Genomic DNA, 42523 nt, shown 5'->3' with positions numbered 1-42523 from the left:
ACGCCGGTGGAAGTCCGAAAAACGCTGGATGGCAGACTGTTTGTCTGGTACAAAGGTAAGCCCTACCCCTTGATGGAAGCAACCCGGAACAAAGCGGCAAAAACTCCTGAAAAGAAAAAGGAGAGCTCAGAAAAGAAATCGTACAAGCCAGGACCTGATCATCCTTGGCGCAAATATAGGCCCACGAATTCAAAGGAACTGAAACCGGCTTGAATGAACTGAGGTCAAAGTAAATATATCAGTGACATATTCACTGACGCGTTAGTATGACATTTTCACTGACGCTTGACATGCAAGCATGCTGCCGGCGGCGCTCAAAAAAATTTGCCAATTTGTCCAAAATCGGGGACCGCCCGCCATGTTCGGAAAGGTACGGCCCGGATCGGAGAAAAAGGAAGATTTGGGTGGCCGCGGGAATCCATAAGGAAAGTCCCGCATCCGGGACCTTTCGGAAAAAAGCGCTTGCCGCCGGGAAAGCCACCGGCATCTCCGCAGCCCCCGCCGGAAAAAGCAGTTGTCACCGGACGAGCGATCGGCATGTCCGTTCGAACTCCGCCATGATTGAAAAGGGAACTGGGTCGTGTTAGACAAACCGCCCCGGTTAATCGGACAACGGATGCGATGATGGACATTTGTCCCCGCGATCATGGACGTTCTTTCCGGGATGACGGTTATTTTTTCGTTTATGCCGGACAAATTTTTTCCCTTGTTGAATGTAAGTGTTAAAATGAAGAACAAAAGGTTGAAGATGGCGGACCGTCCCATGGGGTGTCGTACGACTATTTCCAGATGCCGGAATCCGTCCTTGTGGGATTGTGCGTTTTTCTCGATGCCGCATTTTCCGACCCTGAAGAACGGACATACCGGTCCTATGCAGAACAATATCCGGCCGATCATGCCGAAAACCTGCCCCGGCCATCCCATAGGGCCGAGTCATGAAGAAGGATTCGGGGGAAGCGGCCCGGACAAGCGGACCCGGCGGCCTTCTCGCGAAATTCCCGACGGTCTAAATGGGACGGGAAGGGATTGGAACAGGGAAATCATTCCAACCCCGGCATCGCAAGCCCGGAAAAATGGAAAATCCGGAATCTTCTCAACGATATTGACGCTGAGAGGAAAAAAGAATAAGATTATACATGCATTTGTTGTCAAATTTTGCCTCAAACGGTTAACGATAATCCAAGGAAACGGGGAAAGGAACATGCGCTCGGAAAAGTGGAAACGAAAACGGAAAAAACGGCGCCTGAAAATATTCCTGATCGTTTTGGCCGTCCTCTTTTTAGCCGTCTCCGCCTATTTAATATCCATGCTGATTTCTGCCAACAAAGCCCTCGAGACGATGCACCAGCCGATTGCCAAATCGGATAAACGGCAGACGGAGTTGTCCCTGAAAGACAAAGAACCCTTTTCCGTCCTGCTCCTCGGCGTGGACGAACGGCCGAACGACCGGGGACGCTCGGACACGATGATCGTTTTGACCGTCAATCCGAAAACGGAATCGGTCAAAATGTTAAGCATTCCGAGGGATACCTACGTCGAAATCGTCGGGCGCGGGACGAAGGACAAGATCAACCACGCCTATGCCTTCGGCGGTGTAGAAATGTCGGTAAAAACCGTGGAAAACTTCTTGGATATCCCGATCGACTACTATATCAAAATCAACATGGAGGGCTTCGAGGAAATTGTGGATGCGGTCGGGGGAATCACCGTGTATAATGACATGGATTTGCGGCACGGCAGCTACCATTTCCCCAAAGGGGAAGTGACGCTGGACGGAAAAGAGGCCCTGGTGTTCTCCCGCATCCGCAAAGAGGATCCCCGGGGAGATTTCGGCAGGCAGCTGCGGCAAAAATTGATCATCCAAGCGATCATGAATAAGGCGGCAAGCGTCTCCACCCTATGGAATTACCAGGACATGTTTGCTGCGCTGGGAGACAACATAAAAACCAATTTAACCTTCAACGACCTTTTGAATATCCAGAAAAACTACAGCAACGCCCGGAAAAACGTAGAGCAATTGCAGTTTAAAAAAGGCTCGGGGGGATATATCGGAAATATTTGGTACTATTTCGCGGATGAAGAGGAACTGGCCGATTTCCAAAAAATTTTAAAGGATCATTTGGAAATCAGCTGAACGGAAGCCTTAACATCCATCCGAGCGATCGAAAAGCGGAAGGGGCCCGGAACGGACGGTGAAAGTCCGCCGGGCCTTTTATTTTGCCGAAGATTGCCGAGAAAAGAAGGAGAAATTCCGTCGTTTGCGTCGTATTTCTGTCGCGCTTTCCCGGGCAGCCGTCCTCCATGTCCGGATTTATTTTTGAAGCCGCTTATTGTATAATAATGGTGAGGGAATTTTGAATAATTCGAAATCTTTGGTTGCGGGTGATCGGTTTGAACAAATTTTTAAAAATTTTCGCCGCCCTTCTGTTTCTGACCGGGGCGGCGCTCGTCGGCTATTCCCTGTTTCAAATCTGGGACGGCAAGCAAAAGGTGGAAGCGAAAAAAGAAGAGGCGAAAGAATTGATCGACAAGAAGCAAATCACCGTCAACGGCAAAAAAGTGCCGGCCGAATCCATCGACGTGAACAAGCTTGCCTTTAACAAAGGAGACACGATCGGCCTGTTGCTCGTGCCCAAATTGAACAAGGAGCTCCCGATCGTCGAAGGCACGGATGAGGACGATTTGGAAAGGGGCGTCGGCCATTACGAAGGGACGGCTCTTCCGCTGCAAAACGACCAGATCGTTTTATCGGGCCACCGGGATACGGTCTTCCGGCAATTCGACCAATTGGAAATCGGCGACTCCTTCATTTTGGAGCTTCCTTACGGCAGTTTTGAGTATCAAATTTACGATACCGAAATTGTGGACGCCGATGATACTTCCGTCATCCGTTCCACCGCCCCCGAGGAAATATTGACGGTCACCACCTGCTATCCTTTCCGCTACATCGGAAACGCGCCGGAACGCTTCATTTTTTACGCCAAGCCGGTTTATAAGAAAAACGGATAGGATAAAGGGCCGGGCCGGCATTTCAATTCCGTCCCGCCCTTTTTCCTTTATGGGCGTGCTTCCCCGTTTTGATCCGCCGCACCGCGCAAGGGTTTCTTTTCTTGCAGGGCCTCCATGTATACCCGTTCGAATTTTTCCGCGCCCGCCAGATGGGAAAAGGATTGTTCCACCTTCCTTCGGGCCCGGCCGGCCAGCCGTTTTCGCAACTCCGCGTCACGAAAAAGGGCGGTCATCGCCCGGGACAGCTCCCGGACGTTTTTTTCCTCCACAAGCAAACCGTCTTCCCCGTCGGTGATGATTTCCTTTAATCCCCCTACCGCCGAGGCGATGACCGGAGAACCGGAGCCCATCGCCTCCAGGGCGGAGATACTCGTCGCCTCTTCCACCCCGGCGGAATGGACGCTCGGGATCAGGACGGCATCGCTGATCGTATAATATTTCATCATTTGTTCATGGGGCACTTCGCCGAGAAGAAGGACGCGGCCGTTCAATTTTTTTCCGCCGATCTCCCTTTTCAGCCGTACAGCTTCCTCCCCCGCCCCGGCGTAGACGAGTTTCGCTCCCGGCAAGTCCTCTTTTGCAGCGGCAAAGGCCAAAACCGGATAAATGACCCCGTTTTTCTCCGTTAACCTTCTCGGGACAAAAAAGATAAAATCCTCTTGGGAAAAGCCCAATTCTTCCCGGTATTTTTCATTATCCTCCTTATCCGGATTGAATTCCTCCACGTTGATAAAATTCGGGATCGCCGCCGCTTCTTTTCCGCTTAAATTTTTCACATAAGCTTGGATGCGCCTGTCCACCGCCACCAATCGGTCCGCCAGCCGGTACGCCTTTTTTTCCATCTCCAGCAGCCGTTTTTCGTAGATGCCACCCGGTTCGACGCTTCCTTTGCTGACGGCTTCGTACGCCAGATAGCCGTGGACGGTCAGCACCACGGGAAGGCCAGTGGCCGCGGATGCGGCCGCCGCCATCACATCCTGGGCATTGATCAGATCGTAACGGGAAGAAGCTTCCGCCAAAGTTTTTCGCAAAATTTCGCTGCGTTTTTGTTGGCTCCAATAAAACCCCGCACCGTGTTCCCGGCGGTTGCGGAGATAGCTGCCGCCCCTCACCCAATACCGCTTGACAAGGGGAACATCCGAAAACGAGAGAACATCCACCCCATGGCCGCGATGTTCCAACCCGGCCTTCAATGTTTTTACATGGGAGGACAGCCCGCCGCCGTGGGGATAGGCGAAGGCGGTGACCATCAAGATTTTCATCGGTTTTCCTCCAATTAAAGAAAATGCCTTTTCTTTTCAATTTTTCCTTTGCTGGTTTTATTATACGTGATTTTCCTCCCCGCCGGGAAAGCCTTTCCGGATCCGTGCCCCCGTTGTCTTCGGGATTACCTCCGGTTTCCTCGGCTTCCGCGCCGGAAAAGCCCCTTTCCTTTCAGCCGGCGGAAAAGACCGCTGGGCCTTAGTACCGCTAATTTCCTTCCGAAGGTTTGCGCCATTCCGGGTGCACGAAAAAAACGGGCGAAGAAAGAACTATGTGAACTTAAGACACCCCCAAATGATTGAGCAAAGCCCACGAAAAAACCGGGCGGCGAAGGAACCGGACCTTCGGATGGAAGGCCTGGCGGCTTCCGCCCATCGCGGGGAACGAGCATGCCGGATCCACTATTCCTCCGCCGGAACCGCGATCCGGGAAAGATGATGTACGGGGATGAGAATTCAAGATTCATTGGCATATGAGTTGCTGCGGGTTAAGAAACCCTCCTTTCAGGCAGGGTTAGGGACCTAAAAGGGAACGGTCTTCTTTTTTCGGCACAAAAAAGCGTCCCAAAAGCGAACGCGCCGCGAACACTTTTGGGACAATCTCTTCATCCATTTATTCCATTATTTTTTTTCGGTTTCGGAAGCGGGTGTAAACGGCCAGCGCCGAGGCCGTGAGGATGGTCAGCAGTCCCGCGGCCAGGAGGTTTCCATGGTTTGTCGCAGTATCGGGGAGGCTGCCCGACGAATCGTTTGTTCCCGTATCCGTTCCGCCGGTGCTGTCGTTTCCGCCGGCTTGGTTGTTGCCGCCGCTGTCATTCCCATTTCCGGTGTTGTTCCCGCCGGAGTTATTTCCTCCGTTGTTCCCGCCGTTGTTGCCGCCATTGCCTCCATTGCCGCCGTTGTTGCCGTCATTGTCACCACCGTTGTTGCCGCCGTCATCACCGCCATTGTCGCCGCCGTCGTCACCGCCGTCATCACCGCCGCCGTTGTCATCCCCGTCTTCCTTCTTGGCGATGGTGAAGGATTGGACGGTTTCGTTCCCGGCCACGTCAACCGCCTTCAATGTGAAGGTGTTTTCGTCATCCGGCAGGTCGAGGGTCAGTTCCAATGTTTGCGAAAATTCTTTCTTGCCGTACGGAGCGCTCAAATCTTTATGGAAGATTTCGCTGTCGTTCAAATACACCCTTAACGAGTCAAAGTTGTCTTTGACACCGACGGTTACTTTCGCCGTTACCGTCTCGGGGCTGACGGTCTTCGGCACCTGGGTCAAATCGAATTCGGGCCCTGTCGTATCGACGATAAAGTTGCGCACGATTTGCGATTCATTGCCCAGCTTGTCGACGGCCTTGATCTTAATTTCGTGGTAATCGTCGTCAAGTTCCAATTCCTTATAGAAGACGTAGCTGCCTAAGAAATTATTATACTCCAGTTCCGCCGGTTCCCCATTGATGTAAACGGCTTCCACGCCGGACGGATCGGAAACCAATCCGGATACTTCCACCGGGGAAGTATTGAGAACAGCCAATTTTTCCGGCGTAACCCAAAAGATTTCCGGCCCGATCTTATCTTCGCCTTCCTGCAGAACGGTCTTCGCCTGGTTGCCGGCATCGTCAAAGACGGCGACTTCCAGCCTTTGTTTTTCATTCACGATCTTTTCCAGTTGGACTTCCTTTACCGCCGGCGAGATTGGGCCAAACACCGATTGTCCGTCGACAAGCACTTCCCAATATTGTACGCCCTTGTCATCGGAAAATTCGGCGGCAATCTTTCCCGTTTCCGTATCGAAAGTTGCCTGGATCTGGGGCGCCTTCGAGTCCACCTTGACCGGCAATTTTAAAGACTGGGGTCTCGCGCCGGGATAATCGATGACCGTCACGATTTCCAGATAGTATTGCCCGTCGGGCACCGGTTTCCCGTTCACAAGGCCGTCCCATCCCCAGAGATCGGACAAATAATAGGGCGCAGTCGCGTCGTAACTCTTCGGAAGATTATATTCCGTCGCCAGCACGCGAAGCAGTTTCCCGTCCTCATCGAGGACATTCACCTGCAAGGATTTGGCGTTCCGGAGCAGGGAAAGGACCGGCACTGCCTTGTTGTAGGCGCCATCGTTCGGCGAAATGGCGATTTTTTCCGGATTGTAAGTTTTCAAAGCGAGATCGTATCCCAAGTAGGAATAGTCTCCATCTTCGGTGGGGGTGAGCACGCCCGTGAATCCGTAATAGGTTTCGAGATCCCAGACCGGCGCGTCAACGATGGGCGCCTGATCCCATTTCCCTTTAAAGCCGGCATAGGGCACGGAGAGGGCCGGGTTTGTGTCCGAAGGATCGGTCAAGAGAATGAACCCTTCCAGCCAATAACCGTTGGGGAAAAATGCTTTCAAAGCTTCATCCACTTTGGAAACGTCCACGGTGACGGTAAAATCAACGGAACCGTGGGCCGGAACATTGATGCTGGCTTCTTCCTGACCGTTCACCTTGACCGTGGCCCTATTTTTTGCCAGATCCAAAGACTCCAACTGATCGGGAGCCACGAATCCGCCCTTAACAGGCGCATCGGTCTGCACCGTGCCCTTCACCTGATAGCTCACATTTTCGTCCGAAAAGTTGGTGGCCGTTAGCCGGAAGGTAACCGTATTTTCGGTGACTTCCTTCAAGGCGACCTTCGCTTCCCCCGTGTTTTTCTCCGTCACCACGACGGGAGTGGACAGGGCCGCGTTGATTTGCATCAGGCCCGCCCCCTGCCTGCGGGGGGATTCATAGGTGTTTACCCCGTCTTTCACCGGTTGGGCGGTGTTCATTAACAGATTCTTCGCCAAATGCACCCGGTCGGCCAAGGTCCGTTTGAATTCCCGATCCACCCGCTCGAGGACCAGCGCCGCGCCGCCGGCAACATGGGGCGCCGCCATGGAGGTGCCGCTCATGACTCCGTACTGATTGTCGTTGAGGGTGGAGAGGATGTTCCCGCCGGGAGCGGTGATTTCCGGTTTGAAATCCAAGTTGGGCGTCAAGCCCCAGGAGGAAAAGGCGCTCATTTTCCCCGCTTCCGGATTGGCAATGGTGACTTTTTCGTCGCCAAAGGTGATTTGAACGGTTTTTCCCGCATCGAGGGCTTTCGCCAAATTTTCTCCATCCACTCTCGAAATAAACAGCTGCGGGATGACGATGGCCGGATCCGTAGCCATGTCCAAGTATCCGTCCTCGTTATTATAGATGATCGCCCCTTTGGCCCCCGCCTTCTGGGCGTTCAGCGTTTTCTCGACGAAAGAGATTTTTCCCCGTTGAATTAACGCAAATTTTCCCTTCACATCTTTCCCATTAAAGTCTTCCGGGTATCCCAATCCGACATGGACCAGCTCAAAGGTTTTCTCGTAATAATCCTTCGGATGGGCGCTTGAAGCGGACTTATAGCCGACGGTTCCCTTCGTTCCATCGATGTCATATGCAAAGGCATCCAAATCGATGAAGCTGTTTTCAAAGGAGGCGACTTGGAGGGATTCATAGGCTACCCCCGGCGAGCCGACCAGCCCGTAGTCAGGATTGGAGGCATAAGGAACGGAATATCCATCTCCAAAATAATTGGAATTCCCGGCCGAAATGGAAACGAGGATCCCGCTGTCCATCGCCCGTTTCACGGCCTGCTGTTCCGGATCATCCGGCGAGACGAATCCGGCGGGAGAACCCAAGCTCAGATTCAGGACATCGGCCCCCAATTTGATGGCGTCGTCCATCGCTTTGACATAAACATCGCCGTAGGTGTATCCGGCATCCGGATCGTTGCCGAAGACTTTCAGCGCCAAAAGCTGGGCTTCCGGAGCGACCCCCAGGATGCCACCATTCGCTTCATCCCCGTTGGCGCCGACGATCCCGGCAACATGCATGCCGTGCATGGAAGCAGCCGAACCAAGATCGCGGATTTCATCCGATTGGTCCATATAATTGTACCCGTAAGGGACTTTGTCCGTATAGAACTTGCCGGGGAGCCCGTTGTCTTTGACCAGCTTTTCCACTTTTTCCTTGGATAATTTGGCCTTCGATAGATCCGTCAATTTCATGTCTTTATGGGTGTAGTCGATGCCCGAGTCGACGATCCCGACGACCATCCCTTCGCCTTTAAAACCCGCCGCCTGCCATGCCTTTTGGGCTTCGACCAATTCTTTGCTGTATTTCATTTCCGGTTTTTCTTTCGGGCGTTCGTATTTGTTGGAAATGAAGACGTTTTTCACCTGTTTGATCTTTTCGATTTTCTCGATATCCTTGTACTTTACTTCCGCGCTGAAACCGTTATAGATGGTCGTAAATTCATGCAAAAACTTAACGGCGATTTTTTTGTCTTTGATTTGTTCTTTCACCCGGTTTTGCTCTTCCAGGATTTTTTTCTCCGCATTTTTCCGCGTGGCCGCCGTCAATTCGGAAAATTTTACGTTTTTCTTCGCCAAATCGACGATCGCCGGATCCTCTTTCAATTCCACGACGACGCGAACCTTTTCATCCGGATCGTACCGCTCTCCGTCCCTCTCGGAAAGCGTCCGCCCCGGCTTGATTTCCGGACGGTTCACATCCAGCTTTTTGACCGGCAAGCCGCCGGTTTTGGCATATGCGGGCAACTGGATGGAAAAGGCTGAAAAAATCAACAAAAAAGCGAAAAAAATGTTAAAAAATTTCTTTGCCATTCATCTGCTCCTTTCCTTATGAAATTGAAATTTTACAAAATAGAATTCAATGAAATCCTCCCGCCCGATTGCACCCCCATTTACCATAATTAAACTAATTTAGTAATAATTTAAAACTATCATAACCAAATTGTTATGTAAATACAAAAAATTATAGATTTTACGATATTTTTCTACAAACCTTTTTTCCTCCGAAAATTCCTTCCGCCATTCGGATCCGGTCCGGACCGGGCATCTTTTCTTTCCTCGTCCGGATCGTGGATTCCCGAATTTTTGACAAAATCAGCGGACAAAAACATGGTTTGACAAAATATGTAAATCCCTGTATAAAGAGGGAAAGACCTTAAGGCGAAGGAAGCGGAAACCGGCCGGTAATGGAAAGGGGGAAAGACATGCGCGGGAGCCGGAAATAACCTGCCGGGGCGAAAAACCGGTTGTAACATTTTTTTCATTCTTACGTCTATACCATTGATGATTTGACTCATTTGGAAAAAAATGAAAAAGAGAAGCCTTTAAGTCAACTTTTGTCGAAAGGGGGAATTTTTTTGGAAAAAACGAAAAAAAGAAAATGGAGACGGATCGTATTGACCGTGCTGACGCTCTTTCTTGCCGCCTTCGCCGGCTACCTATATCATATCTATCACTCCTTTTCAAAAACGATGGAATCGATGCACCAGCCGATCCGCAAGGTTTCGGAAAAACGGGAGGAAGAAGTCCGTTTGGAAAAAGTCGATCCCTTCTCCGTTCTGCTTTTGGGCGTGGACCAGCGGAAAAACGACCGGGGCCGCTCCGATACGATCATCGTCATGACCGTCAATCCGGAGAAAAAATCCGTCGAAATGGTCAGCATTCCGCGGGATACGCGGACGGAAATCGTCGGAAAAGGGATCGAGGATAAAATCAACCACGCCTACGCCTACGGCGGTGTGGAGATGGCCATCGACACGGTGGAAAATTTTTTGGACATTCCCATCGATTACTTCATCCAAATCAATATGGAAGGATTTAAAGAGATTGTCGATGCCGTCGGCGGGATCACCATCGACAACGATTTTGCCTTTACTTATGAAGGGGAACATTTCCCCGCGGGAAAAATCACTTTGAACGGGGAGCAGGCCTTAAAGTATTCCCGGATGCGGTACGAGGATCCGCGAGGGGACTTCGGAAGGCAAGAGCGGCAGCGGAAAATCATCGAACAGGTGATCAAGGAAGGGGCCAGTTTCAGCACCCTCACCCGTTACGGGGACATTTTCCAAGCCCTCGGGAAAAACGTCCGGACGAACTTGACCTTTTCCGAAATGGTCTCCATTCAAAAAAATTATAAACAGGCAGCCGAAAACATCCACCAGCATCAAATCCAAGGACAAGGCAAAATGATCGACCGGATTTATTATTACATCGTCCCGGAGGCCGAAAGGCAAAAATTGCAGTCGCTGTTGAAGGAGCATTTGGAGATCAGTTGAATTACGGGCGGTTTTTTACCGTTTTTTAATACGCGAACCGATGGGCGGATGGCCTCGACGAAACCGCTAGAGAAAAAATCAGCCCGCAGAATGTGCCAAAATTCTGCGGGTTTTTAAACCGGGTTATACCCAAATAATTTGGAATTTGGTCCCGCCTCTGATATAGGAGAGAAGCGGCAGGTCTTCATCAATCACCCTTCCGATCACATTCACCCTTTCGTCGGCGGGCAAGTTTCTTTTTGCGATCTGCAATTCCCCTTCATATCGTCCGTATCTTTCATTATCCAGCGTGATGGCGCCAACCGGCCGTTCCGTCGTATTTTCCGGACGGACGGGTTTTCCGGCGAGTTTTTCCACGCGGGACTGTTCGGACCGGACCACGTCCCTCGCCTCATCCGGACGGTTCGATTGGGGAACCGAGAACCGTTCCTTCAAATCTATATCGTTTAAAAAATATTTGGCCCGCAAGATGATCAACCGGTTTTGGTACGCCTCGAATTGCCTGTAAGTATGTTCCCCGATCGACCGATCGCCGATAAAGACTTTATCGACACCAAAGTGATGGCGAAGATCCAGAAAGCAAACGAAAGGGGATTGATGCCGATGATCTTCCAAAGTCGGCAATCCTTCATAGGCCGGCCCCCTCCTTTCCCCGTCTCCGGGAACGAAGGCCATAACCTTCAAGCCCTGTTTTTTCAGCCATTCATTTTTTACCGAAAACCCTTCCCTGCCCAATCCGGTTTCCGGACGGGGATAGTAGTTGTGCCACGCTTCCACGGAACGGACATCCATTCCGTACCGGTCCAAAAGCTCCAGCTGCTCTTGGGAAAGGGTGCTGGCATTTAAGGCGATCTTCACCTTTTTGGAGAGTTCGGCAACGGTTTTTTCAGGGATCCCGTAATCGATCCGTAAACCGGTCAGCCCCCAATCCAAGAGGACATCCGCGTCATCCCATGATAAACCCAATCTTTGCAAAGATTTTGTGGAAACGTCCGCATATAATTCCATGCCCAATTTTTTGGCAATCTTCCCCAGCGATTGGATCCTTTCTTTGTAAACGGCCTGATCGTCTTCAGGGATATGCAAAGAAGTGAAAATCTGTGAAAACCCGATTCGTCGCATTTTTTCCACATATTCTTCCTGCTTCTCGAAGCTTGGTTCCCCCAAATAAACGGATATGCCCAGCATCGCCACATCTCCTTTCGGTAAAGGAAGAAAAAAGGGAGAGCTGAAGGCATTTCTCCCTTTTTCCATATATGAGGATTAGATATCGTTTGCCATTTCTTCTTTAAATCCGAACAGATAGGTAAAGATAAATCCGCTGATGTAAGTAATGACAAGGCCTAAGAAATAGATGAGAAATTTGTTGTCCACAATCAACGGAATTAACGTCAATCCGGAAACACCGATCGATTTGGCGGCAGTGCCCATGACCGCTTGAAACGCCCCTCCGACGGCGGCTCCCAAACAGGCGGTAACGAAGGGACGGCCCAAGGGAAGGGTTACACCGTACAGCAACGGTTCACCGATACCCAAGAATCCGACGGGCAAAGCGCCCTTGATGATGTTCCGCAAACGTTTGTTCCTCGTTTTGACGTAGACCGCGATCGCGGCACCCACTTGACCGGCTCCTGCCATCGCCAGTATCGGCAAAAGCGGGGTGGATCCCAGCGTGTTTATCAGTTCCAGGTGGATCGGCGTCAATCCGTGATGCAATCCGACCATGACAAGCGGCAGGAAGAATCCCGCTAGAATGGCGCCCGCTACCACACCGCCGACATCCAATATGGTCTTGATCCCGTTGGTAATGCCGTCAGACAAAACCCCGGCAATGGGTTGCACGGCGACAATCGTTATCAATCCTACCGTCAATAAGGCCAATAAGGGAGTAAAGATAATGTCCACTGCACTCGGGACCACTTTTCGGAACAACTTTTCAAAATAGACCATCAACCAGGCGGCGAACATAACACCGATCAATCCGCCCCGTCCCGGGGTCAATGCCGAACCGAACAACGTGATTTCCGCCAATGCCGGATTCATGATGATGATGCCCGCCAAAGCCCCAAGAACCGGCGTTCCGCCAAATTCTTTGGCCGTATTCCAGCCGACGAGGATGGCCAAATAGGAGAATATTCCGCCGCCCAAGAGAAGCAAAATTTTCATCCAAGTTTCTTCTCTGCTTACTCCGGCGTTGATGGCGAAGTTAGCGATTCCGTTAATAATACCGGAAGCAACCAACCCTGGAATCAACGGGATAAAAATCGAAGCGATTTTCCTTAAAAGCGCTTTAAATGGAGTGTTGTTTTTCTTTTTGATTTGTTCTTTCGTAAGTTTTGCAATGTCGTCTTCGTTAACGTTCAGCGTTTCTCCCTTCCGAATCCCGGTCAATTTTTCAATTTCGTCGGCGACTTTGTTCACCGTCCCCGGACCTACGACGATTTGCAGCGTATCATCTTCGACGACGCCCAAGACGCCGTCAATTTCTTTGATTTTGTTGATATTTGCCTTTTGATAATCTTTTAATTGCAAACGCAGCCTCGTCATACAGTGGTTGAAAGATTGGATATTTTCCCCGCTCCCGATCGCTTCCAATATCTCTTTGGCCAATCTTTCCTCTTTTTTCAATTTTTACCCCCCAAACGTTTATAAAGTTTTTCGGATGAATCCTTTTGCCTTTTTCAATTTTTCCACTGCCTCGTCGTAGCTGCAATTTAATAAAATCATGGTAATGGCCGCCTTCACATTGCGCTTTGCTTCTTCGAAAAATTTTTCCGCCGTCTCATAGTCGACCCCGGTGGCTTCCATGATGATCCGCTTCGACCGTTCAATGAGTTTATGATTGGTCGGGCGGACATCCACCATTAAATTTTTGTACACTTTCCCAATTCCGATCATGGAGACTGTGGATATCATGTTCAAAATCAATTTTTGCGCGGTACCGGCCTTTAAACGGGTGGAACCCGTCAGCACTTCCGGTCCGGTTTCGACTTCGATGGCCACATCTGCCAATGTTCCGATAATCGAATTTTTATTATTGCTGATACTTACCGTTTTCGCCCCGATGGATTTGGCGTATTTCAAGGCGCCGATCACATACGGGGTTCTTCCACTTGCGGCAATGCCAACCACCGTATCAAGATTTGTCAGCCGAATCGCCTTTAGGTCATCACCTCCCATTTGTTCATTGTCTTCCGCTCCCTCCACGGCGCGGGTAAAGGCTTCTTTTCCTCCGGCAATAATCCCTTGAACCATGGCGGGATCGGTTCCGAAGGTGGGCGGACATTCGGCCGCGTCTAAAACCCCCAGCCGCCCGCTCGTTCCCGCTCCGATGTAGATCAGCCTTCCCCCGCGCCGAAAGGAATCAATCACCATTTGTATAGCGCTTTCAATTTTGTCAATCTCTTTGCTGATGGCTATCGGTACGGATTGATCTTCCTTATTCATAATCTGCAATATTTCTTTAATGGACATCTGATCTATATCCATCGTATTCGGGTTTCTCTTTTCTGTTGTCAGTTGCTCGAGCATCCGGCCACCCTCTTTTAAAGAATTTTATTTCCTTTGTATAGAATTTTATTTTCAATTAAATTGTAATTCTAATGAAATTTTTTGTCAATTTATTTCTTTATTTTTATGAAATTTAATTTCTAAACGGTCAGAAATCCCCCTTTCCGCCATATTCCTTAATTTTTATCTTCTCAAGCGAACGACTTCATTTCTCGCCTCATGGAACTGGCTGAGGATCGATTCTCCCTTTGCCTGGAAAATGCTTAAATAAAGGGCGTCGATAATCGTAAGCTGAGTCATCCTTGACGGGATGCTCCCGATTCGGTAATCGGACTCGACGACGGGCGTGCACAAACGGATGTCCGCCTCTTTATACAGCGGCGATTTCCCGATATTCGTGATGGCGATCACCTTCGCTCCCTTGCGCTGGGCAAAACGGGACAATTCCAACACATCCTTCGTTTTCCCGGACATGCTGATGGCAAAAAACACATCGTTTTTGCCCATGTACGGAATGAACGACAACAGGGAATGGAAATCATGGGTAAAGGTGCAATGGTAGCCCAGCCGCATAAACTTGTAATAACCGTCAAATGCGGCGGTTGCCGATCCGCCGACACCGTAAAAAACCAGCTTTTCCGCGTTCAATATCAGATCAATGGCCTTTTCATACTCCTTGCGGTCGAGGGAGGCGGGGATCGTCTCGATGGCCGATTTATTCACGTACGTCACTTTTTGAAACAGGTCATAGGGGCCGTCCTTTTTATGAAGAATGGAAAAGTCGGTCAAATTCATCTCGGTCAATGTCAATTCTTTAACGAGTTCCAGTTTAAAGGATTTGAAGCTTCCGATTCCGATGGACTTGCAAAAGCGGATGACGCTGGACTCGCTGACGCCGCTGTTTTTTGACAAGTCCTTGGTCGTCATATGCGGCACCAGGTTCGGATGCTCCAAAATATATTGCCCGATTTTCCTTTCCGCATCAGACAGCCTCGATAAATTTTGTTCAATTCTGGATAACAATGAGCTCATTTCGTTTTCCTCCAAGCGTCAGCAGTTATTGGCTTTTTTTCATTTTCCGACCCCATTCATCGGCTCCGTAAGGACCGGCCGTTCCATGTTCCCGAGCATTTTTGGGCCGGAGAACCGGGGAGAAATCTGCTCAATATTTAACATAATAATCGGCAAGGCGAAAGTCCTTTTTAAATAATTATCAAAGAAAAAACGCTTAAAATCAATTCAGCTTCATGCAAAATTTTGTTTGGAAGAAAATTTCAAAGTTATATTATAATGAAGTATAGCCAAATAGCTACCGTGGAAAACGGGTTTTCTTTCTGCAAAATAATGAAAGGGCTGTCAAAACGCTTGCCCAGATGGATTTGTTTGCCAAACATGCCTGCAATATGAAGCCTGTTCACATGCATGTCGTTTTCTCATTTTAAAGAGGCACCACCTAAAGACAGGATCAGCCAACGACCAGAAAAAATCCCATTAAAGAACGGAAGTGAGCGTATGCCTCTCTTGACCGAAGATTTCAAACAAAAACTCATCTCCATCGTCGGGCCGGAAAATGTGGAAGATTCCCAGAGTGCCAGATTGGTCTTTTCCTATGATGCGACTCCCCTGTACCAGTCGATGCCGGATTGCGTCGTGGCTCCGAGAAATACGGAGGAAGTGGCGGAAATCGTCAAGCTCTGCAACGAGCACAAAATCCCGATCGTCCCCCGGGGATCGGGCACGAATTTGTCGGGGGGCACGTCGCCGGTAAACGGCGGCATCGTTCTGCATTTCCGGCACATGAATCAAATTTTGGAGCTGGATGAGGAAAATTTGACGGTAACGGTCCAACCGGGCGTCATCACCCAGCAATTGATCGAATTCGTCGAGCGACAAGGGCTGTTTTATCCTCCCGACCCAAGCTCGATGAAAATCTCCACGATCGGCGGCAATATCAGCGAAAATTCCGGCGGCTTAAGGGGGCTGAAATACGGGGTTACGAAGGATTACGTCCTCGGATTGGAAGTGGTTCTGGCCAACGGCGGCATCATCCGCACCGGCGGAAAGCTGGCGAAGGACGTGGCCGGCTATGACTTGACGAAGTTGATCGTCGGTTCGGAAGGCACCTTGGGCATTGTAACGGAAGCGACGCTGAAACTGCTGCCGAAACCGAAAACGAAGAAGACCCTCCTCGCCTTATACGACGACATCGACCGGGCGGCGGAAACGGTCTCCAAAATCATCGCCTCCCGGATCATTCCCGCCACCCTGGAATTTTTGGATCAGCCGACATTAAAAGCCGTGGAAGATTTTGCGAAGATCGGTCTGCCCACCGACGCCAAGGCGGTCCTGCTCATCGAACAGGACGGGGAGGCCGAAACCGTTCAAAAGGACATGGAAAAAATCGAAAACATTTGTTACGAACAGCACGCCATCTCCGTGCAAACGGCGAAATCGGAACAGGAGGCCCATGCCTTGAGCGCCGCCCGCCGTTCCGCCCTCTCCGCCCTGGCGCGGCTGAAGCCGACGACTATTCTGGAAGATGCCACCGTTCCCCGTTCCCAAGTAGCGGCAATGGTAAAAGCCATTAACGAAATCGCGAAAAAATACGACGTCACCATCGCCACCTTCGGCCATGCGGGAGACGGGAACCTCCATCCGACCTGCACCACGGATATCCGCGATAAAGAGGAAATGGAACGGGTGGAAAAGGCCTTTGCGGAAATCTTCAAAAAAGCGATCGAACTCGGCGGCACGATAACGGGCGAGCACGGCGTCGGGCAAATGAAAGCCCCCTATTTGGAATGGCAGCTCGGGGAAGAAGGAATCCGGGTGATGAAGCAAATCAAACAGGCCCTCGATCCGAACAACATTTTAAACCCCGGAAAAATCTTCGCCAAAGAAACGAGGAAAAGGGTGATCCTGCACCGGTCCTGAACGCGCGGCAGCTGTGATCACGTCCGAAAGACCCTTGCCCCGGCGGAAAACCGGGCAACCTCCTGATTCCTGCCTGCAGGATCAGGGGCTCGGCTCCTTATGAACTCCTTATGAAAATCCGTCACGAAATTCCTTCAAAATCGCCCTTGCGGTCGATCGCCGTTTAGCTGTCTTGAAAAAATATCAAAGCGTGGTGAATCAAATGTCCTCCTTGACAAAACAGAGATCCGTCCAGCAGGACTTTCGGGAAAAAATGGACGAGGACGAACTGTTAAACTGCATGCGTTGCGGATTCTGCCTCCCCGCATGCCCCACCTATATCGAAACGGGAAAAGAATATTATTCTCCCCGGGGAAGGATCGCCTTAATGAAGGCCGTCCGCGACGGCATGATCGACGCCTACGAGGAAGTGGAGCATACCCTGAACGTATGCCTCGGATGCCGGGCCTGCGAACCCGTTTGCCCCGCGGGGGTAAAATACGGACATCTTTTGGAGGAAGCCCGCCACATCTTCGAGCAGTACAAAACCCGCTCCCTGCCCGTCAAAGCGGTCCGCAAAACCGTGTTTGAAGGGCTGTTCCCCCATCAGAACCGGATGCAGGCGGCAACGAGCCTGGTCGGCTTTTACCAGCGTTCGGGATTGCAGAAAGTGGCGAGGAAAATCGGTTTTCTCAAGCTGTTCCCGAAAACGATGGCGGAAATGGAGAAAATTTTGCCGGATGTCCCGAAGAAAAAAGAGATGAAAGGCCGCAGGCGGCATTTCCCGCCCATCGGGGAAAAGAAGGCGACCGTCGCATTTTTTGCCGGCTGCTTAATGGATACTTTGTTTCTCAAAACCAATGAAAATACGATCCGCCTGCTGCAGCTGGCGGGCTGCGAAGTCGTCGTTCCGGAAAACCAGGGATGCTGCGGGGCGCTCCACGGCCACAGCGGCGAAAAGGAAAAGGCGAAAGAATTGGCAAAACGAAATATTGAGGCCTTCGAACAAACGGATGCGGATCATATCGTCCTCAACGCCGGCGGCTGCGGCGGCTACTTGGTCGATTACGACCATTTATTGAAAGATGAAAAAGACTGGCGCGAACGGGCAAAACGTTTCAAAAACAAGGTAAAAGACATTACGGAAATCTTGGTGGAATTGGAATTTCACAAAAACGTCCCCCTGCATTTGCCCGGACAAATCCTTACCTACCAGGATTCCTGCCATTTGCGGAACGTAATGGGGGTGCATGACGCGCCCCGGAAACTGCTTCAGGCGATCGAAGGGGCCGCCTTCGTGGAACTGGAAGGCGCGGACAAATGCTGCGGTTCGGCCGGGATTTATAATATTCTGCAGCCCGAGATGGCCAATCAAATCCTCGATCATAAAATGGAAAAGGTCAAAATGACCAATGCCTGCACCATCGTCACCACCAACCCGGGATGCCTGATGCAAATGAAAATGGGAATCGAACGGCACGGCCTTTCCGGAACGATGCGCGCGGTGCATATTGCGGATTTATTGATGGAAGCATCCGTGGAAAAAGGGAATATGGGATTACAATAATCACATCAATGGGAGGACGATTCCGAAAAAATCCGTCCTCCCTTTTTTCGGGTTCCTGTTATCCAGGTATAAATGAAATTCCTGCCAAGATAAATTGATCAGAAAACTTTTCCATTCTAACGAATCTCTGCGCTTTACTCAACAGAATTCCATGGGTTTTATAATAGCCTTCATGCTTTTCTGTCCATGAATCTCCTTATATCCCTTCCCATATTTCCAAAAAAACGGCACTGTTTATCTCCATTGTTGATCGTTGATACATCCAGCTTTCTTTCCGTGGATCACACCGGAGCCCCCGCTCGCACCTCATCGGGCGGGTCCCATCCGGCTGTGTTTCCGAAGGAATATCGCCGATTCTATAGCATTTCATTTGCAGAATAAATCACCAATAACATTTATCAGAGCCTTTTAAAAAATATTCTCATAAAATTCAAAACCTGTCTTGTATTCGTTTGCAGACATAGTATAAAATATTGGTGAAAATATTTTTCACAACAGGGGGTATTTTGATGAATAGTTTCTTCGAGAAAGCCCAGCAATTCGGGAAGTCGTTTATGCTTCCTATTGCCGTATTGCCTGCGGCAGGGTTATTATTGGGAATTGGAGGAGCCCTGTCCAATCCGAATACGGTTAAGGCCTATCCGTTTTTGGATATCGCATGGCTCCAAGGGATCTTTACCATCATGTCCAGTGCCGGAAATATCATCTTTGCCAACCTCGCCATTCTTTTTGCCATCGGTGTGGCGGTGGGATTAGCCAAAACTGACAAAGGAACGGCCGGACTTGCGGGAATGCTCGGTTTCCTTGTCATGAATGCGACGATCTCCGCCCTGTTAACCATCACCGGACAAGTGAATACAGAAAATCCCGCATCTGTCGGTCAAGGGTCCGTCCTCGGCATTCATTCCCTCGAAACAGGGGTATTCGGAGGTGTAATTTGCGGTATTTTGGTGGCATGGCTTCATAATCGTTATAATAAAAAACAGCTCCCCCAATTTTTGGGATTTTTCAGCGGTTCACGATTCGTCCCGATCATTTCTTCCTTTGCCGCCATCCTGTTGGGTGCGGTCATGTTTATCGTATGGCCATTTGTCCAGTCCGGCATCTATAAAATGGGAGGAATTGTGGAAGCGACCGGTTATGTCGGGACATTGATCTACGGTTTCGTCCTCCGTCTGCTTGGCCCCTTCGGCCTTCATCACATCTTTTATATGCCTTTCTGGACGACGAGTTTGGGCGGTTCCATGATCATCGACGGCAATCTTGTCGAAGGGACGCAACGTATCTTTTTCGCCCAGCTGGCTGATCCGGATACCGAAAAATTTTACATCGGAACTTCCCGCTTCATGTCCGGAAGATTCATTACGATGATGTTCGGTTTAATCGGGGCGGCTTATGCCATTTATAAAACGGCAAAACCGGAAAAGAAGAAAGTGGTCGCAGGATTGATGGGATCGGCCGCTTTGACGTCTTTCCTGACCGGGATTACGGAACCGATCGAATTCTCATTCCTGTTTATCGCACCGTTCCTTTATGTTTTGCACGCCTTTTTAGACGGTTTGGCTTTCATGATGGCCCATATTTTCCAGATCACCATCGGGCAAACCTTTTCCGGCGGCTTCATCGATTTTATCCTGTTCGGCATTCTCCAAGGGAATGATAAAACCAACTGGATGATCGTTCCGTTAATCGGAATTCCTTGGTTTTTCGTCTACTATTTCCTGTTCTCTTTCTTTATCAAAAAATTCGATTTAAAAACCCCGGGGCGGGAAGACGATGAAGAAACAACTATCGTCACCGGTTCGGCCGAAAGGGCCCAAAGGATCATCGACGCGTTGGGCGGCAAGGAAAATTTGGTGAACGTCGACTGCTGCGCCACACGTCTGCGGGTGACGGTCAACGACCCCGGTGCCGTCAATGAAGAACTGTTGAAGAAGACCGGGGCAAAAGGGGTATTGATGAAAGGAAAAGGAATCCAAATTATATACGGACCTCAGGTGACGATCATCAAAAATGAAATTTCCGAAATTGTAGGTGAGTAGATTGCTAAATCAAATCAAAAATTCCCTTATTGTCTCGTGCCAAGCCCTCGAGGATGAACCGCTGCACAGTTCCTACATCATGTCGAAAATGGCACTGGCCGCATTCCAAGGGGGTGCGGCCGCAATAAGGGCCAACAGCAAAGAAGACATCATGGCTATAAAAAAAGAGGTGCCGCTCCCCATTATCGGCATCGTAAAAAGGAATTACCCCGACAGCGAAGTTTTTATAACACCGACAAAAAAAGAAATGGATGAGTTATTTGCGGCAAAATGTGATATGATTGCATTAGACGCGACGTTGCGGAAAAGACCGGGGGGAGTTTCACTTGCAGATTTAGTGGCCTATGCGCGGGAAAAAGCGCCCGAAGTCAAATTGATGGCGGACGTCTCCGGTTTGGAAGACGCTTTGCAAGCAGAACAGCTGGGTTTCGACTGCATCTCCACAACCCTTTACGGTTACACGAAAGAAACTTCCGGGAAACATATTTATGACGATGATTTTTCATTCCTGAAATTATTGTTGAAGGAAATCCGCATCCCCGTTATCGCCGAGGGAAACATCATTACCCCGGAAATGGCCGCGAAAGCCATTTCCTTGGGCGCCCACGCCGTCGTCGTCGGCGGTGCCATCACCAGGCCCCAGTTGATCACGCAACGTTTTGTGAATTCGATTAAAAATCTCCGGATGGACAACTAATTGATCGGGGCGGATTTTTTTGCAGGAAGTTTAAGGATTGTGGAAAGGAGCCTGTAATGAGCACCCTTTTAAAAGAAATTCAATTGAAATATTCTTCCCTATCCGAAAAAGACAAGCGTATCGCCAATTTTTTAATTTCCCATCCCGCGGAAGCGACCCGGTGCAACATTAAAGAATTGGCAAAAAAGACGAAAACTTCGACTTCTACCATAACAAGATTTGCGAAAAAGGTTTCCTGCAAGAATTTTGTCGAACTGAAAGTGAAGCTGGCCCAGGAACTGCAATATGAAAGCCATGATGATATCCATGTTTTTTTAAAAAACCATTATAAAAACATGATCGATAACATCCAAAACTTAAATGGAAATGAGCAGATCCAGGAAGTGATCCGGCTGATTGTCGAAGCGAAAAATATTTACATTTACGGGCTGGGCAGTTCCGGGCTGGCCGCCCAAGAATTCAATTACCGCCTGAGCAGGATGGGTCTTTCTTCCCAATCGATAACGGACAGCCATTTGATGCTGATCCGGAGCGCCTTGTGTACGGAAAACGATCTGATTTTGGCTTTTTCCCGTTCCGGACAAACGAAAGATCTGATTACATCGATCGAGAAAGCCAAGAAAAAAGGCGTTAAAGTTGTCTCTTTTACCGCATACGGGGAAACTCCCTTGACCAAAGCCTCCGATGTCACGTTATGGACGATGCATCCGGTAAAAAACGGATATTTTTCTACGGGGATTGATTTAAGCACCTTTTATCTCATCGATCTGATCAGTTTAAAACTGCTTGCCGATCCGGCAAGAAAAACCACTTACGAAGAAACCATATCTGTTATTTCTTCCGAATCCCACATAAAAAAAGGCTGACCTTTCCACATGAAAATAGTACGGGCTGACCCGCATCATAGGCTTATGGGCGCCCGTTTTTTTCATTTTTTAAAGCGGCGTTGTTTTTCCCCCCCGACACCCGGGAACTCCCTTTTAGGATGTCTTCCTTTTCTCTATTTGCTCGGCACCTCGTTTCATCCGTCCATTGGCCGGCGGTCCCTTCAGTTTTTCGGATCGCCGCCGACATTCCCCTTTGCCGTATTCACGGCAGAAAAGGGCGGTTGCACATCCGCCCCTTCCGATCATAGGAATTTCCGCTTTTCCGCCGCTATCCTCTCCCGGCTGCGGCCAAAAAGAATTTTCCGGCGGGCCGCTTCCTGGCAGCCGCGCCATGGGCCCATTTTATCAAGTCGCGCGGGACTTTATTGATTTGCCAAAAACTTCTTCACAAATTCATCATCGTTCAAATGGGGATACATCTGATAAATCCGGTCGATTTCTTCCGCTTGGCCGGGAGACAATTTTTCCTTTTCGCTCAGGCAGACGGCGGTTTTCAGCAATCCTTGCCGGCGCAATACTTCATGGATCCCGGAAATGCATCCGGCAAAACGGTGTTTCGCGTCAAAAATGGCCCCGTTCGCATCGGTCAATTCGTTGGCCAGCGCCAAATATTCGGCCGGGATGGCGTCTTTCGTGCGCATCTTTTTGATTTCTTCCAACAGCTCCACGGCTTTGGCAGTCCAGACCGCCCACTGGCCCAAAAGCCCGCCGACGATCCGCTTTTCCACCGTTTTTCCGTCGATGGTAAAGCGGAAGGTCGTCAATAAATCCAATAGGATATGATCGTCGTTCCCGGTATATAAGGCGATGTCCCCGCGCCTTTCCGACGCGCAGACGGCCCGGACCACATCGAGGGTTTGGTAACGGTTGAACGGTGCGATTTTGATGGCGTACAGATTCTCGATTTCCGCGGCTTCCCGCCAAAATTCATAGCTCAACGACCGGCCGCCCACCGCGGGCTGCAGATAAAAACCGAAGACGGGAAGGATCCGGGAGATTTCCTTCACGTGCCGGACAAGATCCCGTTCGCTGTAATGGTTCAAACCGCCCAAACTGACCAGGCCGAGGTGATAGCCGAAACTTTTCGCGATTTCCGCTTCCCGGACCGCCTGTTTCGTCTCCCCGCAAATGCCCGCAATTTTCAAAAAAGGCCGTTTGACCCCCTCTTCTTCGACCGCTTCCGCCGCAAGGGCCAAAACCTTTTCGAACAAATTGTATTTCGGGTCGCGGATCTCGAATTGGGTCGTGTGCACCCCGACGGCAATCCCGCCCGCTCCCGCGCGGATATAATACCTTGTCAGCCGTTTTTGGCTTTCCGCATCCAATTCCTTCCTTTCCGTTAAGGCGAGCGGGTGGGCGGGAATCACCGTGCCTTCCTGCAAATGCCGGAGCAATTCTTTCTGCAAAACGGCCGCCATTAAAAGGCACCTCCCCTTTCCTGGAAACGGGTCGGCTTGGCGAGGGTCGGGCCGCCTTCCTGCACCCACTCGCTCACCCAATCGATCATTTGATATAAGGAAACGGACGGGTAGCCGAACAGCTGAAAACATTTGCCCGCGTTGCTCAATAAGGCGGTGTCCGCTTCCTCATTGACGAATACCGGTTTCTTCCCGAACCGTTTGCCGAATTCCAGCGCCACCCGGCGGACGGAGATGAGCTCCGGACCCGTCACATTTAAAATATTGGCCGGGCTTTTGCAGTGCAAAAGGGAACGGAGGGCATATTCATTCGCATCCCCCTGCCAAATCACGTTGACATGCCCCATCGTTAAATCGATCGGCTTTTCCCGGAAAACCGAAGAGGCGATTTCCAAAAGCACCCCGTACCGCAGATCGATCGCATAATTTAACCGGAAGATTAATACCGGGATTCCCCTTTTTTTGGAAAAATGCTCAAAGATCCTTTCCCTTCCCAGGCAGGATTGGGCGTATTCACCGATCGGCGAAGGCGGATCGGCCTCCGTCGATCCGCCGAGTTTCACCGGGGTCAGCGGATAAACGTTGCCGGTCGAAAAAACGACAAAACGGGAATCGGGCAATTGTTCCGCCACCCTCCCGGGCAAATAACTGTTCATGGCCCACGTATAATGTTCGTTCCCGACGGTGCCGAATTTGGTTCCCGCCATGTAGATCACATTTTTCGCCTTTGGAAGCTTCTTCAAATCCTCCTCATTCAACAGATCGCAGGCCACGGTCTCAATGCCGCACGCTTCAAGCTCTTCCCGTAAAGCCTGGTCGGAAAAGCGGGAAACGCCGATCACCCTTTTCTTCAATCCCGCGGCATCGATCGCGTTTTTCGCCAGCTTCGCAAGACTTGGCCCCATCTTCCCGCCGACGCCTAAGATCATCATGTCCCCGTCTATTTTTTTCATATCTTCAATCAGCCGCCCGGATGGAGCCGTCATCCGTTGTTCCAGTTCTTCCAAAGTCCGCATCCTTGATCCCCACCTCTTTTCTTTTTCTCCTTGTTTCCGGCAGTTTGCCGGATCTCCTTTTCGTTCGCATCCTCCCTGAGGGAGGTTCAGCCCCGCAGGACGTGGAACCTTTTTGGATAGGCCGGCGCCTTCCCGATAAAACCCTCATTCTTGGCGATTCCGCTTCCTTAGGAAGCGCCGGCGGGGTTTCCGAGGCGCGCTTCGGAGAATCAGCCTTGAAAATCTGCCGGCGCCCATTTGAGAAAATCATTTGATAAACACTTGATCCGCCTTCGGAATATCCGCAAAGCACCGAACCCGTTCCCTTTCGAAAAAACCGCCGCCGGCGGGACCACCATTGCGGCGCGGCGATCTAATCGGAACCGTTCTCCTTTCGGGAAGCCCGCGCCTCAAAGAAGCACCGGCGCCGGCTGGCCGCATTCGGGATCCCGACCATATCCAAAAACCGTACCTCAAAGAAGCACCGGCGCCTTTTTCGCTGCCGATTCATAAGCCGCCAGGGCCACTTCCACGGCCTTCAGCCCGTCATAACCGGTGATGGACGGCTCCCTTCCTTCACGGACGCATTGGACGAAATCCCGGATCAGCCCATAATCCATATCAAAACCGTAGAAATCGCGGATGAGGGGCTTCCCCCGGTCCGAGAAAACCTCCACATGTTCCTTGAAGGCATCTACAACCGCGCGGCCTTCGGTGCCCAACACTTCAATCGTCACGTCTCCCCATGTGGGAAAATTTTTGTTTCTCGACCAGCTGGCGTCATGGGAAGCGACGACACCGTTTTCAAAGGTCAGCGTCAATAATCCCGCATCATCGATGCCCCGGGCGCCAAAGACCGTGCCCGCTTGGGCATACACCTCTTTCACCTCTTTGCCCAAATACCAGCGCATGATATCCACCATATGGACCGTATGATCGATGACCGCTCCTCCGCCGGAATAGCGTTTATCGGTAAACCACCCGCCGGGATTTTGCCCGCGGTTGGTCGTGCGGATCGCGATGATCTCGCCGAATCGATGTTCTTGAATCATTTTTTTCAGCCGGGCGATCGGTTCCAAAAAGCGCACGGGGAAGGCAATTTGCAGAATAACCCCGTTCTTTTCGCAAACATCGATCATCGCCCGGGCGTCTTCCAAGTTGGTCGCGATCGGTTTCTCGCACAAAATATGTTTCTTTGCCTTGGCCGCTTCCTCCACAAAATAACGGTGCCTGCTGTTTTCCGAGCACACGATGACGGCCTGCAAATCCCGGTCCAAAAATCGTTCCAGATCCCGATCATAAGCCGCGCCAAACATTTCCGCGGCTTTCTTTCCCCGTTCTTCCTCATCATCGTAAACGGCCGAAAGCCGTACGCCGGGAAGTTTTTTCAGTGCGGAAGCATAACTGTAGGCATGCATGTGGGCAAAACTGATGACGCCGATGTTCATCCCTTCTCCCCCTTCATCCATAGGTGATGGAACCGTTCGATGGAAGCGGCGGTCTTCTCCGAAAGGGGCCTGGCGTTCTCCAAAATCCGGCCGGCCCAATTCCCTTCCGGAAAAGCCGTCTGGGTCAATCGAATGACCGGCGTTCCTGCTTGTCCAGGCCCTTGCCCCCTGTCCCGGCCGCCCCCGGGAATCGTGAGATCCAGAAACGGGTCGGCATTTTCGCTGTTCCAGCAGATGACGCCCCCTTCGAAACTGAACTCGAATTCAAAATTCTCCTTCAAATAGGGGGCGGCCGTCCATTCGTAATGGCCCATCGTCCCTTCGCCGGCGGCGAAGGACAGGATGTGGTGGGAGACCGGGGCGTCTTCCCGTCCGCTTTTCATATGAAGATCGCGGACCGGGCCGAATAACTCCTCCAGGAAGACGAGGTCCGCAATAGGGTATTTTCTTTCTCTCCCTCTGGAAATCCGCCTTGCCCGAAGTACGCCTTTTTTGCCGGGCAGATGCTCGCGCAATTTCGGATAAACGGGCGCAAGCAGCGGATCATAATAGAAATGGCGGCGGGCCTCCCGCTTGTTTTTTTGCACGGCATCCCAATGGTCCAGCAGGAAGGGCAAGGAGAAATACAGGGGATTTCCGCTTTCCAGCAAATAGGCCAGCCCCTCTTCGCTCACTTCCTCTTCGATAGCCAAAAGATCACCCCCGGTCCGGCTGTTCATTTCCAGCCGCTCCCTGATTTCGTCCAAGGACAACATCCGCCTTCCATCGTTCCGGCTTCCTTCCAGGATAATTTTCACGTGATTCCCCCCTATGAAACCTATTTCCGCGGCCGGGGCGGCCCGCTCCGGATCTTCAAGGGCTTCGTGTTCCGGCGGCAGCCACCGGCCGTATTCCGCATCTTTCAGTTGCTGAAGGATCTCTGCCAGCTGAACGTCCCTGTCGGATGGAAGGACGCCCGCCCCCTCCTCCCCGGTCAGCGGCCGAAAGCCGCCAGCAGGATCCGTTGCCCCTTTTCCTTTTCTTTCGTGAATCTTTCGAATGCACATGGACGATCACCTCTTTTCACTCTGGCGAAGGCTTCCCGGCCGGTTCTTCCCCGGGCGGGCAAAAAATTTTCCGCAGCAAAGGAGGAAATATCCGGCCCCTCCACGCCGGCCGGGAAAGTCCAAAGCCGCTGAACGGTCCGGAGAAGGCCGGATCTGCCGGCGCCGGCCTTCTTTAACCGCCCCATCCCGGATGCATGCCCGGGCGCCTTCCGCTTTCCGCCGCTTAGGACAAGACAACTTCTCTTCCCGACCGCGCCGATTCGTAGAGGGCGGTTAAAATCCTCATGATTTCCACGCCGTCCTCCACCGGGCTTAACGGTTTTTCCCTGCCCAAACAGCTTTGCACGAAATGATCGATCTCATGATAAAAGGCTTCCTGGAAATCGAATTCGGGATGGTCGATCTGCGGTGCCATATTTAGAATGGTGTTATGCCTTTCGGTGACGATCAGCAGTTTCGGCTCGATTTCCGCGCCGCCCTTTTCCCCGTAAATGCTCGCCGTCACCGCTTCCTCTTTCGCGTGCAGCGTGTAGCTGACATCCACATAAAGGGTCGCGCCGTTTTCAAACCGGATATAACCGTTGGCCAGATCCTCCACCGTGTTCCTTTTTTCATCGTAATCCGCGGCCTTGTAGAAGGACAGATTTTCGATATGGGCCCGGTTCCCCAATCTGCGGTAGGTGCTTCCGCTTACGGATGCCGGCTTCGGCTTGCCCATTAAATACCAGCACAAATCGATCATGTGGACGCCCAAGTCGATCAGCGGCCCTCCCCCGGACCGTTCGCTGTCGCTGAACCATCCTCCGGGATTTCCGAGCCTGCGGATGCACGAGGCTTTCGCGTAGTAAATTTCCCCCAGATCGCCATGATCAATGAACTTTTTCAACACCTTGACATTGCTTGCATGCCGCCGGACAAAACCCACCTGTAAAATCTTCCCGGATTTTTTCACGGCTTCCGCCACTTTGACGGCTTCTTCCATCGTCCGGCTTAACGGTTTTTCCACCAAGACGTGCTTTCCGGCCTCCAATGCGGCGATGGCGATTTCCGCATGGGAATTGTTCCAAGTGCATATGCTAACCGCATCGATCTCCGGATCCTTTAACAAATCCCGGTAATCGGTGTACAGCTTTTGAACGTTGAACCTTTTCCCTTTTTCTTGCAGCCTTTCTTCATGGATGTCGCACAAGGCGGCGAGCTCCGCCTCTTCATGCGCCAAATAGGGCCGGATGTGATATTCGGAAATGGAACCGACGCCGATCACGCCCACTTTCAACATTTCGGACCATCCTTTCTGTTCCGTTTTTGACACGCGATCCCTTGAGAAAGGATCGCAAGAAAGCGCTTTAAACCGAAACGACGGGAACCGGCTTTCCCGGGAGATAAACATTCCCGCATCCTGCCGGTCCATAAAGGCCCGGGGCAATCCCGCGCCCCCGGCCCTGGACGCCGCCGGCGGCCGGGGTCTCCTTTCGGACGCGCCCGCAGAAAAAATGATGCGGGGACGGCGACAACGCGCGGGCCGTTTTTCGGCCTTTCGGACCCGGTCGGGGCCATGATGAAAGAGAGGGCCAACAAAAGGCAAGCCAGCTTTTCTGACTTTCGCCCTCCGGACCCCTTCGCGGGAAACCGGCTTACAGGGAGAGCTCTCGCCCCTGTCTTGCCGATTCGTAAAGGGCCCGGATCATTTCCAGCACCCGCAATCCCTGCACGCCGTCGGCAACCGGTGTCTTACCCTTTCGGATGCATTCGAAGAAATGCTGAAATTCTTCTTCATACGGGTGATTTTCCTCGAATTGGGGATGGATTTCCGACAGGATCCTTCGTTCTTCCCGGTAGAGGGTTAACGGAGGGAGGGAAATCCCCCCTTTCGTCCCGTATATTTGCATCGAGAGTCCTTCATCCTGTTTCCCGTTCAGCGCCCAGGATGTTTCCAGCGCCAATACCGTTCCGTTTTCGAAGCGGATCCACCCGGCGGCGAAATCCTCCACATCTTGGACGGATTCCGCCGTCTCCGCGCTGGATTTCCAGGAGGACAGAAAACGGGTTTCATAGTTTCCCAAGGCTTGGACCGCATGGCCGGAAATCCTTTGGGGCCGGGGGCAGCCGAGCAGCCACCAGGCCGCATCCAAAACATGGACCCCGATGTCCATCAGGACGCCGCCGCCGGAAAAGGAGCGGTCGGTAAACCAGCCTTTCGGCGTCCCTCTCCTCCGCAGCAACTGCGCCTTCGCGTAATAAATATCCCCCGGCATTCCGCTCTCGATATATTCTTTGGCGATTTGCACATCCCTGCGGAAGCGGGAAACCATCCCGACCATGACGATCGCCCGGTTTTGCCCGGCCGTCCGGATCATGTCTTCCGCTTCCTGCGGGTTTACGCCGATCGGTTTTTCAAGGAAAATATGTATTCCTTTCGCCGCGGCCGCCGCCGCATAGGGAATATGGGCGGAGTTCGGGGTGCATATGACAACCGCATCCAACTTCTCCCGGCCGATCATTTCCAGGCCGTCCCGATAGCTTTTCGGGACCGCATATTTCCGGGAGATTTCTTTCAAACGTTCTTCATTGACGTCACAGGCGGCCGCCAGGATGACGTCCTTCCGTTTCGCCAAAACCGGCAGATGAACTTCTTTCACGATGGAACCGATCCCGATGATTCCGACTCTGAATCGCATCGCCTTTCCCCTTCTCCCGTATACGCAGATTCTCTTTACGAATTTCTCCCTTTCGTACCGGAATTCCCGCTTCCTTTTTGCGCGAAGTTTGCCACCTGAAATCCTTTCCTCCCGGCGATCCTTCCCACGGAACAAGCCTTTTCCCGTTTGCGGAAAAATACGGAGATACCCGCCGCCAGCCCTGCTCCCTCTTTCGGCTGTACCTCTCTCCCGGGAGGATCCGTCCTTCTTCCTTTTGCCGATTTTATCCTGACGCCAGCCGCGGCCATCGCATACGGCCGCCGGTCACTCGTACTTGATGATCTTGGTAAGCACGGGGCTTTGTTTATCAACGAGCTCGGCATAGGCGTCTTCGATTTGATCCAGTCCGACGACCTCGGTTAAGTACGGGGAAACGTTGATCCGCCCCTCGGCGACTATGCGGATGAACTCTTCCACATTTCTTCCCTCCGTCCAGCGGACGAAACCGTACGGATAATCGACGGCCTGTTTTTCAAAAACCGGATCGTATCTTCCCGGGCCGCCCGCCCGGGAAATGAGGATCTCCGCTTCCTTGGCGAACATCCTTTCCCTGGGAAACACCGGCTCGATGTCGCCGACGATCACCACCTTCCCTTTATCCCGCACCCAATTCAAACTGTCGCCGGTCAACGGCGAATGTTTGCCTCCCGCACACAGCAGCACGGCGTCCACCCCGTACCCCTTCGTTTCCTTTTCGATCGTCCTTTCCAGATCCCGAAGGGTCGTAAAGGCGGGAATCCCGGCGGTTTGGCGGAAGCTCTCCGCCCTCGCCTCCGAAACATCATAGGGGATCACCCGGTAAAGGGAGGCATGGGCAATTTGGGCGATCAGCTGGCCGAGGATCCCCAAGCCGGCCACAAGCGCCCATTCACCGAATTGGAGGTTCGCCGTTCTTAACGCATGGATGGCAATGGCGCCCAGACCGCCCAGGGCGGCGGCCTTCGGATCGACATGATCCGGGACTTTGCAGCACAAGGTTTTCGGCACGAGCAAATATTCCGCATGCTGGACATAGGGGGCGCCGTAACAGGCGACATAATCCCCCTTGGCGATCCGGTCCACCCCCTCGCCGACTTCCACCGCTTCCCCCATCGCGCTGTAACCCAGGCAAACCTTCCGTCCGTCGCTCGTTTCAATTTGGGACAATTCCGTTCCGGGGCTGATCGCCGAATACTTCGTTTTGATCAAAACGTAGTGATCCTTGATTTTCGGGATGTCCCTCTCCTCCAAACGGACGGTCCTGTCACTTGAGACGACAACCTTCATTCAATTTGCTCCTTTCCGCATCTTGTTGGATTTCATTCGCCTTGTTAAGATGGAACGAACCCGTTGGACAAAAAATTCTTCCGGGAGCATTCCCGACAGATACAGCCGCAATTCATTGTTCATTTCGCCCAGTTCCTCATAGGTCACGCCGAGATGGGAATATAAGCGGTAGGTCGGGATGATCTCGCGGAAAAGATGAAACCGGGACGGTTTGTAAACGGCCTCGTCCCCGCTTTTTTCCGCTTCCGTTTTCACGGCGGGGATGCTCAACGTATTCCTCCGGATGTAACCTTGAACGGCGGGCGAGCCGAGAAAATCGATGAATTTTTTCGCTGCCCCGAACTTACGGGAATTCTTGTTGACGGCAAAGCCGATGATCAACAGCAAGGTCTGCGGCTCGCTCAGATAGGGGAGCGGGGCGATATCATACCGCAAATCCGTTTCGATGAACTCGTTCAAACTGAAATAGGAGGAAACGATCATCGAAACCTTTTCCTGCAAGAACAACTTTTCCGCGTCCCTGTCGTTGTCGGACAAAAAGGTTTGCAAAATATCTTGTTCGATGAACAATTGCCGGATGATGTTCACGCTTTCCGTCAGCTTCTCCCCGTCAAAGGAAACGCCGCCGTTTTCATCCCGCTTGAAATACACATGATTTTGCAAAAGGAAGATCGGCCAGCGGTTCAGGGAAAGGGGATGGAAATAGACCCCGAAATGGCGTTCCCCGGCCCTTTCCTCCGTCAGTTGTTTGGCCGCCTTTAACGCGTCCGCCCATCTCCAGCTGCTGTCGGGAAGCGGCATCCGGTTGTCTTGAAAATGTTTCGGGTTGTAACACAGAACGATCGGTGAAAAGATGAAGGGCCTGACAAAGGCCTTGCCCTCCTCCGGCGACCGGAAGGGTTCCTGCAAAAAAGGATAGATGTTTTCGTCTTGCTCCACCGGTTCGAAAATCTCCCCGGGATTAGGAAATTCGCAAAAATCGTTATAGTTGACCGACACCACGTCGATCATGTCATTTTTGAAAAAGTCGAGCACCGTCCGGTGATACTGGGTATAGGGCAATGGGATGGTTTGAACTTTGATGTTCGGGTGGCCTTGTTCAAACTGTTTCACGATCTCCGAAAACTTTGCTTCCCTTAAAAGGGAGGGATAATAGCCCACCCGCAAAATGACCTGATCATAGGGCTTGTTGGACACGACCAGATTTCCGACCCGCGACTTTTTGACGATCAACCCTTCGGAAACCAAGGTTTCCAACCCTTTGCGGACGGAATTTTTGCTCAGGTCGAACCGATGGGCCAGGCTTTGTTCGGACGGCAGATACTCCCCGACTTTAATCTCTTCGTTCATGATTTGGTTCCTTAACGTCGAAATCATATGTTCCAATTTGGCCTGAAATTCTTCCCGATTCGTTTTTTCCGACATCGCCGCATATTCCTTTCCGAACATGGATTTCATCAAGCGATTCCGCCTATTTTAAGCCGCTCAGCGCAATGCCTTTCACAAAATATTTTTGGAAGAACAGAAAGATGAGAAAGGTGGGGATAAAGGATATGACCGATCCGGCCATTTCAACGCCGAAGTTCCCTTCCTTCGTCAGCATCGACGCCAGCCCCACCGTCAAGGGATACATCTCTTCGCTCGTCGTGTAGATCAGCGGCGTCAGCAGGTCATTCCAGCAGCCGATGAAGGCGAAGGTGCCGACCGTGGCGATGACCGGCTTGGACAAAGGAAGCAGGATTTTGAAGAAAACCGTAAAATCGTTGGCCCCATCCATATAGGCGGCCTCCTCCAGCTCCTTCGGCAGGGTCATCATGAACTGCCGGACGAAGAAAACGCCCAGGATCCCCCATAATTCGGGAACGATCAACGGCCAATAGGTGTTGATCCATTCCAGATTCTTGAACACGATGTAGCGGGGAATGATGAGCAATTGGTTCGGAACCATGATGACCGCCATCATCACCCAGAAAATGAATTCCCTTGCGAAAAACCGCTTCTTCGCAAAAATATACCCGAGAATCGCGGCAAAAAACATTTGGGACAAAACAGGGATGATCGTGATGATGAGGGAGTTGGCGATCCACTGGATGAACCGGCCGTTCGTAAAAATGTACCGGTAATTGTCGAGGGTCAGGTTTTCCTGAAACAGCCACAAATACGGATTGCCCACCACCGTCCGCATTTTCACAAAGGACCCGATCAGCATGATGAGAAACGGGCTTAAAAACAGGAACGCAAAAAACACGAGAAGGATGTACGGCCATTGGCGATAGAGCTTCTTTCCCATTCCCTTCCCCCCATTCGCCTATTTGTATGTCAGCTCATTGTCCAAGAATTTTCGCTGGATGATGGAAATCACCAAGATGATAAAGAACAGAACATATGCCAAGACGCTCGCATAGCCGAGGCGCAGGCCCGCAAATCCTTCCTGGTACAAATAATAGACAATCGTCGTCGTCGCGTAATCCGGACCGCCTGACGTCAAAAGGAATGCCGAGTCAAAGATCTGAAAGGATCCGATCGTCGTAATGACGGCCACGTAAAAATGGATCGGCAGCAGAAGAGGAAACGTAATCTTCCAAAACGTTTTCCAGCCGTTCGCCCCGTCGATCTTCGCCGCCTCATAATATTCCTGGGGGATGGATTGCAATCCGGCGTAGTAATAGATCATCGTGCTGCCGCAAACTTTAAAAATGCTCAATCCCGCCAAGACCATCAAAGCCTGCCTTGAGTCGGACAAAAACAGCTGGGGTTCCAAGCCGACGGCCGTTAAAAACATATTGATGAATCCCTGTTCCGTGCCTTTAAAGATCCAGGCCCAAATCCCCGATATCACCACGAAGGAGGTGACGACGGGAAGAAAATAGATCCCTTTGAAGATCCCCGTCCCCTTTTTATGGGTCTGAATCAACAGAGCCAGGAGCAAACCCAATGCCATGGTCGGCAAAATATAATAAAGGGAAAACAACACCGTATTCCAGATGGCCTTCCAAGCCAGCCGGTCGGAAAAAAATTGCATCCAGTTTTTCAGGCCGACAAATTTCGGTTCCCCGATCACCGGCCAGTCCGTAAAGGTCAAATAAAAACTTAACAGGATCGGATACAGCTGAAAAACGCAAAAATGGATCAGGACGGGAACGAGGAACAGGTAGATGATGCCGTACCGGTTCCAATGCTTTTTAAAATTGAAATTTTTCACTTGTCATGAACCCTCCAAATTTCTCCCTTTCCTTTACCCTTTCTGATTCGGGAAAAAGAAGAAGGGGAAAAAGATCCCCCCGAATCACAATCCTTCTTTTTCTTTCTCTTCTTCGATCGCCTTGGCCATGTCATCCGCAGCCTGTTTCGGCGTTTTCTTCCCTTCCATCATCGCTTGCATTTCCGCTTGGATCTTCGGGATCACGGTGCGGGCGACGGGATGGATGACGCCGGGCCGAGCATATTGGACATATTCCGATAATTGTTTCATCACCGGGTCATTATCGTAAATCGACAGGGCGGACAGTCTTGCGGGAATATATTTGGTCAGTTCATTGAAGGCCTTGGCGTGCTCCGTACTGGTCATCTCCTTGATCAATTGGGCGGCCGCCTCTTTATTTTTGCTGTTGGCGGCAACCACGAACATCCCGGTCGTTCCGAAGGTGGCGGTCTCCTTATCCTTCAGCGGAGGACCGACGACGAAATCCGTAAAGCCCCTTTCCTTCATCAGGTTGACGGTGACCCCCGTTCCCCAGGCGGCGAGGATCTTGTTCTCGACAAAGGGGGTGAAATGGTCAAGGGAGTTGATCGAATCTTTGGGAATGTAACCGTTTTTATACCAATCCTGAATCAATTCCAACGCTTTAACCCCTTCAGGCTGATTGATCACCACATTCCCGTTTTTATCGATGATGTCCCCGCCGGCTTGCCATATCAGCGGATAAAGGCTGGCATTCGGGGTGTTCCCTCCCTCGAAGGTTCTGGCAAAATATCCCTTTTCCACCGCTTTTTTCGCCAATTCATTGAATTCATCCCAGGTGGTCGGGAGGTGATTCGGATCGCCGCCGATTTCTTTCAATATTTTTGTGTTGTAAAAATAGGTTTGGACTTCCCGCAGGATCGGCAGGCCGTAAATTTCGCCCTTATAGGTGACGGAATCCAGCGTCGTCTGGGCAAAATCCTCCTTATCCCAGTCGTCACCCAATAAATCGGTGATGGGCGTGAGCACCCCTTTTTCGGCAAACTGGGCCATCATGTCCGGAATAATGTAGAAAACATCCGGTCCCTGATTGGAGGCCAAGGCGGTTAAAATCTTTTGCTCCCTGTTGGCCCAAGGGATTTCTTCGAATTTGACTTTTACCTTCGGATATTTTTCGTTGAAGCTTTTCGCCATGTTGTTGAAGATTTCCGTCTGCTTCGCTTTCAAGTCCCCTTCAACGAAAGGATGGATCCAAACGGTTAATTCCCCTTTTAACTCTCCCCCTGAATTTTCTTCGCTTGAATTTTTCTTGGATGAGCAGCCGCTGAAGAGCGTCAGGACCAACAAAACGGCCAAAAATACGCCTAACCACTTCTTTTTCAATTTCTCCCACCCCTAAGATCTGGTTTAAATCTGGTTTACATCTTTATTATTAAGTAATCGCTTTCATAATGTCAACGGTTTTTTCTGAAAAATATATGATTTTAATAAAATCTTATGATTTTCACTCCTTTTTATAAGATTGTCCAGATATGAACCAGAAAAAGACCGGCAGCGGGGAATGGGCGGCTGAAGGAGGCGGTCCGCGAAAAAGCTTGCCTCTCCGTACCCGGAGCCGCGAAGATGTTGTCCAAAGAATCCGTCCGGTGTCGGGACCGTCGCGGACTGCGCCGCCAGGGGAAAATTTCTCCGCATGCATCCGGCATTTTTCCCGGGTCCCTTCCCCAAAGCGCATCCCCGCTTTCAAACCGGCACGGCCGCCGATCCCGCCAATTCCGGACCGCGGCTCCCGGGTATTTAAGGTTTGGCGCCGGCGGTAGTTTTCCACCAAATAAAAAAAGGGCCGCTTGCCCCTTTCAAACCCATTTCCGGTAAACCTCATATACGCTTTCGGCAAAATGCCTGACGGAAAATCTTTGGGAAGCCCGTTCTTTCAACCGTTCGCCCATTTCCCGCAGTTTCTGTTCCCCCTTCAAGCGCACGGCCTCCATCAGGCTTTCGCCCAATTGGTTTTCGTCCCCCACATCGATCACCCATCCGTACCGGCGATCGGGCACCAGATGCCGCACCCCGCCCACATCCGTCGTAATGACCGGCACGCCCGCCCGGGCCGCCTCCAACAAAACAAAGGGAAAGCTTTCGCTGTAAGAGGTGAGCAGGGCGACATCCGCCATCGGGTAAAATCTTTCCGCGTCCGGCCGGTAGCCGAAAAAATGCACCCTTTCGCCGATGCCTTCTTTTTTTGCCCTGTCCTCCAGCTCCTTCCGCAAACTGCCGTCCCCGATAAGGAGCAGGCGGACATTCGGATGGGCCCTCGCCACCTTTTTCAACGCCCGGAGGGCCATTTCATGGCCTTTTACCCTTTCCAGCCTCGCCACCATGAGGATTAAAAAATCATTGTCCCGGAAGCGGAACGCTTTCCGGTCGTAAGGTTCCGGCGTTCGCCGAAAATCGATCCCGTTCAGGATGGCCGTGATCTTTTCTTCCTCCATCCCCAGCTCCCTCAAGATTTTTTTAAATCTCTCCGATACGGCAAAACAATGATCCGCTTTTTTGATGGCGAAAAGATGGACGGCCGTGAAACATCTTCCTTTCAATCCCCCGCCCAAAAAATCGTCCCGGGGATCGCTGTGCACCGTCAATACCCATCTGCAGCCGGTTTTTTTCTTGATGATCATCCCCAATACGTTCGCCCGCGGACCGTGGGTATGAACGATATCGACATGATGCTCCTTCATGTACCGGCAAACCGATCGGATGACGGAAACATCGAATTTTCCCCGCTGTTTAAACAGCACGGTGCGGATGCCGAGTTCCTTCGCCTTCTTTTGCATCAAGCCTTCTTCCAACAATCCGAGGGTGAACTCGTTCCGCTTGAACTCATTCAACAGGGATAAAATATGGATCATGCCTCCGCCCGTTTCATTGCCCGCATTCAAATGTAAAATATGCATTTTCCTACCCTCTTATAAAAAATTTGGAAAAAGCCCGCTTTATCATAGCTTCGGATGGCGAACGCATCGGGCAAGCGGGCGATTGGGAAAACGGAGGTTCTGTAACAGCCTTTTGCCGGATAAAAATTCCCGTCGCAGGTCGCCCCTGCGACGGCCAGACAAGCACGCATCTTGATAAGCAATTGCCCTTCAGATCACGTATCATGGCAGGTCATTGTTTTTTCCGCTGCCGGCCGCTGACCAAAGAAAGCAATTGCCCCAGTATGGGGAAATATTCGTGCCGATCGGGATGGCGGCCATGAACCGGGGACCGTTATTTCCACAGCCCCGCTTTGACAAGGTACGAAGACATCGCCATCCTTGCGGGCAAAATCCGGCCGGGCCATTCCGGATTCATGGGCTTCACGCGGGAATTCACGAAGCTGCCTGTCGCCCCGGATTCCTCCGCTCTTTTCGGTTTCGCCTTTCCGGGCCGATGCGTCCTTCCTACCGCATTTCTGCCGTTCCGGACTTTCTCCCGTCCTTCTTTCCCGTTTATTTCCTGCCCGGCTTCCCGGCGGCCTGAGCCGATGGACCGCTTAAAATCTTTCTTTCAACACGGCCAATACGAATTCGGGCAGGGCCAGCATCCGCCGCCAGCGGGACGGTTGCTGGATCAGGCGGTAAAGCCATTCCAAGTTCAGCCTCCGCCAAAACTCCGGGGCCCTCTTCGCCTTCCCGGCCAGCACATCAAAACTGCCGCCGACCCCCATAAAAACGCCCTTTTCAAACATGGAGAGATAACGATGGATCCAAATCTCCTGTTTGGGAAAACCTAAGGCGACGAAAATGAAATCGGGATTTGCCGCGACGACCCGGCGGGCGACTTCTTCATCGCGAAGGTCAAAATAGCCGTGATGGAAGCCCGCGATCCGGATGTTCGGATATTGCTTCCGGATGTTGGCGGCCGCTGTTTTCACCACCTCATCCTCCGCTCCCAACAAATACACGGACAAGGACCGCTCTGCGGCGATCCTCAGCATGTCCCCCATAAAATCAAAGCCGGCGATCCGTTCGGCGAGCGGCCTCTTTAAAATTTTCGACGCCAGGATGATCCCCGAACCGTCCGGAATCACATAGTCTGCGGAGCGGATGACATGCAGGTATTCCGGATTTTTTTTCGCATGCATGACAATCTCCGGATTCCCCGTTACGATAAAACATTTTTCGCCGCGGACCGCCCGCTGCAAAATGATGTCTTTCAATTCTTCCCTTGTGGTATGAAAAAAGGAAATCCCCAAAATTTCAACGGTCTTTTTCATCAGCTTTTTCCCTTCTTTGCAATCTTTATTCACCGAAGGTAACGGATTTGTTCTTTGCCAAGAGGGCCAGACACCTTTTCGGCTCTTCCATTTTCAACAGCCAGGAAAGGAAAAAATGAAAGGAAAACACCATGGCGCTGACCAAAAAAAGTTCGGCAATATCGGGAAACTTCTCGACCGTTCCGCGGGCCGGAAGAAGGAGCGAAAGGGGGAAGGCAAAAAGCAACGCATATTTGCCCCAATCCCGCCATCCCTCCGCCCCGCTGACCACGAGCCCGCTCTTCCGCCGGAAACAGACCAGCAAATAAACCGTCTGGAAAAGCATGGCCATCGTACCGGCAAGGGCGATCCCCGCCGCGCCGTAAAAACGGGACAAAAGGAGGCTGAAGCCGATATTCAGCAATACCGTCCAAAGGCAGGAATGCATCACCAGCCGGTTTTCCTTCAAAGCATAAAAACAATTCATCAAGTAGTCCCTTAGGGCAAAAAAAGCCAGGCCGATCCCGTAGCAAATAAACACCCCGTAAGTGCGGACGGTATCCGAGGCATCGAAGGCGCCCCGTTCGAAAGCGAGCCGGATCAACGCCTTTCCGCTGATGATCATCACGAGCATAAACGGGATGGAAAGATAGATGATCGTGCGGAACCCTTGCCCGACGATCCGGCCGAAGGGCTTCGCCCCTTTGAGTGCGGATCCGACGATGGACGGATACAACACGGTGATCAGCGGGCCGATCATGACGCTTAACGGCAGCCATAACAACCGATAGGCATAATTTAAAGAGGAAATGCTGCCTTCGTCAAGGGTTGAAGAGATCATCCGGTCGGTGACGCCGTTGATTTGCACCCCCACGGAGGCAAGGATGACGGGATAAAAGCCGGATAAGGTTTCCCGCAAGGAAATCCCCCTTTTTTGCGGCGGGAAAGGAAACCGGACCCGGTATCTTTTTAAACTCGGCCATTGGATAAAAAATTGCAGGGCCGTCCCGGCGAGAAAACCGAAGGCCAAACCGATGACGCCAAAGGGACGAGCAAGGAAAAGGGCCGACAGGATGACGGCGAGATTTTGCACCGTCGAGGTAAGGGCCGGCATCGCAAACTTTTGGTTGGCATGCAAAACCCCGGAGGCAACGGAAGTGAGCGTCATAAACACGATGGCGGGGACGAGGATGACGGTCAGCCGTTCGGCCAACCGCAATTGGTCCGCAGAGAACCCGGGCGCGAGGAAGGAGACGAGCGGCCGGGCGGCCAGGATCGCGAGGATCGCCGCGGCAATGGAAACGAACACAAAAAAGGTGCCGAGCGAACCGATCAAATGAGCCGCTTCTTTCGCGTTTTTTTCCTTCTCCCGAAGGTAAATCGGAACAATGCCGGCCTGAATCGCCGTCCCGAGGGCGGTGAACAGGATGGTCGGAACGAGGCTCGCCACGAAAAATACGTCGGCCTCCGCAGACGTGCCGAAAAAGGCGGCGATGATCGATTCCCGCAAAAAACCGAGAATTTTCCCGATAGCCGTTATGGCAGTGACGATTCCTGCCGCTTTGACGATTGCTGGCCATTTTCCCATTTTCCATTCCTCATTTGAACAGCTTTCTTCCCATAGGCTGTTCCAATTTTTTGGCTTCATCATTTCATGGAAGTCGGGTATGCCGGCCGCTTTCCGCTTACCGGGGAAAATCCAATCCGAAGGAATTTTTCCCGGTCGGACGGAGGGCCGCTTTCCCATCCCCCGGTCCCGGCTGAATTTGAAAACTTGCCCCTCCAAAGACAGACGGATTCCGCAGCCGCTTCCGGCCGCCCTCAGCTGAAAAGATTTGAAGATTTTTTCGTCTCCATCCTCAGCTCCAGGCAGGCGGAATTCTCAACCGATCCCTGAGCCTTTCGCCTCCCGCCGTTCCGGAAAACCGGTTTTCCGCCGGTTCAACAGATAGCCCAGAAAGCTGTAGAAGTATAAGGTAAAAATTTTGTCCTCTAACATATTATAAAAAGCGCTGCCGATCGCCGCCATGGCAAAAAAGGCGTAAAAAAGGAGCCGCGCTTCCCTTTCTCCGGCATATCTCCGCACGGCCCGGAGCATCCCGAAAACGAAAAGGGAAAAACAGGCCGTGCCGGCCAATCCGGATTGGACAACGATTTGTATGTATTGATTGTCGGTATATATGCCTTCGCTGAGCCGGTATTTTTCATAGATGGGGGACGAACGGACCAGCGTCGCCGAGTCGCCGAAGGTGGCAAAACCCGTCCCGATCCACGGGTGGTCCATGAAGATTTCCAGTCCCTTTTTCACGATATATATTCTTCCCCACTGGGCGCTTTCCTCAATCATCTCCCCGGAAAGGAGATCGGAATACCGCTTTCCCCCTTCACCAACAGGCATTTCCCGGAAGCTTCCGTTTCCCTCCATGAAGTTTTTCCCTACCATATCCGCCAAGGCAACGGCCGGCAAGTAGACGAGAAGAACGGCCGATAATACCGAAAGGAGAATCGGTTTTGCCGCGGAAAATTCCCTTTTTGCCGCATAATAGAAGACGGCCGCAAGCAGGAAGGCGATCATCGTTCCCCTTGAATAGGTGAGGAGAAAAGCGCCGAAAATCAAGGCCGCGCTTCCCATGAAAAACCATCTGGATTTCGCGGAGGGATTCCTCCGGAGGAGCGCAATCGCCGAAACAAAAGCAATGACAAAATATCCGGCCAAAACATTCGGATTGGCCAGAAGGCCGTAAATGCGGATCCGGTTTGTCCCCGAGAGTTGCCAATTCTGCCAGCTTTCGGGCAAAAGGAGGGTGCGCCACGAAATCTTCTCAATCAATCCGCAGACGGCAAGGAGATCCGCCATGCCCACCGTCAGAAGGAGAAGATTCGCGATCTCCTTCTTCGTCCATTTCATTTCCGCCCCAATAAAGACGAGGAGCAAAGTGATCCAATACGCCCGCCATTGAAAGAAAAGGGCGAAAATGTCAACGCCGGACAGGAAAGCCGCGAGCGACCCGATGAAACTGAAGGAGAGGAAATAACCGATAAACCGATAGCGGCGGCAATCGGCATTTCTTCCCCATCCTTTTTGATAGAACAAAGGAAAAAACAGGGCGAGAATGGCCAGATCTCCGGCAAATTTCATCCCGGGATTCAGCTCGATCACAAACGGGCGGACGGAAAAATAGACGCAAAGAAAATAAAATCCCGCCTTCCGATTGAGGAAAGCCAACAAAAAAATGGCCGCCGATAACCCGTAGCCGGCCCAATCCCGTTGAAAAACAAGGGAACCCAGCAAAAAAACGATCTGCATGACGAACGCATATTTTTTCACGATTTGCATCGAATCACCCGAAATCTTATTCATCCTGAAGCGGAAATCCGTTCAGGACCCAAAAGGGATTTTCCATTATCCGGAGAAATGCGGGAAAGATAAACTTAGCCATTCATTTCCTTCTGTAATTAATCATTATTCAATTTTTGGCAAAGAACCATACCGGTTTGAATCATTTATTAGTATTGTATACTTATTTTGTTAAATTTCTCTAATTTTTTCCGTAAAAAAGATGTTAAAAAACGCGGACAGCCCCCGGTCCCCGCAACCGGAACGGAAAGCCAAGACCCGGGAACTGGTCCTATGCGCGCCGCGGCATTGTTAAATTTTACTGCCCAATGGACCAACGGCGGCTGGACTTCCATAGCGACCCTCGCCTGGCCGCTCGCGTTCCTCATGTTTCATTGTGTAAAATCCTGCCCCCAGCCCGGGCAACATAGCCTCCCGGAAATGAAACAGCTTTGCGCTCGCTTCTTTTACGCAAATTCTTGAACTTCATCGCCCAATGCCGGACTGCACCCCAAATGTCGGACACGATCAACAATTGGGGTCCAATTTCTTGAATATCATTTTTTGTGATTTTGATCTCCGCATATGGGTTAGTGTCAAATAAAGTTCGCAAAAACCATCAGCACTCCGAAATGGTTTATGCCGCTTTACGTTGCTCCTGAATTTCTTGTAGAATCGTTGGACTAATATATNATCGTCCGATTGACCAATCTTCGTGGTATTCCATTAAGTAACTGGTCACAAGACGAATGTATGAATCCTGATTAGGAAAAACCCCTACGACACTTGTTCTTCGTCGTATTTCACGATTTAATCGCTCCAAGATGTTGGTGGAGGAAATTTTCCTCGGGTCAATCTGTTCAAAATGGAAAAATTGCAG

General features: G+C 51.4%; 30 protein-coding genes and 1 pseudogene. 9 read left to right on the top strand and 22 right to left on the bottom strand.

The window, feature by feature from the left end:
- From A3EQ_RS22790 to A3EQ_RS0109630, 3 genes and pseudogenes are all read left to right on the top strand, one after another.
- Positions 1-213, top strand: a pseudogene (locus A3EQ_RS22790) (ISNCY family transposase); the annotation flags it as partial.
- A gap of 988 nt (positions 214-1201) precedes the next feature.
- Complete coding sequence (locus A3EQ_RS0109640) at positions 1202-2134, top strand: LCP family glycopolymer transferase (protein ID WP_026499874.1); 933 nt, start codon at positions 1202-1204, stop codon at positions 2132-2134.
- Between the two features lie 257 nt (positions 2135-2391).
- Positions 2392-3009: a class D sortase gene (locus A3EQ_RS0109630; RefSeq protein WP_235597132.1), complete on the top strand. Its 618-nt coding sequence runs from the start codon at positions 2392-2394 to the stop codon at positions 3007-3009.
- 47 nt (positions 3010-3056) lie between these two features.
- Here A3EQ_RS0109630 and A3EQ_RS0109625 read toward each other — a convergent pair whose 3' ends face one another.
- Both A3EQ_RS0109625 and A3EQ_RS20885 read right to left on the bottom strand, forming a co-directional pair.
- The gene (locus tag A3EQ_RS0109625) at positions 3057-4271 is read right to left on the bottom strand and encodes a glycosyltransferase family 4 protein (protein WP_020154963.1); all 1215 of its coding nucleotides are present in this window, start codon (positions 4269-4271) and stop codon (positions 3057-3059) included.
- Positions 4272-4884: 613 nt separating this feature from the next.
- Entirely contained in the window at positions 4885-8940 is a 4056-nt protein-coding gene (locus A3EQ_RS20885; RefSeq protein ID WP_051091411.1) for a S8 family serine peptidase, read from the bottom strand.
- Positions 8941-9479: 539 nt separating this feature from the next.
- Here A3EQ_RS20885 and tagU point away from each other — a divergent pair.
- Positions 9480-10403, top strand: coding sequence for a polyisoprenyl-teichoic acid--peptidoglycan teichoic acid transferase TagU (gene tagU / locus A3EQ_RS0109600; protein ID WP_040369313.1), 924 nt, complete (start codon positions 9480-9482; stop codon positions 10401-10403).
- A gap of 123 nt (positions 10404-10526) precedes the next feature.
- Here the strand turns inward: tagU and A3EQ_RS0109595 are convergent, their stop codons facing one another.
- The 4 genes from A3EQ_RS0109595 to A3EQ_RS0109580 form a co-directional block, all read right to left on the bottom strand.
- Entirely contained in the window at positions 10527-11591 is a 1065-nt protein-coding gene (locus tag A3EQ_RS0109595; protein ID WP_026499872.1) for a DUF871 domain-containing protein, read from the bottom strand.
- Positions 11592-11666: 75 nt separating this feature from the next.
- The gene (locus tag A3EQ_RS0109590; protein WP_020154956.1) at positions 11667-13031 is read right to left on the bottom strand and encodes a PTS transporter subunit EIIC; all 1365 of its coding nucleotides are present in this window, start codon (positions 13029-13031) and stop codon (positions 11667-11669) included.
- Between the two features lie 18 nt (positions 13032-13049).
- Positions 13050-13934 carry an N-acetylmuramic acid 6-phosphate etherase gene (murQ, locus tag A3EQ_RS0109585; RefSeq protein ID WP_020154955.1) on the bottom strand — a complete coding sequence of 295 codons (885 nt, stop codon included), beginning with the start codon at positions 13932-13934 and terminating at the stop codon, positions 13050-13052.
- Between the two features lie 162 nt (positions 13935-14096).
- A complete protein-coding gene (locus tag A3EQ_RS0109580) occupies positions 14097-14945 on the bottom strand; it encodes a MurR/RpiR family transcriptional regulator (protein ID WP_020154954.1) in 849 nt (282 codons plus the stop codon).
- Between the two features lie 480 nt (positions 14946-15425).
- On the opposite strand from A3EQ_RS0109580, the gene glcD reads away from it, so the two are divergent.
- The 5 genes from glcD (at position 15426) to A3EQ_RS0109545 (ending at position 21998) form a co-directional block, all read left to right on the top strand.
- Complete coding sequence (gene glcD / locus A3EQ_RS0109565) at positions 15426-16847, top strand: glycolate oxidase subunit GlcD (RefSeq protein ID WP_020154951.1); 1422 nt, start codon at positions 15426-15428, stop codon at positions 16845-16847.
- A gap of 202 nt (positions 16848-17049) precedes the next feature.
- Positions 17050-18393, top strand: a complete 1344-nt coding sequence (locus A3EQ_RS0109560) for a (Fe-S)-binding protein (RefSeq protein ID WP_026499871.1) — start codon at positions 17050-17052, stop codon at positions 18391-18393.
- A 509-nt stretch (positions 18394-18902) separates the two neighbouring features.
- Positions 18903-20435 (top strand): glucose-specific PTS transporter subunit IIBC, encoded by a 1533-nt coding sequence (gene ptsG / locus A3EQ_RS0109555; protein WP_020154949.1) that lies wholly within the window; start codon positions 18903-18905, stop codon positions 20433-20435.
- Position 20436: 1 nt separating this feature from the next.
- Positions 20437-21132: an N-acetylmannosamine-6-phosphate 2-epimerase gene (locus tag A3EQ_RS0109550; protein WP_020154948.1), complete on the top strand. Its 696-nt coding sequence runs from the start codon at positions 20437-20439 to the stop codon at positions 21130-21132.
- Positions 21133-21188: 56 nt separating this feature from the next.
- A complete protein-coding gene (locus tag A3EQ_RS0109545) occupies positions 21189-21998 on the top strand; it encodes a MurR/RpiR family transcriptional regulator (RefSeq protein ID WP_020154947.1) in 810 nt (269 codons plus the stop codon).
- Positions 21999-22381: 383 nt separating this feature from the next.
- Here A3EQ_RS0109545 and A3EQ_RS0109535 read toward each other — a convergent pair whose 3' ends face one another.
- The 16 genes from A3EQ_RS0109535 to A3EQ_RS20875 form a co-directional block, all read right to left on the bottom strand.
- The gene (locus A3EQ_RS0109535) at positions 22382-23437 is read right to left on the bottom strand and encodes a dihydrodipicolinate synthase family protein (RefSeq protein WP_020154945.1); all 1056 of its coding nucleotides are present in this window, start codon (positions 23435-23437) and stop codon (positions 22382-22384) included.
- Positions 23437-24453 carry an NAD-dependent epimerase/dehydratase family protein gene (locus A3EQ_RS0109530; RefSeq protein WP_020154944.1) on the bottom strand — a complete coding sequence of 339 codons (1017 nt, stop codon included), beginning with the start codon at positions 24451-24453 and terminating at the stop codon, positions 23437-23439. The genes A3EQ_RS0109535 and A3EQ_RS0109530 overlap by 1 nt, the downstream gene beginning before the upstream one ends.
- 452 nt (positions 24454-24905) lie before the next feature.
- A complete protein-coding gene (locus A3EQ_RS0109515; RefSeq protein WP_020154942.1) occupies positions 24906-25880 on the bottom strand; it encodes a Gfo/Idh/MocA family protein in 975 nt (324 codons plus the stop codon).
- Positions 25877-26677: a hypothetical protein gene (locus A3EQ_RS0109510; RefSeq protein ID WP_154652846.1), complete on the bottom strand. Its 801-nt coding sequence runs from the start codon at positions 26675-26677 to the stop codon at positions 25877-25879. The genes A3EQ_RS0109515 and A3EQ_RS0109510 overlap by 4 nt, the downstream gene beginning before the upstream one ends.
- Positions 26678-27149: 472 nt before the next feature.
- Positions 27150-28205: a Gfo/Idh/MocA family protein gene (locus A3EQ_RS0109500; RefSeq protein WP_020154939.1), complete on the bottom strand. Its 1056-nt coding sequence runs from the start codon at positions 28203-28205 to the stop codon at positions 27150-27152.
- 355 nt (positions 28206-28560) lie between these two features.
- Positions 28561-29604, bottom strand: a complete 1044-nt coding sequence (locus A3EQ_RS0109490) for a Gfo/Idh/MocA family protein (protein ID WP_020154937.1) — start codon at positions 29602-29604, stop codon at positions 28561-28563.
- Between the two features lie 285 nt (positions 29605-29889).
- Positions 29890-30891 (bottom strand): zinc-dependent alcohol dehydrogenase, encoded by a 1002-nt coding sequence (locus A3EQ_RS0109480; protein ID WP_020154935.1) that lies wholly within the window; start codon positions 30889-30891, stop codon positions 29890-29892.
- Positions 30892-32349: an extracellular solute-binding protein gene (locus A3EQ_RS20880; protein ID WP_020154934.1), complete on the bottom strand. Its 1458-nt coding sequence runs from the start codon at positions 32347-32349 to the stop codon at positions 30892-30894.
- Positions 32350-32362: 13 nt separating this feature from the next.
- Positions 32363-33181: a carbohydrate ABC transporter permease gene (locus A3EQ_RS0109470; protein ID WP_020154933.1), complete on the bottom strand. Its 819-nt coding sequence runs from the start codon at positions 33179-33181 to the stop codon at positions 32363-32365.
- Positions 33182-33199: 18 nt separating this feature from the next.
- Positions 33200-34093, bottom strand: a complete 894-nt coding sequence (locus tag A3EQ_RS0109465; RefSeq protein ID WP_020154932.1) for a carbohydrate ABC transporter permease — start codon at positions 34091-34093, stop codon at positions 33200-33202.
- 84 nt (positions 34094-34177) lie between these two features.
- Complete coding sequence (locus A3EQ_RS0109460) at positions 34178-35455, bottom strand: sugar ABC transporter substrate-binding protein (RefSeq protein ID WP_020154931.1); 1278 nt, start codon at positions 35453-35455, stop codon at positions 34178-34180.
- Between the two features lie 473 nt (positions 35456-35928).
- Positions 35929-37026 (bottom strand): glycosyltransferase family 4 protein, encoded by a 1098-nt coding sequence (locus A3EQ_RS0109450; protein ID WP_020154929.1) that lies wholly within the window; start codon positions 37024-37026, stop codon positions 35929-35931.
- A gap of 578 nt (positions 37027-37604) precedes the next feature.
- On the bottom strand, positions 37605-38327 hold the full coding sequence (locus tag A3EQ_RS0109435) for a WecB/TagA/CpsF family glycosyltransferase (RefSeq protein ID WP_020154926.1): 723 nt from the start codon (positions 38325-38327) through the stop codon (positions 37605-37607).
- A 25-nt stretch (positions 38328-38352) separates the two neighbouring features.
- Entirely contained in the window at positions 38353-39894 is a 1542-nt protein-coding gene (gene murJ, locus A3EQ_RS0109430; RefSeq protein WP_169382673.1) for a murein biosynthesis integral membrane protein MurJ, read from the bottom strand.
- A 294-nt stretch (positions 39895-40188) separates the two neighbouring features.
- Positions 40189-41667, bottom strand: coding sequence for an O-antigen ligase family protein (locus A3EQ_RS0109420; protein WP_081626212.1), 1479 nt, complete (start codon positions 41665-41667; stop codon positions 40189-40191).
- A 613-nt stretch (positions 41668-42280) separates the two neighbouring features.
- Positions 42281-42523 (bottom strand): transposase (locus A3EQ_RS20875; RefSeq protein ID WP_020154921.1); only part of this gene is annotated, 243 nt, incomplete at its 5' end.

The sequence above is a fragment of the Caldibacillus debilis DSM 16016 genome (assembly GCF_000383875.1).
In the GTDB taxonomy this organism is placed as follows: Bacteria; Bacillota; Bacilli; order Bacillales; family Caldibacillaceae; genus Caldibacillus; species Caldibacillus debilis.
The sequence above is the reverse complement of the archived record's forward strand: the minus strand, read 5'-3'. Positions and strand labels throughout refer to the sequence as shown.

What these genes read in the sequence shown, in the direction of transcription:
- A3EQ_RS0109545 (WP_020154947.1), top strand. Translation starts at nt 21,189, where the DNA reads ATGAGCACCCTTTTAAAAGAAATTCAATTGAAATATTCTTCCCTATCC.
- A3EQ_RS0109560 (WP_026499871.1), top strand. Translation starts at nt 17,050, where the DNA reads ATGTCCTCCTTGACAAAACAGAGATCCGTCCAGCAGGACTTTCGGGAA.
- A3EQ_RS0109625 (WP_020154963.1), bottom strand. Translation starts at nt 4,271, where the DNA reads ATGAAAATCTTGATGGTCACCGCCTTCGCCTATCCCCACGGCGGCGGG.
- A3EQ_RS0109450 (WP_020154929.1), bottom strand. Translation starts at nt 37,026, where the DNA reads ATGCATATTTTACATTTGAATGCGGGCAATGAAACGGGCGGAGGCATG.
- murQ (WP_020154955.1), bottom strand. Translation starts at nt 13,934, where the DNA reads ATGCTCGAGCAACTGACAACAGAAAAGAGAAACCCGAATACGATGGAT.
- A3EQ_RS20880 (WP_020154934.1), bottom strand. Translation starts at nt 32,349, where the DNA reads ATGAAATCCATGTTCGGAAAGGAATATGCGGCGATGTCGGAAAAAACG.
- A3EQ_RS0109435 (WP_020154926.1), bottom strand. Translation starts at nt 38,327, where the DNA reads ATGAAAAAGACCGTTGAAATTTTGGGGATTTCCTTTTTTCATACCACA.
- A3EQ_RS0109535 (WP_020154945.1), bottom strand. Translation starts at nt 23,437, where the DNA reads ATGGCGGCCGTTTTGCAGAAAGAATTGCTCCGGCATTTGCAGGAAGGC.
- murJ (WP_169382673.1), bottom strand. Translation starts at nt 39,894, where the DNA reads ATGGGAAAATGGCCAGCAATCGTCAAAGCGGCAGGAATCGTCACTGCC.
- glcD (WP_020154951.1), top strand. Translation starts at nt 15,426, where the DNA reads ATGCCTCTCTTGACCGAAGATTTCAAACAAAAACTCATCTCCATCGTC.
- A3EQ_RS0109420 (WP_081626212.1), bottom strand. Translation starts at nt 41,667, where the DNA reads ATGAATAAGATTTCGGGTGATTCGATGCAAATCGTGAAAAAATATGCG.
- ptsG (WP_020154949.1), top strand. Translation starts at nt 18,903, where the DNA reads ATGAATAGTTTCTTCGAGAAAGCCCAGCAATTCGGGAAGTCGTTTATG.
- A3EQ_RS0109515 (WP_020154942.1), bottom strand. Translation starts at nt 25,880, where the DNA reads ATGAACATCGGCGTCATCAGTTTTGCCCACATGCATGCCTACAGTTAT.
- A3EQ_RS20885 (WP_051091411.1), bottom strand. Translation starts at nt 8,940, where the DNA reads ATGGCAAAGAAATTTTTTAACATTTTTTTCGCTTTTTTGTTGATTTTT.
- A3EQ_RS0109480 (WP_020154935.1), bottom strand. Translation starts at nt 30,891, where the DNA reads ATGAAGGTTGTCGTCTCAAGTGACAGGACCGTCCGTTTGGAGGAGAGG.
- A3EQ_RS0109490 (WP_020154937.1), bottom strand. Translation starts at nt 29,604, where the DNA reads ATGCGATTCAGAGTCGGAATCATCGGGATCGGTTCCATCGTGAAAGAA.
- A3EQ_RS0109530 (WP_020154944.1), bottom strand. Translation starts at nt 24,453, where the DNA reads ATGCGGACTTTGGAAGAACTGGAACAACGGATGACGGCTCCATCCGGG.
- A3EQ_RS0109640 (WP_026499874.1), top strand. Translation starts at nt 1,202, where the DNA reads ATGCGCTCGGAAAAGTGGAAACGAAAACGGAAAAAACGGCGCCTGAAA.
- A3EQ_RS0109470 (WP_020154933.1), bottom strand. Translation starts at nt 33,181, where the DNA reads ATGGGAAAGAAGCTCTATCGCCAATGGCCGTACATCCTTCTCGTGTTT.
- A3EQ_RS0109580 (WP_020154954.1), bottom strand. Translation starts at nt 14,945, where the DNA reads ATGAGCTCATTGTTATCCAGAATTGAACAAAATTTATCGAGGCTGTCT.
- A3EQ_RS0109595 (WP_026499872.1), bottom strand. Translation starts at nt 11,591, where the DNA reads ATGCTGGGCATATCCGTTTATTTGGGGGAACCAAGCTTCGAGAAGCAG.
- A3EQ_RS0109500 (WP_020154939.1), bottom strand. Translation starts at nt 28,205, where the DNA reads ATGTTGAAAGTGGGCGTGATCGGCGTCGGTTCCATTTCCGAATATCAC.